The organism is Bradyrhizobium sp. BR13661, assembly GCF_029892425.1.
Classification (GTDB): domain Bacteria; phylum Pseudomonadota; class Alphaproteobacteria; order Rhizobiales; family Xanthobacteraceae; genus Bradyrhizobium.
Genome location: NZ_JARXWB010000020.1, coordinates 1 through 57,671 on the forward strand (window position 1 = coordinate 1; position 57,671 = coordinate 57,671).

General features: G+C 59.3%; 47 protein-coding genes, 2 pseudogenes and 1 riboswitch (1 of these 50 running past the window's edge). Of the genes and pseudogenes, 33 read left to right on the forward strand and 16 right to left on the reverse strand.

Features of this window, described 5'->3' with window-relative positions:
- Nucleotides 1-98 precede the first annotated feature (98 nt).
- From M2427_RS27790 to M2427_RS27820, 7 genes and pseudogenes are all read right to left on the reverse strand, one after another.
- Nucleotides 99-401: pseudogene (locus M2427_RS27790) on the reverse strand (ParB N-terminal domain-containing protein); the annotation flags it as partial.
- Nucleotides 402-660: 259 nt separating this feature from the next.
- On the reverse strand, nucleotides 661-5,757 hold the full coding sequence (locus M2427_RS27795) for a DEAD/DEAH box helicase family protein (protein WP_280710066.1): 5,097 nt from the start codon (nucleotides 5,755-5,757) through the stop codon (nucleotides 661-663).
- Nucleotides 5,758-5,843: 86 nt separating this feature from the next.
- Complete coding sequence (locus tag M2427_RS27800; RefSeq protein WP_280710067.1) at nucleotides 5,844-6,242, reverse strand: DUF3085 domain-containing protein; 399 nt, start codon at nucleotides 6,240-6,242, stop codon at nucleotides 5,844-5,846.
- An 11-nt stretch (nucleotides 6,243-6,253) separates the two neighbouring features.
- Nucleotides 6,254-6,856 (reverse strand): DUF1419 domain-containing protein, encoded by a 603-nt coding sequence (locus tag M2427_RS27805; protein ID WP_280710068.1) that lies wholly within the window; start codon nucleotides 6,854-6,856, stop codon nucleotides 6,254-6,256.
- A 293-nt stretch (nucleotides 6,857-7,149) separates the two neighbouring features.
- Nucleotides 7,150-8,076, reverse strand: a complete 927-nt coding sequence (locus M2427_RS27810) for a DUF3991 and toprim domain-containing protein (protein ID WP_280710069.1) — start codon at nucleotides 8,074-8,076, stop codon at nucleotides 7,150-7,152.
- 201 nt (nucleotides 8,077-8,277) lie between these two features.
- A complete protein-coding gene (locus M2427_RS27815) occupies nucleotides 8,278-8,454 on the reverse strand; it encodes a hypothetical protein (protein ID WP_280710070.1) in 177 nt (58 codons plus the stop codon).
- Nucleotides 8,455-9,161: 707 nt separating this feature from the next.
- Complete coding sequence (locus M2427_RS27820; RefSeq protein WP_280710071.1) at nucleotides 9,162-9,890, reverse strand: autoinducer binding domain-containing protein; 729 nt, start codon at nucleotides 9,888-9,890, stop codon at nucleotides 9,162-9,164.
- Between the two features lie 196 nt (nucleotides 9,891-10,086).
- On the opposite strand from M2427_RS27820, the gene M2427_RS27825 reads away from it, so the two are divergent.
- The 17 genes from M2427_RS27825 (at nucleotide 10,087) to M2427_RS27905 (ending at nucleotide 26,728) form a co-directional block, all read left to right on the forward strand.
- Nucleotides 10,087-10,722, forward strand: coding sequence for an acyl-homoserine-lactone synthase (locus M2427_RS27825; RefSeq protein WP_280710072.1), 636 nt, complete (start codon nucleotides 10,087-10,089; stop codon nucleotides 10,720-10,722).
- Between the two features lie 47 nt (nucleotides 10,723-10,769).
- Nucleotides 10,770-11,342, forward strand: a complete 573-nt coding sequence (locus M2427_RS27830) for a type IV secretion protein (protein ID WP_280710073.1) — start codon at nucleotides 10,770-10,772, stop codon at nucleotides 11,340-11,342.
- A 72-nt stretch (nucleotides 11,343-11,414) separates the two neighbouring features.
- Nucleotides 11,415-11,711: a TrbC/VirB2 family protein gene (locus tag M2427_RS27835; protein ID WP_280710174.1), complete on the forward strand. Its 297-nt coding sequence runs from the start codon at nucleotides 11,415-11,417 to the stop codon at nucleotides 11,709-11,711.
- Nucleotides 11,711-12,049, forward strand: coding sequence for a type IV secretion system protein VirB3 (locus tag M2427_RS27840; RefSeq protein ID WP_280710074.1), 339 nt, complete (start codon nucleotides 11,711-11,713; stop codon nucleotides 12,047-12,049). The genes M2427_RS27835 and M2427_RS27840 overlap by 1 nt, the downstream gene beginning before the upstream one ends.
- Nucleotides 12,042-14,408, forward strand: a complete 2,367-nt coding sequence (locus M2427_RS27845; protein ID WP_280710075.1) for a VirB4 family type IV secretion/conjugal transfer ATPase — start codon at nucleotides 12,042-12,044, stop codon at nucleotides 14,406-14,408. The genes M2427_RS27840 and M2427_RS27845 overlap by 8 nt, the downstream gene beginning before the upstream one ends.
- Nucleotides 14,405-15,127, forward strand: a complete 723-nt coding sequence (gene virB5 / locus M2427_RS27850) for a P-type DNA transfer protein VirB5 (protein ID WP_280710076.1) — start codon at nucleotides 14,405-14,407, stop codon at nucleotides 15,125-15,127. Before M2427_RS27845 ends, virB5 begins: the two co-directional genes overlap by 4 nt.
- A gap of 2 nt (nucleotides 15,128-15,129) precedes the next feature.
- Complete coding sequence (locus tag M2427_RS27855; RefSeq protein WP_280710077.1) at nucleotides 15,130-15,366, forward strand: EexN family lipoprotein; 237 nt, start codon at nucleotides 15,130-15,132, stop codon at nucleotides 15,364-15,366.
- Nucleotides 15,367-15,376: 10 nt separating this feature from the next.
- A complete protein-coding gene (locus M2427_RS27860; protein ID WP_280710078.1) occupies nucleotides 15,377-16,363 on the forward strand; it encodes a type IV secretion system protein in 987 nt (328 codons plus the stop codon).
- On the forward strand, nucleotides 16,360-16,689 hold the full coding sequence (locus tag M2427_RS27865) for a type IV secretion pathway protein (RefSeq protein ID WP_280710079.1): 330 nt from the start codon (nucleotides 16,360-16,362) through the stop codon (nucleotides 16,687-16,689). Before M2427_RS27860 ends, M2427_RS27865 begins: the two co-directional genes overlap by 4 nt.
- A gap of 1 nt (nucleotide 16,690) precedes the next feature.
- Complete coding sequence (locus M2427_RS27870; RefSeq protein ID WP_280710080.1) at nucleotides 16,691-17,362, forward strand: virB8 family protein; 672 nt, start codon at nucleotides 16,691-16,693, stop codon at nucleotides 17,360-17,362.
- Entirely contained in the window at nucleotides 17,359-18,210 is an 852-nt protein-coding gene (gene virB9 / locus M2427_RS27875; protein WP_280710081.1) for a P-type conjugative transfer protein VirB9, read from the forward strand. Before M2427_RS27870 ends, virB9 begins: the two co-directional genes overlap by 4 nt.
- An 11-nt stretch (nucleotides 18,211-18,221) precedes the next feature.
- Nucleotides 18,222-19,367: a type IV secretion system protein VirB10 gene (gene virB10, locus M2427_RS27880; protein ID WP_280710082.1), complete on the forward strand. Its 1,146-nt coding sequence runs from the start codon at nucleotides 18,222-18,224 to the stop codon at nucleotides 19,365-19,367.
- Entirely contained in the window at nucleotides 19,364-20,395 is a 1,032-nt protein-coding gene (gene virB11 / locus M2427_RS27885) for a P-type DNA transfer ATPase VirB11 (protein WP_280710084.1), read from the forward strand. Before virB10 ends, virB11 begins: the two co-directional genes overlap by 4 nt.
- Nucleotides 20,361-22,307, forward strand: a complete 1,947-nt coding sequence (locus tag M2427_RS27890; protein ID WP_280710085.1) for a type IV secretory system conjugative DNA transfer family protein — start codon at nucleotides 20,361-20,363, stop codon at nucleotides 22,305-22,307. The genes virB11 and M2427_RS27890 overlap by 35 nt, the downstream gene beginning before the upstream one ends.
- Complete coding sequence (locus M2427_RS27895; protein ID WP_280710086.1) at nucleotides 22,291-23,463, forward strand: LPD7 domain-containing protein; 1,173 nt, start codon at nucleotides 22,291-22,293, stop codon at nucleotides 23,461-23,463. Before M2427_RS27890 ends, M2427_RS27895 begins: the two co-directional genes overlap by 17 nt.
- Nucleotides 23,464-24,637: 1,174 nt before the next feature.
- Nucleotides 24,638-26,362, forward strand: a complete 1,725-nt coding sequence (locus M2427_RS27900) for a hypothetical protein (protein ID WP_280710087.1) — start codon at nucleotides 24,638-24,640, stop codon at nucleotides 26,360-26,362.
- Nucleotides 26,363-26,371: 9 nt separating this feature from the next.
- The gene (locus M2427_RS27905) at nucleotides 26,372-26,728 is read left to right on the forward strand and encodes a hypothetical protein (protein ID WP_280710088.1); all 357 of its coding nucleotides are present in this window, start codon (nucleotides 26,372-26,374) and stop codon (nucleotides 26,726-26,728) included.
- Between the two features lie 148 nt (nucleotides 26,729-26,876).
- Here the strand turns inward: M2427_RS27905 and istB are convergent, their stop codons facing one another.
- Nucleotides 26,877-27,620: an IS21-like element helper ATPase IstB gene (gene istB / locus M2427_RS27910; protein ID WP_021075688.1), complete on the reverse strand. Its 744-nt coding sequence runs from the start codon at nucleotides 27,618-27,620 to the stop codon at nucleotides 26,877-26,879.
- A gap of 11 nt (nucleotides 27,621-27,631) precedes the next feature.
- Nucleotides 27,632-29,164 (reverse strand): IS21 family transposase, encoded by a 1,533-nt coding sequence (gene istA, locus M2427_RS27915; protein WP_021075689.1) that lies wholly within the window; start codon nucleotides 29,162-29,164, stop codon nucleotides 27,632-27,634.
- A 174-nt stretch (nucleotides 29,165-29,338) separates the two neighbouring features.
- Here istA and M2427_RS27920 point away from each other — a divergent pair, with 174 nt between their 5' ends.
- The gene (locus tag M2427_RS27920; protein WP_280710089.1) at nucleotides 29,339-30,982 is read left to right on the forward strand and encodes a hypothetical protein; all 1,644 of its coding nucleotides are present in this window, start codon (nucleotides 29,339-29,341) and stop codon (nucleotides 30,980-30,982) included.
- 342 nt (nucleotides 30,983-31,324) lie between these two features.
- Nucleotides 31,325-31,776, forward strand: a pseudogene (locus M2427_RS27925) (Lrp/AsnC family transcriptional regulator).
- Nucleotides 31,777-31,845: 69 nt separating this feature from the next.
- On the opposite strand, the gene M2427_RS27930 reads toward M2427_RS27925, so the two are convergent.
- Nucleotides 31,846-32,778, reverse strand: coding sequence for a LysR family transcriptional regulator (locus M2427_RS27930; RefSeq protein ID WP_280710090.1), 933 nt, complete (start codon nucleotides 32,776-32,778; stop codon nucleotides 31,846-31,848).
- Nucleotides 32,779-32,975: 197 nt separating this feature from the next.
- Here M2427_RS27930 and M2427_RS27935 point away from each other — a divergent pair, with 197 nt between their 5' ends.
- From M2427_RS27935 to M2427_RS27945, 5 genes are all read left to right on the forward strand, one after another.
- Complete coding sequence (locus M2427_RS27935) at nucleotides 32,976-34,322, forward strand: DUF1302 family protein (RefSeq protein WP_348521950.1); 1,347 nt, start codon at nucleotides 32,976-32,978, stop codon at nucleotides 34,320-34,322.
- Nucleotides 34,319-34,771, forward strand: coding sequence for a DUF1302 family protein (locus tag M2427_RS42130; RefSeq protein WP_348521951.1), 453 nt, complete (start codon nucleotides 34,319-34,321; stop codon nucleotides 34,769-34,771). The genes M2427_RS27935 and M2427_RS42130 overlap by 4 nt, the downstream gene beginning before the upstream one ends.
- A 101-nt stretch (nucleotides 34,772-34,872) precedes the next feature.
- Nucleotides 34,873-35,841, forward strand: coding sequence for a sulfatase-like hydrolase/transferase (locus tag M2427_RS42135; RefSeq protein ID WP_348521952.1), 969 nt, complete (start codon nucleotides 34,873-34,875; stop codon nucleotides 35,839-35,841).
- Complete coding sequence (locus M2427_RS42140) at nucleotides 35,793-36,347, forward strand: sulfatase/phosphatase domain-containing protein (protein WP_348521953.1); 555 nt, start codon at nucleotides 35,793-35,795, stop codon at nucleotides 36,345-36,347. Before M2427_RS42135 ends, M2427_RS42140 begins: the two co-directional genes overlap by 49 nt.
- A gap of 55 nt (nucleotides 36,348-36,402) precedes the next feature.
- Complete coding sequence (locus M2427_RS27945; protein ID WP_280710091.1) at nucleotides 36,403-37,695, forward strand: MFS transporter; 1,293 nt, start codon at nucleotides 36,403-36,405, stop codon at nucleotides 37,693-37,695.
- Between the two features lie 397 nt (nucleotides 37,696-38,092).
- Here the strand turns inward: M2427_RS27945 and lipA are convergent, their stop codons facing one another.
- A complete protein-coding gene (gene lipA, locus M2427_RS27950; protein ID WP_280710092.1) occupies nucleotides 38,093-39,055 on the reverse strand; it encodes a lipoyl synthase in 963 nt (320 codons plus the stop codon).
- A gap of 1,039 nt (nucleotides 39,056-40,094) precedes the next feature.
- Here lipA and M2427_RS27955 point away from each other — a divergent pair.
- The 5 genes from M2427_RS27955 (at nucleotide 40,095) to M2427_RS27975 (ending at nucleotide 46,093) form a co-directional block, all read left to right on the forward strand.
- Nucleotides 40,095-40,859 (forward strand): IclR family transcriptional regulator, encoded by a 765-nt coding sequence (locus M2427_RS27955; RefSeq protein WP_280710093.1) that lies wholly within the window; start codon nucleotides 40,095-40,097, stop codon nucleotides 40,857-40,859.
- 615 nt (nucleotides 40,860-41,474) lie between these two features.
- Nucleotides 41,475-42,665, forward strand: coding sequence for a M20 family metallopeptidase (locus tag M2427_RS27960; RefSeq protein WP_280710094.1), 1,191 nt, complete (start codon nucleotides 41,475-41,477; stop codon nucleotides 42,663-42,665).
- Nucleotides 42,666-42,686: 21 nt separating this feature from the next.
- Entirely contained in the window at nucleotides 42,687-43,517 is an 831-nt protein-coding gene (locus tag M2427_RS27965; RefSeq protein ID WP_280710095.1) for a polysaccharide deacetylase, read from the forward strand.
- Between the two features lie 78 nt (nucleotides 43,518-43,595).
- On the forward strand, nucleotides 43,596-44,888 hold the full coding sequence (locus M2427_RS27970; RefSeq protein ID WP_280710096.1) for an MFS transporter: 1,293 nt from the start codon (nucleotides 43,596-43,598) through the stop codon (nucleotides 44,886-44,888).
- A gap of 467 nt (nucleotides 44,889-45,355) precedes the next feature.
- Complete coding sequence (locus M2427_RS27975) at nucleotides 45,356-46,093, forward strand: SDR family oxidoreductase (RefSeq protein ID WP_280710097.1); 738 nt, start codon at nucleotides 45,356-45,358, stop codon at nucleotides 46,091-46,093.
- Nucleotides 46,094-46,338: 245 nt separating this feature from the next.
- Here the strand turns inward: M2427_RS27975 and M2427_RS27980 are convergent, their stop codons facing one another.
- Nucleotides 46,339-47,064, reverse strand: a complete 726-nt coding sequence (locus M2427_RS27980) for a GntR family transcriptional regulator (protein ID WP_280710098.1) — start codon at nucleotides 47,062-47,064, stop codon at nucleotides 46,339-46,341.
- A gap of 582 nt (nucleotides 47,065-47,646) precedes the next feature.
- On the opposite strand from M2427_RS27980, the gene M2427_RS27985 reads away from it, so the two are divergent.
- Nucleotides 47,647-48,606: a PDR/VanB family oxidoreductase gene (locus M2427_RS27985; RefSeq protein WP_280710099.1), complete on the forward strand. Its 960-nt coding sequence runs from the start codon at nucleotides 47,647-47,649 to the stop codon at nucleotides 48,604-48,606.
- A gap of 51 nt (nucleotides 48,607-48,657) precedes the next feature.
- Nucleotides 48,658-49,857, forward strand: a complete 1,200-nt coding sequence (locus tag M2427_RS27990) for a cytochrome P450 (RefSeq protein ID WP_280710100.1) — start codon at nucleotides 48,658-48,660, stop codon at nucleotides 49,855-49,857.
- Nucleotides 49,858-49,951: 94 nt separating this feature from the next.
- Here the strand turns inward: M2427_RS27990 and M2427_RS27995 are convergent, their stop codons facing one another.
- From M2427_RS27995 to gcvT, 4 genes are all read right to left on the reverse strand, one after another.
- On the reverse strand, nucleotides 49,952-51,208 hold the full coding sequence (locus M2427_RS27995; RefSeq protein WP_280710101.1) for a Zn-dependent hydrolase: 1,257 nt from the start codon (nucleotides 51,206-51,208) through the stop codon (nucleotides 49,952-49,954).
- Nucleotides 51,209-51,409: 201 nt separating this feature from the next.
- Nucleotides 51,410-54,277, reverse strand: a complete 2,868-nt coding sequence (gcvP, locus tag M2427_RS28000; RefSeq protein ID WP_280710102.1) for an aminomethyl-transferring glycine dehydrogenase — start codon at nucleotides 54,275-54,277, stop codon at nucleotides 51,410-51,412.
- A gap of 26 nt (nucleotides 54,278-54,303) precedes the next feature.
- Complete coding sequence (gcvH, locus tag M2427_RS28005; RefSeq protein ID WP_280710103.1) at nucleotides 54,304-54,669, reverse strand: glycine cleavage system protein GcvH; 366 nt, start codon at nucleotides 54,667-54,669, stop codon at nucleotides 54,304-54,306.
- Between the two features lie 9 nt (nucleotides 54,670-54,678).
- Complete coding sequence (gene gcvT, locus M2427_RS28010; RefSeq protein WP_280710104.1) at nucleotides 54,679-55,821, reverse strand: glycine cleavage system aminomethyltransferase GcvT; 1,143 nt, start codon at nucleotides 55,819-55,821, stop codon at nucleotides 54,679-54,681.
- A gap of 141 nt (nucleotides 55,822-55,962) precedes the next feature.
- Nucleotides 55,963-56,051, reverse strand: a riboswitch (glycine riboswitch).
- Between the two features lie 144 nt (nucleotides 56,052-56,195).
- Between gcvT and M2427_RS28015 the strand changes: the two genes are divergently transcribed.
- Together M2427_RS28015 and M2427_RS28020 are read left to right on the forward strand one after the other, a co-directional pair.
- On the forward strand, nucleotides 56,196-56,843 hold the full coding sequence (locus M2427_RS28015) for a cupin domain-containing protein (RefSeq protein ID WP_280710105.1): 648 nt from the start codon (nucleotides 56,196-56,198) through the stop codon (nucleotides 56,841-56,843).
- 351 nt (nucleotides 56,844-57,194) lie between these two features.
- A protein-coding gene (locus M2427_RS28020; RefSeq protein WP_280710106.1) for an NCS1 family nucleobase:cation symporter-1 crosses the window boundary here: on the forward strand, nucleotides 57,195-57,671 show its start. Its footprint extends 954 nt past the window's final position; the window shows 477 of its 1,431 coding nt (coding positions 1-477); the start codon lies at nucleotides 57,195-57,197; the stop codon falls past the right edge of the window.

Genomic DNA, 57,671 nt, shown 5'->3' on the forward strand with positions numbered 1-57,671 from the left:
ACGTCTGTGTGCCTTCCTCGAAATGCCCCGTTAATGTCGTCGATTCCCATGACGGACCTACGACTCTAAGAGGACAGTTGCGATACAGAACCTAACAGCGCCTCACGGGCGATGTTCTCGACCATCGAGCGCATGGCGCCGTTGTCGTTCGCCGCCTCGTCGACCAGCACGTCGATCTCTTCGAGGCCGGCGGCGATCGCCTGCTTGACGCGGCGGTGGCCTGCATTGATCAAGTAGCCGTTTCCGCCGCCGATTTCCGGCGTGATAACGGGCGGCTGCACGATGCCGACGGCCTTGATCGTGGCGAGCAGCAGCGCGTCGGCTTGCGGCGTCGACTTGGTCTGGCGCATGCGGTCGGGGTTCTCCTTCAGCGCGCGCGGATCGACCTTGATGAGTTGCATGGGAATGGATCCTTTTGGGGTTTGCGGACCGGCAACGCCGGTCCTTTCTCGTCTTCTTCCCGAAGACCCCCCTGGGCCCCGCGGAGCGGACGGGCCGGTGCAACTGCGGCCGAGCATCCCTGCCCGGCAGGACCAGCAGGGCCAAAGCCCTGCGCAGGACGACGGGCTGGGATCGCGCAGGCGCCGGTTGAGCGATAGCGTCGGCGGCCCGCCCGATCTGCGAACCGGCCTATTTCCTTCCTCGCTCCCCTTCTTTCGTTCAGGCGGCCGTAGCCAGCTGGCCGGCGCTCTCGCCGTCTTCCGCCAAGGCTTTTTCCACCTCAGCAAGCTGCCGGCGCTTTTCGGCAAGCTCGCCAGAGAATGCGCAGTCCCCGCCATCGCGGGACTCGTAGGAGGAGAGCCGTCGGCGACCCTCAGTGAGGCGCTGGCGGTAGCGCTCCCGCTCGCCCTCGAAGTCGCCCAGCGCGTGCTCGAGGCGGGCGACCGCACCGAGCGGCGTCACCGTCACCGGCAACTCGATCTCGTATTCGGTGCCGGTTCGCTGGAGCATGGTGGTGTAGCGGTAGCCGTCGCGGCCGATGCGCTCTCCACTGTACGCGACGTTGAAACCCCCGATCGAGGCGATGACGGTCTCGCCTTCCTGCTGAAGCTGCACCAGCGTCAGGATCTCCTTCATCAATGCGCGCCCAGCGAGCTTGCGTTCCATAAACGGGGTTCCCGTCACGGACATGCTGAACGCATCGCCGGCGGTCGGTGTGAGGCGCTCGATGTCCTGGCCGATCTCACTGATGCGGCGGGCCGAGAGCTGGATGTCGCGCTGGGCATCGCGCATCTGCCGGCGCACCGCGTGCTGATCATCGATGTGCGCAGCCCGCAGCCGTTCGAGCCGCGCGATGTCGGCCTCGAGGCCAGCCTTCTGCATCAGGCGCGGGTCGCCAGAGGCGATCGCCTTCGCCATGGCGAACTGGTTGGCCTGGCTTTCACCCATGTCCTCCAGCCGGCGGATCGAGGTGTCACCGGACAGCGCGGCAGCGATGAAGCGGGCCTTGCGCTCGTTGTTCTGCCACATCTGCGCATCGAGGCTGCCTTCGGTCGCGTAGGCGAAGATATCGACCTCGTCATGCTGGTTACCCTGCCGTACGATGCGGCCCTCGCGCTGCTCGATCTGCGAGGGCAGCCAGGGCACGTCGAGGTGGTGAAGAGCCTTCAAGCGAAGCTGGGCGTTGACGCCGGTGCCCATCGTGTCGGAGGAGCCGATCAGGAAGCGGACCTTGCCAGCGCGCACATCGCCGAACAGCCGCTGCTTCGCCTCGGACTTCTTGTAGTCTTGCATGAAGGCGATTTCGCAAGCCGGCACGCCCATGCGGACGAGCTCATCGCGGATCCAGCGATAGGCGGAGAAGCCGCGGCTCTTCTCGACGCCGATCGTGCCGAGGTCGGAGAAGATCATCTGTGCCGCGCCGGGCAACTCGAAGGGTTTTCCGTCCGTGCGCACGTAGTTGTTCGCGGCCGTCTCGCTCCAGATGCGGAAGGCGTTGCCGACCAGCAGGTTCAGCTTGTTCTCGGCTTCATTGTCGTTGTCCGGGTCCACCAGGCGCAGGTCGATGGCCGCGTGGCGGCCGTCGGTAATGACCGACAGCAGGATGTCGTCGCCGGGCTCTGGTGCGCGGTCGCGCTCCTCGATCGCCTTGATGCGCTCACCGAGCAGGGTCTGGTAGCGCTTGAACGCCGGAGACGGCTTCGCGGTCAGGATCTGCCGTTTTCCGGTCGATATGGCTGGCACCTTCACGTACTGGCGCAGGTCCTCAGGCATCACCACGTCCGCGAAGGAGCGGAACATGGCGATCAGCTCCGGCACGTTGACAAAGGTGGCGAAGCGCGTGACCGGCTTGTATTTGCCGGAGGGCTGGAGCTCGAGCTCGGTCGTGACATCGCCGAACGTGCTCGCCCAGGCATCGAACTCATGCAACCCGCGCTCCGATAGCGCGGCATGTCCGAGATAGCGCTGCACCGAAAACATCTCGCCGAGCGTGTTTGTGATCGGCGTACCGGAAGCGAGCACCAGCGCACGGCCCGGGTTCTTCGTCTCAATGAAGCGCGACTTGACGTAGAGGTCCCAGGCGCGCTGCGAACCGTTGGGGTCGACGCCCTTCAGCGTCGACATGTTGGTGGCGAAGGAGAGCTTCCTGAACTCCTGCGCCTCGTCGACGATGATTTGGTCGACGCCGATCTCGGAGATGGTCAGAAGGTCGTCCTTGCGGGTTGCGAGCGATTCTAGCCGCTCCTGTAATCCCTCCTTCAAGCGCTCGAGGCGCTTGCGCGAGACGCGATCGTCGCTTTCGACCTTGGTCAGCAGGGTTTCGTAGAGCTCGAGCTCGTCCTGGATCATCTGCTGCTCGAAGGCCGAGGGCACGCTGATGAAGCGGAACGCCGAATGAGTGATGATGATCGCGTCCCAGGTCGCCGTCGCGGCGCGCGACAGGAAGCGGTGCCGCTTGTCCTTGGTGAAGTTGGTTTCGTCGGCGACCAGGATGCGCGCGTTCGGGTAGAGTGCAAGGAACTCGCGGGCGGCCTGCGCCAGGCAGTGGCCGGGCACGACGAGCATCGCCTTGGCGACGAGGCCGAGCCTGCGCTGCTCCATGATTGCGGCGGCCATCGTCATAGTCTTGCCGGCGCCGACGGCGTGCGCGAGGTAGGTCGAGCCCGCGGCGATGATGCGCCAGATACCGCGCTTCTGGTGCCCATAAAGAACAAAGGCGCCAGAGGCGCCGGGTAACTTCAGGTGCGAACCGTCGAACGCTCTGGGCGCGATGTTGTTGAAGCGGTCGTTGTAGACGCGCGCCAGCCGGTCGGTGCGATCGGGGTTGGACCAGATCCAGCGCTGGAAGGCATCCTTGATCTTCTGCAGCTTAGTCTTTGCTGCTTCCGTGTCGACGACGTTGAGCACGCGCCGCTCGCTGTCGCCGTCCTTGATTGTGTCGAAGATCTGCGGCACGCGGCTGTTCAGTGCATCGGCGAGCAACTCGCCTGCGTGCCGGCGGTCCGTGCCCCATTCCGACGTGCCGGCCGCCATCCATCCGAGCTGCCGGGCTTCCACGGTCCACGACGCCAATTCCGGCATGTGATGGATCCTGATCTCGGCGTCCATCGTCTCCTTGACGAAGGCGACGATGTCGGTGGCCGGAATCCAGGGCGCGCCGAGACGCGCAGTGATATCGGACGGCTTGAGGTCGGCGGGCTGCACGGCTTGCAGCGCCGTGACATTGCGTTCGTAGGACGGATCGAGCGCAGCCGCGGCCTCCGCAGCCCTCAGTTTGTCACGGACGGGACCGGAGAGGTAGGAATCGGCCGTCTGCCACGAGCCGTCCGCAGGATCGCGGAAGACCGCGCTGCCGAGTTCGGCGACGACGTCGTCGCATTCTCGGTGCAGCAGCTCGGCGACGTGGTCGATGTCGACATGCCCGCGCTCGTTGAGCACGACGACCAGCGCATCGGCCGCGCTGCCGATGACGGGTGCAGCCGGCGGCGCGATCACCCGCTCGGTGAAGATCGGACCGGGCTTCGCGGTGTTGGTCTCGAGGTCGTAGTCCTCGATCGAGGCGACGAGCCAGCAGTCGGGGTCATCGAGGAAGGGCTGGATGTTCGGCCGGCGATGCGTCTCGCGCACCTCGCTGGTCTCTTCGTCTTCCGTCATGGAGACGGTCGTGAAGTTGATCGGGCCGAAGTCGCGGACGAAGTTCGACCAGGCGATGCGCAGCCTGACCTGCGCGTCTTTCCACGGCTGGTCGAGCTCCTGCGCCTTCAACACCTCACGGACTGCATCGCGGACCGGGATCAACTTCCGAATGACGCGAACATGCTTCTCGGGAATGCCCTCGGCCATGCGCCCCTTACGGGCCTTCACGGCGACAGGCACGCCGTCGAGGAGTTGCATCAGGCCGTGGGCCTTGTCGAAGAAATAGCTGCCCTCGCGCACATGCCGATCGGACGGCAGATCTAGGACGCTCTGATCATCCGCATCCTCCAGATGGAGCTCGATCACATCGGGCTCGCCGTCGTAGCGGTCTTCGGGAAGGAGACCGACTACAGCCGTCAGCGCCGCTTCGAGATCCTCGCCCTCGCGCGGCAGGCACGCATAGGTCTCGCCGAACGGACCAGAGGCGAGAGCGTGCGTGCCAAGCACGAATTCTGGATGCTTCGTGAACCATCGGTTCACGCGGATCGCGCTCTCGTCTTCTGTCGCCGGCCGCACCTCGTCGACATCGAGCCATGACAGACTTCGTTCCGGATCTCCGATCTTGCGCTTGCGCAGGAACAGGATATCGACGACGACGTCGGTACCGGAGCTGGCGCGAAAACTCCCCTCGGGCAGCCGGATCGCCGCAATCAGGTCGGCCGACTTCGCGATGTGCTCGCGCGCCGATGCATCCGCCTTGTCCATCGTGCCCGAGCTGGTGACGAAGGCGGCCAGCGCCCCCGGCTTCAGAAGGTCGATCGCACGCGCAATAAAATAATCGTGCAATCGCAGCCCCATAGACCGATATGCGCGGTCGGAGCGTACGGTGCGGTCAGAGAACGGCGGATTGCCGATGGCGAGATCGAAGTTCCCAGGCAATTCGGTGCGCGCGAAGTCTCCGGTCACGATCCGCGCCCGCGGCTGCAACAGGCGCGCGATGCGCGCCGTAACGGGATCCAGCTCGATACCGGTGACGTGCGAGACGTCCCGAAGTCCTTCCGGCATCAGCGCGGGAAACAGCCCGGTGCCGATGCCGGGCTCGAGCACGCGGCCGCCGCGCCAGCCGAGGCGCCGCAGGCCTGCCCAGATCGCACGGACGATAAACTCGGGCGTGAAGTGCGCATATTGGGTGCAGCGCGCGAGCGAGGCGTGGTCGAGATCGCCGACGGCATCCTCCAGCTCCGCTCCAATCGCCTCCCAGCCCTTGCGGAATTCCGCCTCGCCCGGGCGCCGGAACACGAAGTTCGCAAGGTCGGAGGCTCCGAAGCCGGTGAAGCGGATCAGCCGCTCCTGCTCTACGACAGTCGCCGCACGCCCATCGGCCTCGATTGCCGCGGCGAGCCGGATCGCCACGATGTTGTCGCGGGCGCGCTCCTTCCATCCCTTGGCCAGGGCGCGCTCACCCGCGAGATGGAAGTTCGTCTCGCGCTCTCGCGGAGCGGATGAAGCAGAGCGTGTGACCGCCGCGACCGGAAGCGATGGGGCCGGCGTCGACGGATCAGGATCCTCGCCTTCGTCCGGGTCGTCGGTGATGCCGTCGGCGAAGGCGGTGACGCCGAGGCCAGAGGAAAGGGCGGAACTGTTGAAGAGGTCGAGGGTGAAGGGATCGTCTTGAGCCATTGGAAATTGTCCTTGAGATGAGGGCACGTGCCGTCGTCCCGCCGAGCTGCCTCGGCGGGTGGTCCGGTGAATAGGGATGGGAGGCGCTAGCGGATGATGAGCGACAGCGAGATGTCTGTCTCGCTCAGCTGCACCCGCAGATGGGTGTATCGAAAATCACGATTGATGAGCGGGACGAACCGCTCGGTCTCGATGAACTCGATGCTGTCATCGCCGCCGAAATGGCGTCGCTTGTAATCGAACCAGTCCGGATTGCCGACCGGATGGCATTCCTCGGAATAGACCACGAGTGGTCGATCACCGTCACCGAGCTTGCCGTTCGACATGATGTAAACGCCGTTGTCACCCACAAGCCAGAGCCCAGGCTTCTCGCCCTTACCCGGTTTTTGGCCGTAATAGGGATTGCGGAACCCGCTGTTGGCGGCGGCGTCGGACTTTCCACGTTCAATAACCCTGCGGACGGCGGGGATGGGGAATGTGAACATTGCGCTCTCCCTCACGCCGCGATCGCGTCGGGCAGGTAGCGCAGGTGCACCGGCAGCTTCGCTGAAATCTCCGCGTCGGTAAGTTGGTCGAGCAGCTTCAGCACAGTGCCGCGCTGACCACCGTAGAGCAGCACCGTGCGCTTGCCACATTGATGATGGGCCCATCGCTCGCCAGCGTAGCCGCGGTAATCGTTGTGCGTGCTTGACCAGATGTGCTCAACCCGCTCTTCACGCGACATCGCCATCACGGGCTGCGATTCTCGTTCGACGATCGCGGTGCGCAGCCGGTCGGGCGAAGAGCGCTCCAAGAGATTACAATAGCCGTGGAAGTGACGGACGCGACGGCCGATCGTTAGCGCGAAGAAGACGCTGGTGACGTTGCCGGTGAGAAATTCGCGCATCGCGAACATCCCACTGCGCATCCAAAGTGGTGGCAGGATCTCGAGCATGTAGTCGTATTCGATTTGGCCAATCTCAAACCATTCGCCCGAATAGAGCGCGGTCGCATCGACTTCGGGGCGGTTCGGCCTCTGCGAATGTCGATCGAACATCCGGAACATCTGCCGGCGGTCGGCGATGCCTTGATAGACCTTGCGGATCGGAGAGGGGATCATGGGAGGGCTCCTTTCAGCCTAGTCGGACTGAAGCGCGGCTTACCCTTTGGCTCGCCATCTTCTTCAGCCCTTGACCCTTCTTCGCGGCCGCCTCTCCGGTCCGGAGGGTCAAGGGCCGCGGAGCGGGCGAAGCCTCCCTTGACGCGCCGGCCGGGCATGCGGCACGTCATTCCTCCTTTCTCATTTCGTGTTTCCCTCTCGCGCTTTTCCTTTATCCGTGCGCTCGGACTCTCATCCGCCTGCTCGGCCTCGCACGACGCACCCGGGGCCGAGTTCTCCGGACATCACGGTAATCATTGAATGGTCGCGAGCAGCCCATAGGCCGGTCCGCCGAGCAGACCTCTTAGATCTTCGTTCCAGTCACCGGCTCGCGGTCGTGATCGCGTACATTCAATGCCGGTTTCGCCGGCAATCTTGCGAATACGCTCGGCGTAGACGTCACCTTGCCGATTGTTATCGGTCGCAGCCACAAGCCGAACGTTCGCGCGCTCAGCCAAACAGCGGATGGCTTGCTCCGTGGCCGGCGACCAGCCACCACCAGTGCTGACATATAGCGTGTGGGAGCGCTGCACTTCGATCGCGGCCAGGCTCATGGCATCGATCGCAGCTTCGGTGATGCAAATCCGCTCAGCGTCCGTCGGCCCGAAACGAAAGAGTTCTTTGGTCCCGCCGGTGGCGAAGCCGCGCCAATGCGGACCACGCTCTTCCCAGCCAATGATACGGCCGGCAAGATCGTCATGTGCCGCCCACATGCTACCTTGCAGGCCCTCCCGCAGCCCGCCTCGAGCAACCACGACAGCGATAATGCTGTCGGGAATGCCGCGCTGTTCGGCGAGATAGTTCCAGGTCGCCGAGCCAGGCCTTGGCGGTCGCCGGCGGGACCATCTGCTGGCGATGGACGCCGTCGCCGCCGGTTTGGGCGCTCGCTTCCAGACCGGCAACGTCACAACGAAGCCGACAAGCGCAGCGACGCGATCGCAGGCCTCCGGGAATCCATTCGCGCCAAAATGCTTTGCGAGATCGAAGACGTCCCCTTTGGCAGGCGAGAGAGGATCGAACCAGCCGCGCCCTTCGTGGATGACGATGATGATGTCGGCACCGCTACGGTATTTGAGCGCACGCCGGGTACTTTCCTTCAGGTCGATTTTCCATCCCTCGCGTTCAAGTACGGCCGCGCAAACCACCTTGCTGCGCAACTCTTCAATGTCCTTCTTTTCCATATTTCCCTCCGAACGCGCTCAACGCAGCACCCGGTCCCTTCTTCAGTTTTTCTGATCCGCAATTTCGGAACGGAACTGGCCGGCCGCGGAGCCTCGCCGGAGGCCAGGGCGCGTTGACCAGCTGTCCAATGTGGCAGGTTAGGCCGCGGCGAAGCCTCCCTTGCCGCCGGCATGGCGCCAGCGGCACAGCGGTTGCCCGGTTCAATGAGCCGGGCACCACGGGTCGTACTCATGCACGATGGCTCCCTCCTCGCCGTCGTATTCGCTTGAAATCATGACGCCGAATTCGTCATCGATTTGGAAGAGAACGACTGGGACCATCAATGTGCGGGCGAGATCGAAAGCTTGATCCTGAGCAAAGGTGAGATTGTGCGACATGTGCGGCTCCCGTTCGGAGCAGGGACCATCCCCGCTCGGCGGCGCCGAAGTGTTCGGGAGTGGCCGCGGTCACCTCGCAGGCGCAGCCGAAGAGGTCGCACGCTTGCGTAGCGAACCCCTCGCGGGTTGATCGTAGAAGGCCGCACCCGAAACAAGGACAGCCATTCGAGAGCGGGGTGTTGCTCCCCCGGAAGCCCGACGCAGAACGTCATAGCTACCGTGGATACCCCGCGGTTCGCGGTCCTCATCATTTCAGAAACAGAGATTTGTCAGCGAAAGAGTTCAGCCAGATTGCGAGCGAGTCTGTTGCTTTGTACTGCCAGGCGCACGTGTCGGCCCTGAGCGGGGGGCGCACGGTAAGGCACAGATGAAGTTTCGACGACGGAACGCACGCTACGTAAAAATAGAAGAAGCGAAGGAATTGCTGCTTGAGGATGTGAACATTCCGTCGTCGGATTTCAGCAGCCTACCTCCGCCCATACTTCTTGCGTCAGGGATGGACGCCCGCGAGGGGGAAGACCGCTTGCGGGCTTCAGCGAAGCCGACAGCCCGGCCCGTCAGGGCGACGCCTGACACATCCTGACTCGATCTGAACAATCACTCCGTCGAGTCAGCACCCTATCCGACATTCAACCCACGACGGCCAGCAAGCGGACGCATGGAGGTTGAGCCCGCCAAACTAGCCTAACGGCTTCATTCTGTGATTCTCAAAGCAAACCTTGCCGCAGGGCGAGCGCCACAGCATGCGGAAGGGTAAGTGCAGAGAGATTCCGTCTCGCATTGTCCAGATGAAACTTCACACCCCGCGGACTCACTCCGAGCAGGTCGGCGATGTCCTGCATCGTCCTGCCGTCGGACGTCCAGGCGAGGCATTGGCGTTCACGATGCGTGAGCGGAATTTCCTTCCGACTACTGACGTCAGTAAGATCAACCTTTGCACGGACATGCGCGTGATAATTGATCCCTACCATATGTAGAAGATCCTGCGAGGCCTCAATGAAGCGGTCGAGCCCCAGACTGCGATCGTCTACAGCTAATGTAAACGCCGCGAACTGACTCTGTCCGGTTGGAATCTGAAGCGTCAGCCCTGTCCGGATTCTGAAGTTCAATGCATCGTCGAACATGCGGCGCTGTTTTGGTGATTTTGCGCTTCGCGCACTTCGCCCATCCCACACAGTCATAGGCGTGAATACCTGCGGCTTCTGCAAAACGGGATCGATCCGGTCGTAGCCCTCGTGAAAATAATGATCAGTCCACTTCTTCGGATAACACGAGATTAGGTGCGCTCCATGCGCGTGGCGCACAAAATACGCGAACCAACGGAACCCCAGCGCATGAGCCGTTCGCTCCGCAACGCGCTTGAAGTCGTCCTCGGTGACAGCAATTTGGAGCCCTTCCAAAAATTCACTGCATGTTCGTTCAACGTATTTCTTCATCACACCCCGTCATCAGGTTCTTTGTTTGGTTTAGGCACGATCTCCCGCGCTGCGTGTGTACGTGTATGAAATGGTTGCGGCAGCTTTGGGGCGAGACATGCTTCGAAATGACCCTGTCAAAACTGACAGAGCCGGATCGCGATCACCGCTGCTTTGTTGGCTTCAACGCCGTTTGATTCGGAGTTGGAGAACTAAGATGAAAGTCGTCGCCCTCTCACGTTCTGCTCTTTTGAACCATTCTGATTTAATGTTCGGAATGCACAGCCTCCGACGTCGCGTTTTTGGCGAACGCTTGGAGTGGGACGTGTCGATTTCGAACGGTCTCGAGATCGATCAATACGATGATCTTATGCCCCAATATCTTTTGGCTATTGATCAACGGAATGTGCTCGGCTGTGTGCGTTTGCTGCCGACTACTGGCCACAACATGTTGGCAAACACATTCCCGGTTCTTTTGGATGGGCGAGGCGCGCCGAACAGCCCGGCGATCTGGGAGAGCTCAAGATTCTGCGTCGACGCGCAGGCTTCAGAAACTCCAACTATGAATGGGTTGAAGAGCGCAACGTTTCTTCTCTTCGCTGCGATGATCGACTGGGGGCTACAGCGTAACCTCCACGCAATTGCGACTGTCACCGATTTGCGGATGGAACGCATCCTGCGTCGAGCAGGATGGCATCTGGATCGCCTCGGCTCTCCAAGGCAGATCGGCAGCACCAAGGCTGTCGCTGGTCTATTGCCCGTTACAGACGATGCTCTCCGCGCTGTTCAGGCAACGGGGAATATCCACGAGCGCGCAATCATCACGCCGGCAAACATCGCGCTCGCAGCATAGTTGTTCGCGGCTCCTTTTTCTCCGATACCCGCTCCAAAGGTTCCAGAATGGATCCCACAGCTTTCGCAGCAATGATCGAACGGTGCGCTCCGACGACAGCGTACATTCAGCCGTTGACCACGATCGTGGAGAGAGCAAGCGCCTATGAGCCGCTGCTCATCACAATTGCTCAGCCTAGACCAGTCCCGATTCAAGCGTCGGACCGCAGCGAGGCCATTGAACTCGCGACCGAGGCGTTTTCAAGCGGCCAAGCCACTCGCATCGGGCTCGCGCAGCTCGATGGCAAGGACATGCAGGAAGCGGGCCTCTCGATCTCCACGACCTTTGATGCGTGCAAGCATATCGCCGGCCTGAGCCGACTATTTGATGCGCGATTGCGGGCCGCGGAAATGAAGCAGCCGGATCACGACCGGGCAGTTGCCAGCGTCATCGCCAACTTTGCGACCGCAGCGATCGCCACGCCGAGGTCTCGCACTGAGCCGCGTACATCGGTCAGTGCTAGTCCTTCTCCCGACCCCTCCAAGGCGACGATGCAGACATCCGCCGGACCTAACGATGCGCCGCGCTGGGATGTTTATCGCGCCGGCATCGGCGAGTCCGCGCTCGTCTACAAGCGCTGAATGCATTGCTTCATCTCGACCGGTGTCGCGAACACCAGCCTTTCCAACAAACACTGCAATTGGAGCCCATACATGGTTTCTCGTCTTAAGAATTCCGGCGCGCTGCTGGCGATGGCCGCCGTCCTCAGCATCGCCCTCGTTGAGCCGGCGATGGCGCAAACAGCAAACATTGAAGGCGTATTGCAAAACATCGTCAATATGCTCACAGGCAACGTCGCCCGCCTTTTGGCCACGCTGGCGGTGATCATCGTCGGTATCGCCTGGATGTTCGGCTACCTCGATCTGCGGAAAGCGGCCTATGTCGTGCTCGGAGTCGCCATCACATTCGGCGCGTCCGAGGTGGTCTCGACCCTGACTGGCGGCCACTAATGTTTGAGGCCACACGTCTGACGGAAGACACGTTGTTCCTGGCGTGCACCCGTCCCGCCATGATCGCCGGCGTCACTGTGGAAGCTATGGCGTTCAACGTCATGTTTTCCTGCATTCTCTTTCTTGCGGCGGGAAGCATCGTCTACGCTCTGGTCGCACTTCCTATCCACACGCTCTGCCGGATCATCTGCCAGCGTGATCCCAACATGTTCAGAATTCTGCTTGCCTGGTTGGAGACGCGGGGCCGCGCCCGGAACTCTCAACTCTGGGGCGGATCATCCTGCACGCCGCTCCGGCTCATCCGGCGGCATCAAGTGGCGGACCTCGGCTATGCGTAAGTCAGCTATGAAGGCCCGGGAGATCGAGCCCGCTACCTACCTGCCGTTCGGCCGTCACGTGACCGATACGGTCGTCAGCCTCACCACCCGGGCGCTGCTCACGGTGATCCGGATCGACGGCATCTCGTTCGAGACGGCCGAGACGGCCAATCTGAATGACTTGCATGCCAAGCTGAACTTGACCTTGCGCAACATCGCCGATCCACGGCTGGCGCTTTGGACCCATCTGGTGCGGCGGCGCACGGCGGACTACCCGGACGGTGTATTCCGCTCGCCCTTTGCTGCTGATCTCAATGCCGAATACCGAGATCGGCTTCAGAAGGAAGCACTTTTCCGCAATGATCTCTACCTGACGCTTGTATTTCATCCCGGACGGGGAAAAACGGATGTCGCGGCCGACTTCTTTAAGCGTCTCGGCCGAAGCACTCGATCCGCGACCGAAGTCGATCATGATGCCCTGAAGCGATTGAACGATGCGACGCGCGATGTTGCCGCGGCGCTCGATCGGTATGGAAGCCGTGTTGTTGGACTGATCGAGCGCGACGGCATCGTGTTCTCGGAGCCGATGGAGTTGCTCCACGGCATCGCCTCCAGCGAGTGGATGCCGATGCCTTTGCCGCAGGGGCCGATTGGACCGGCGCTTTATTCCAATCGAATCATCTTCGGTCGCGAATCCCTCGAGATCCGACGGACCGGCGGATCGCGCTTCGCCGGCATGTTCGGGATGAAGGAATATCCGGCGTCCACACGGCCGGGCTTGCTCAACACACTGCTTTCGGCGCCGTTTGAGCTGATCCTCACACAGTCCTTTGCGTTCCTGTCGAAAGCCGATGCCAAGACGGTTCTGACGCGGAAACAGAACCAGTTGGTGTCCGCGCAGGACCCGGCGGCCTCGCAAATCGACGAACTGTCCGATGCACTCGATGATCTCGAGTCCAATCGATTTGTCTTAGGCGACCATCATCTTTCGCTGCTGAGCTATGCCGAGACGCCTACGCAGCTGCAGAACCAGATGAGCGTGGCCCGACGCGCCTTGGCAGATGCAGGCGCCGTTGTCGCCCGCGAGGACCTAGGGCTTGAGGCGGCCTATTGGGCTCAGCTTCCGGGCCTATTCAAGTACCGTGCCCGCTCCGGAGCCGTTAGTTCACGCAATTTCGCAGCGTTTTGTCCGTTTCATACGTATCCTACCGGAAAACCGGCCGGCAACCATTGGGGACCGGCGGTTGCGATGCTCAAGACCGCATCGGGATCGCCATTCTACTTCTCCTTTCACCACGGCGACCTCGGCAACACGTTCATCTGCGGACCGTCGGGGTCGGGCAAGACCGTCGTTCAGAACTTTTTGCTCTCGCAGGCCGAACGGCTCGGCGCAACTTACGTCTTTTTCGACAAGGACCGGGGTGCGGAGATCTTTGTCCGGGCCGCCGGCGGAACGTATCTAACCCTTCAAAACGGCACCCCGACCGGCTGCGCTCCCCTGAAGGCAATGGAGCTGACGCCGGCAAACCTCTCATTTCTCGGACAGCTCGTTCGGCAGCTCGTTACGCCGGGCAATCGTCCACTCTCCGTGACCGAAGGAGAGCGGATTGACTCCGGCTTGCGCGCACTTGGTCAGTTGCGGCGGGCTGAACGTTCGTTTGGCGCCCTGCGCACGTTTCTGGGTCAACAGGATCGAGAAGGCATCGGTGCTCGGCTGGAGCAGTGGTGCCGCGGGGCGCCATTTGGCTGGGTGCTCGATAGCGAGCAGGACGATATCCAGTTGGACGCGCGGTCCATCGGCTTTGACATGACGAGCCTCCTGGACCATCAGACCGTCCGCACGCCGCTCATGATGTATCTCTTTCACCGTGTCGAGCAACTGATCGACGGGCGGCGGTTGATCATCGACATCGACGAGTTCTGGAAGGCGCTCGGCGATGACGCCTTTCGGGATCTCGCCAACAACAAGCTCAAGACGATCCGCAAGCAGAATGCGTTGATGGTTTTCGGCACGCAATCGCCGCGCGACGCCCTCGCATCCCCGATTGCGCACACCATCGTCGAGCAGTGTCCGACGCAGATATTCCTGCCCAACGCGCGAGGCACACGCTCCGACTATGTCGAAGGCTTCCATTTGACGGACACAGAGTTTCGCCTGATCAAGGAAGAACTCACCCCCGAAAGCCACCGGTTCTTGGTGAAGCAGGGCCACAACTCCGTCGTCGCCGAGCTCGATCTTCGCGGTTTCGACGATGCCCTGGCTGTGCTGTCGGGACGCACCGAGACCGTCGAACTGCTCGATCGCATTCGCAGCGAGGCGGGTGAAGACCCGGCGCGCTGGCTCCCCCTGTTTTATGCACAACGAAAGTCCGCCAAATGATCCATCGACGCGCTCTCTCTGCTTCCATCATGCTGTCACTGCTGGGGTCGGCGATGGTCTCCCCTGTTGCCGCTGACATTGTGTTTGATCCCAGTGTCTTTGCACGGCAACTCGACCAACTCATGGAAATGAAGAAGCAGGTCGATACCTTGACCTCGCAGCTGGCGGTGGCCCAAGACCAACTCAAGCAAGCAAAGCAGCTTTACGACAGCTTCAACAAGCTCACGAACGCCAACGACATCGGTACGCTCCTCAATACGCCCCAGTTCCGTAAGGTGTTGCCGCAGCAGTTTTCGGACATCGAACGCCTGACCTCGGGGCAGGGGAGCGGCAACTTCGCCGAAGCCATCGACCACTATCTTTCACAAAATCGGTATTACTCCGGCAATAGCGGCAACTCCTATTATCAGGGCGAGCTCGACCGTATCGCCCGTCAGACCGGGGCGAAGCACTCGCTCGGCCAGGCCGTCTACGACACGGCGTCCCAGCGTATCGATGCGCTCGAACAGCTCAGAACGCGCATCAGCTCCGCGAGCGACGTCAAAGAGGTTCTCGATCTCTCCGCGCGCCTTCAGGCGGAACAAGCGCTACTCCAGAATGACGTGCTGCGGATGCAGGGGCTCGCGATGATCCAGCAGGCGCGCACGGACATGGATCGGCAGCGCGAGCGGGAAAAAGAACAGCAGCTCGTTGATGAGATACAGGCGGCGCTGAAATGAGAATGAGACCTCCAGCTCTCCTATTAGCCTTCGCCATTGCTTTATCCGGCTGCGAAGAGACGTCCAAAACCGAAACAAAGACGGTCGGCTGGTTTCTCGATCACCGAAACGAACTGGACACTGTGCTCAACGCCTGTGGCGAAAATCCCGGAGAGCTCGGCCGAACGCCGCAGTGCGTCAACGCAAATGAAGCGCGCAACAAGCTGACCGTTCAAGAAATGGAAGACGCGCTGAAATAGGGAATCGACAATGTCAATAAACGTCTTCGACACCTTCCTAAAAGAATTTGAGCAGCCAATCACGGCCTTTGTATCGACGTCGGTTTCAAATCTGGCTTCCTACATCGACGGCCCACTGAGGGTCGGCGTGACCCTTTACGTCGTTCTATACGGCTTTGCCGTGATGCGCGGATCGATCTCCGGGCCGATCATGGAGTTTGCCTGGCGCGCCATGCGGATTGTGCTCGTCGTCTTGCTTGCAACCAATTCGAGCGCGTTCCAACAATATGTCACGAGCCTATTTTTCGACAGCCTTCCTAAGGAGATCGGTAATGCGCTGGCGGGCTCCGGCCTGAACACCAATTCGGGAGCGCCGTTCGATCAGTTGCTTACCAAGGGTATCGACGTCGCTAACAAGATCTATAAGCAAGCTGGTTTGACCAATATCGCGCCTGCGCTGATTGCGGCCATCCTTCTAGTCTTTGTGGCAATTGGCTCCTTCCTTCAATTTGCCATCCTGCTCTATGCCAAGGTCGGACTTGGCGTCGTCATCGCGCTTGGTCCCGTCTTCATCGCAATGGCGCTTTTTGAAGCGACCAGGCCCTTTACGGAGGCCTGGCTGCGGCAGGTGGCAAACTTTGTGATCCTGCTGGTCCTGGTCGTGGCTCTTGTCGGCCTCATGCTGACGACGGTCACGGGTTTCATCGACCGGTTCGGCACCAACGCCGGGACCGCCGGAGAGATGGTCGTAGCTGCGGTTGCTATCAGCGCGGTTCTGGGCCTGTCCGGCTACATATCGTTGCAGCTGCCGGTCATCGCCGGTGGCCTTGCTGGCGGCGGCGCCTCGCTCGCGAGCAGGCTGGTAACCAGCCCGCTCATTGCCAATGCCACAGCCGCGGCGAGCGGCGCCTATGCTGGCGCCCGCTGGTCCGCCAGCCAGGGCCTCAGTGCCTTACGTGCGAGCCGCCAGGGCGGCAGCCTCCGCCGCACTCAATCGCAGGGGAGCAAGGCCGCATGAGCCGAAAGACGCATAATATCTCGCGATGGGTCGCCCGCGTGCTGCTGGTTTCCGTGATGGCGTGCGGGCTTGGCGGCTGTGCAAGCTGGTCCAAAGCACCGCCGTCATGCGACGGCTCGGCACGACGGCCGCTGAATCGCTCGCTGTGGGACTGGGAGAACGGGACGCCGCTGGCGGCCCCGGAACAGGCAGCCCCGCCAATTGGCTCGGATCCCCTCATCCGAAAGGGGGATGCGGGCTCGTCAGGGTCAGCTGGACGCTCCGCCGCTTCCCGCAGCCACATCGACGTCGCCGTCTCCTACCACCCCTGCGGCAAGGAGGCATGAGATGGTCGGCCCCGACGACCTGAAGACATATTTCGAGAATGCGCGGCGATGGGAGCAGGATTTGTTGCTATCGGCTCATCGCTCACGACGAACGGCATGGTTCATCGCGGCAGCCGCTTGCGCATTGGCGGTCGCATCTGTTGGAGCGGTCGCCGCGTTAGCGCCGTTGAAGACGGTCGAACCGTTCGTCATTCGGGTGGATAATGCCACCGGCATCGTCGATACGGTTTCGGCAATGACGGCGACACCGGCGCGCTATGATGAGGCGGTCACCAAATACTTTCTCGGACGGTACGTTCGCGCGCGCGAGGGTTACAGCTATCCCGAGGCGGAGACCAATTTTCGGACAATCTCTCTGCTTTCGGGATCAGGCGAGCAGGCCCGTTTCGCGGCCTGGTACCGCGGCTCCAACCCGGAAAGCCCGCAGGTTGTCCAAGGGCGGTTTGGCGTTGCGACGGTCCGGATCAAGGCAATCTCGCTTCTGGCCGACAACGTGGCCTCCGTTCGCTTCATGAAGGAAAGCCGAAAGGGTGAAGAGACCCGCACCACGCATTGGGTTTCGACGCTGACGTTTTCCTATGCCAATGCGCCGATGTCCTCCGCCGATCGCCTGGTCAATCCACTCGGCTTTCAGGTTTCGGAATATCGCGCCGATCCGGAGGTCGTGCCATGAAACGTCTCATCATCCCAATCGCCTTGTCCCTCACGCTTGCAGGCCCAGTCCTGGCGCTGCAACAGCCGTCACCGGGTCAGCATGACGCCCGCGTGCGCACTGTCACCTATGACCCAACCAACGTCGTCCGGGTCAACGGGGTCATTCGCGCGTCGACCCAGGTCATGTTTGGTGACGATGAAGAGGTCGCCCATGTCGCGATCGGCGATTCAGTTGCATGGGAGGTCGCGCCCGCTGGCTCGATCCTGTTTCTCAAGCCGCGTGAGAAGCACCCGCCCACCAATCTTCAGGTCGTCACCACACGCGCGGATGGCCGAAAGCGCTCCTATCAGTTTGAGCTGTCGATCGCCGAGACCACGTTGGCCGACAGCTACTTCGTCGTTCGCTTCGCCTATCCTGGCGACGAGATCGAACGACGGCGCACGGAGGCAGCCGCCCGCAGCGTTGAGCGGGAAGGGGCTCTGATCGACCAGACCTTTGATCTTCATCATGCCTATGGTGCACGGAACTGGCGTTTTTCGGCCCAAGGCTCCGTCGATCTCGAGCCTGAAGCCGTCTTCGACGACGGCAAGGAGACCACCTTTCGCTTTGCAGGCAACCGCGAAGTCCCAGCGATTTACCTGATCAATTCTGATGGCTCGGAAAGCCTGGTGCCAAAGGATGTCCGCGGCGAACTTGTGGTCGTCCATGCCACAGCCCGCGAGTTTCGGCTGCGCAAAGGGGCCGTGGTGCTCTGCATCTTCAATGAAGCTTTCGACCCGGTTGGGATCAATCCCGGCACGAACACCACAAGTCCCTCGATTGAGCGGCGCGCCAGGAAGTCAGCTCCAGCCGTAAAACCCCGATAGGCCGATCCGATATGACCGAACTGCATAACGAAACAATCGAAGGCGATCGCGGCATAACCCCGGTCGGCCAAGCCGACCACGCACGGACGACGATGCTCAAGCGCGGATTTGGCGCGCTCGGGCTCACCGCTTTCGCTTTTCTCATCATATGGAGCACATGGAAAGGCGATAAGCCGCTCAACGACTCCGGTCGCAAGCTTATGATCCGCCAGGCGGCCGCGTTCGAGCCGGCCACGGAGGCGCCCGCCGCTCCACTGACCACAGCTTCCATTCCAGCCGCAACGATCACAGCTTCGCCGGCGGCCGCCCCGCCTGTACCAGATCAGATGCTCGAAAGCGCTCGTCGCGCGCCGGTCCTGGCCTACAACCGGCCGGTCTCGACCGGACGTGCAGCCCACACCGGCCTTGCGGGAACCGGCGCTACTGATCCATATGCCTTTGGACGGGCGGAGCCGCCGAATGAGCTGGCCGACAAGCTTAAGCCGACGGCGATCGAAGGCGTCCGCGCCGCGCGGCTTCCCAACCGAAATCTGCTGGTGACGCAGGGCACGTCCATTCCATGTGTACTGGAGACGGCCATGTCGTCGGACGTCGCAGGCTTCGTATCCTGCGTCGTGATGCGGGACGTCATCTCCGATTCCGGCAACGTGGTACTTATGGAAAAAGGCACCCAGGTGGTCGGCGAATACCGCGGCAATGTTAGACGCGGTTCAAAGCGCATGTTCGTTCTCTGGTCCCGTGCCAAGACCCCGACGGGAGTCATCGTCGCACTCGCCTCTCCGGCCACAGATGCGCTTGGCCGGGCGGGGTTTGACGGCGACATCGACACGCATTTCTGGGAGCGATTTGGGTCGGCGCTGCTGCTCTCGGTCGTGGGGGATGCAGGATCTATCGCGCGTCAGCAGCTTCAGGACAGCTCGATCCAGATCAACAATACCACTGGCTCAGCAAATACCGCCGCTGGCATTGCTGTTGAGCAATCGATCAATATTCCCCCAACACTGAACAAAAACCAGGGCGAACTGGTCAATATCTTCGTTGCGAGAGACCTTGATTTCTCGTCGGTCTATCAACTGAAGCGGGTTGAAACACGGAGCCAGATCTTCGACCGCACGGTCGGCGGCGCGGCCGTGGGCCCAGCAGAGATCACGAAATGACACAGGCCACATCAATCGAGCAGAATGGCGGCCGTTTGGTGCTGGCCCGCTATCTTGAGCCGCTGAACCGCTATCTAGCCGACGAATCCCTGACTGAGATCGTGGTCAATCGGCCCGGCGAAGTCTTTGTGGAAGGGCCCGAGGGCTGGAGCCGACATGCGGAGGCAGCGCTCACATACGATTACCTCTCTCACCTTGCGACCGCCGCTGCCGGGCATACGCGCCAAGATGTCGGACCAGAATTTCCCGTGGTGTCGACGAGCCTGATCGGGGAAGAGCGCTGCCAGATCGTGGTGCCGCCGGCCGTCCCGACCGGTCTGGTCAGCCTCACGATCCGTAAGCCGTCGAAACTGACCATGAACCTGGTCGCCCTCGAGCAGACGAAGCTGTTTGACGAGATCCGATCAGCCGGGGATGACCTCCATCCGGACGAGCACCGGTTACTCGCTCTGAAAGAAGCCGGTCTCTGGCGTGAATTCCTGGAGCTTGCGGTGAGGACGCGCCGCAATATCCTGATCTCGGGGGCGACCGGATCAGGAAAGACGACGCTCTCCAAAGCGTTGATCGCGGCTATCCCGGCGCATGAGCGGCTCATCACCATTGAGGACACCATCGAGCTCGCGATCCCCCATGAGAATTCTGTTCGACTACTCTATGCCAAAGACGGGCAGGGCGTTGCCAAGATCGGGCCCCGTGAGCTTCTGGAATCGACTCTCCGCATGAGGCCCGACCGGATCCTGTTACAGGAACTACGGGATGGCACGGCCTTTTTCTACCTCAGAAACGTCAATTCAGGGCATCCGGGGTCGATCACCACCGTTCACGCCGATAGCGCGCGGCTCGCCTTCGAACAAATGACCCTTCTGGTGAAAGAGAGCGCGGAAGGACGAGATCTCCATCGCGACGACATCCGCTCGCTGTTGCTTCACTTGGTCGATGTCGTCGTCCAAATGCAGAAGCGCGACGGCCGCTACCGTATCTCTGAGATCTATTATGATCCCATCCGCAAACGCGATCACGCCCGCTAAGGCCGCGCGTGGTACGGCGCTCGCACTTTGCGCCGGAGCGCTCTTTCTGCTGGTCGCCTCAAACGTCCTGCTGCTCGGGCTCCGGGTTCACGACGGCGGATTTCATTGGATCGAGATCGCGAGCGGCTGGCCCCGCTATGGCACCGACCCACGGTTCGACCGCTGGCTGACGCTCTCCACTCTCGCCGGCACAATCGCGGTCTTTGGCCTCCTCGGTTTCCTCCTCCGGCAGCGACCGTTGCCGCTCCATGGCAAGGCGCGTTTTGCGACCGAGAAAGAGATCAAGGCTGCGGGTCTCCGATCCAAAGATGGCATTCTGCTTGGGCGTAAGGACGGCGCGATGCTCTGCTTTGGTGGATCGGAACATGTCCTGGTCTATGCACCAACCCGGGCAGGCAAAGGAGTTGGCTATGTCATTCCGAATCTTCTGAACTGGGCGGATTCGGTTGTCGTGCTGGACGTCAAAAAGGAGAACTGGCAAAGATCGGCAGGTTTCCGCGCAGCCCACGGGCAAGCCGTCCACCTATTCGACCCGCTCGATGAAAACGGTTATACGGCACGATATAATCCTCTTGGCTACGTGCGGAGCGATCCAGCCGACCTCTATGATGACTTGCAGCGCATCGCGGTCATGCTGTTTCCGGCCGAGAGCCGCGGAGATCCGTTCTGGTTTGAAGCTGCGCGCACAGCGTTCGTGGCAATCGGGGGCTACATTGCGGAGACACCCGGCCTGCCTCTCACGATCGGTGAAATCCTGCACCAGCTTTCTGCTGTTTCCGATGTCAAATCGCATTTTGAGAAGATCATCGCGGCGCGAAGGTCGAGCGCTTCGCCGTTGTCGCGCTCCTGCATCACGGCATTGAATGACTTCCTAGCGGCTTCCGAAAACACCATGAATTCGGTACGCAAGACCGTGACAGCAAGGCTTGGGCTCTGGCTCAACCCCCGCATCGACAACGCGACGTCGGCCAATGACTTCGACTTGCGCAAGCTGCGGCAACAGCCGATGTCGATCTATCTCGGCGTCACGCCGGACAATCTCGATCGCATGGCGCCACTTCTAAACTTGTTCTTTCAGCAGGTCGTCGATCTCAATACCCGTGAACTGCCGGAAAACAATTCAAAGCTCAATCGCAAGGTCCTTCTCTTGCTCGACGAATTCCCAGCGCTCGGCAACGTCAACGTTCTGGCGAAATCGGTCGCGTTCGTTGCAGGGTATGGGCTCCGACTTCTCACGGTTGTCCAAAGCCCGGCGCAACTACGCGCAATCTACGGCGCCGACATCGCGCGCAACTTCATGACCAATCATGCCGTGGAAGTCGTCTTTGCTCCGAAAGAGCAAGACGTCGCGAATGAGCTTTCGGAGCGTATCGGTTATGACACGGTGAAAGCTCGCAGCCAAAGTGGACCTAGGGGCTTTTCTGCACGATCAACGAGTCAAACAGTGTCAGAGCACCGACGAGCTCTCATGCTGCCCCAAGAATTGAAGCTGCTGCCAAGGTCCAAGGCATTCATCCTCGGAACCGCGGTCCCACCGCTGATTGCCGACAAGCTCATCTACTATGAAGATAAAGCCTTTCTTCAACGTCTGCTGCCTGCACCTGTTCAGGTTCCGTCGAAGGGAATCTCGAACGCCTTCCTAGACGCTGAGATCAAAGAGCTTCGTTCCGCAGTCGCCGAGCTTCGCGCGATATTTCGATCGCGACCAATGACTGATGAGGAGGTGGCAGATCCTTCGACGATACCTGACAATGTCAGTTTCGATTTTGGCGGGGTCGACGTGGATCTGGAAGGCTTGTCCGAAGAAGATCTGAAAGCCTGGACCCTGAAATACATCGACGCGCAGGTCATTCAGCCGACACCTTGGGCCGGCCGCAAGCAGAAGAGTGAGCGTCATGAACGACAGGCATGAGGCGAGCGAGGAATTCAGCCTGGAGCGGCAACGTCGCACCGGGCCCGCGTCCGCCCGGGAAAAAGGAGACAACGATACGAGGGCAACAACGCCCAGTCAGCCTTCCTCCGCGGAGGTTACAGTTAGCACCTTTCCGGACCGTATCCGTCGAAAATATTACGTGGTGGCCAATGACGCCGGGAAAGATGGATCGGACCACGAAGCGCGGCTTTATGCCGATGAGCGGAGAGAATACCTCGCGTTCAAGGCCACCGACGATCGTCTGGTCACCCGCCTGGCTGCCGCCGAAGTGATCCGGGACATGGTCAGAGTGGCGCAACATCGCCAATGGGAGGCGCTTCACGCTCGTGGCTCTGTCGAGTTCCGACGCGAAGCGTGGCTCGAGGCAAGCGCACGCGGAATAAAAGTACAGGGCTATCAGCCAAACGAACTCGATCAACAGGCGCTCGCTGACCGGCGAGCCGCCTGGGATCGAGCTCACGCCCGAACCAATGATGCCAAGGCTCGCTCGGCTGCCGACAAGTCATTGCAGGCGGATAGGCTCGATTACGACAAGGGCGTTTCTGGACGTCTGATGGAGGTCGGTTTTGGCCCGTATCGCAACCGCGCCGACGCGGAGCCGTCAACTTATGTAGCCATCGAATTGGACAATGGCCGGCGACACCAGGTCTGGGGCGTCGGCATCGTAACGGACGTCGCAGATAGTGGCGCCAAGCCTGGTGACCGCATTTCCCTGCGTAAGGATGGGGTAGAACCCGTCATCAGGGCGATTAAGGCCATAGACGCCGCCACAGGAGTGACTGGTATTGAACGGCGCCAGATGTGGCGCAATACGTGGAGTGTAACGGTGGAGGAACGCCATGCAGACCGGCCGGCGGCCGCGCATGATTCGGACCTGCTTGCGGCCCAGTCCCAGATTGTTGTCATCAAAAAGCTTGTCGAACGCGCTCTGCCGAACGATGAGAATGCACGCCAGAGCATCATGGCATTCGCTAAGGAGCGCATAGCCCAGCATCTGGAAAAAGGGCAATCATTTGCGCGAGCGACGGTCATCGAGCCTGTCCGCGACCGCAATAAACAATCCGTTCGCTCGAAGGAGGCACCTCTCCGAAGCCAAAGCGGCGAACGTATTGGATTGCGGGAACAAGAGCGCTAAGCGCTCAATAATCCGTCGCCCAGCGACGAGTCGGACCGGTAGGCAGCTGACGTCGCTGCCAGACACTCCTGTCGCGACAATGCGGGAGGATCGACTTTTTGACGTAAATGGCTAAGATCCGTTTTCGATCGCCTTGAACCATCATGCCGTGTTGCAGTGTCCGAACTTTCCACCTGTACTTCACGCCTGCGCCAGAAGGACGACAAGCTCAGCGCCAGTCTGAAGCCAAGGACGACAAGATGTTTGTAACCTGCGAATCCCTTGGAGACCGGCCGCGGATGGCGGGCTGTTGCTCGACAAGCCCGACACGCTCGATGAATCGATCCGGCGCCGTTCAGACATTGAAGCTCGAGCGAACAAGCCGGCGCGAATTGCCCGCGCGGGCATTGTAAGGATTTGACGACTGAGCAAGGCAAGGCGAGATGCTCGCATCGAAAGATGGGGTTGCGTCGTAATCCAGTTACTGCGAACTCTGCGGTGGCGAGAGGCCGCTGTTCAACCCAACCCAAGTGCGAAGATGATCGACGTAAACGCGACCCGAAGATTTGATATCGCGTTGCACGAGTTAACCGAGGTCGACGCCGTCTACGCGATCTACTGCGACGAGAAAGCTTCACTCGATACGACAGGAACTGGATGCGCAGCAGCGGATCAATCTAGGCCTGACAAAGCAGCTTCTCGATCGATCCCTTGCGCACAACAAGGCTTTCGCTCACCAGGTGCTTAGCTTACAGTACACGCAGCGCGCTTCGATCTTGCTGGGCTGAGGGAATACAATATCCCCAGGATGGAGCGCGATCTTATCGGAGATTTTGAGATTGCAGCTTGCGCCGGGCAAAAAGGATCGACCAGGGCCGAGTCCGGTTACGCCAGTTGGCTACTTACACTCGCTTTAAAACCGCAGATTTTTCAATCTCTTATGGCGCTGAGTGCGGGCTTACCGGTTACCCAAGAGTGGGGCCAATCAATATTTATGACGCCTTTTTGGCCGGAACCTTGCTAATTGCCAGTTGAGGGGCTAAGGAATTGCCCGGCAGACGGTCCACCATTAGTGGTGCCGCGCAGCCATCACAACTGTCCAGAGCTCTCGAGTTTAGCCCCTAAATTCGCGAAGGACGCGGTCGCCTATTTCGGCGGTCGACTTCGCATTCCGGCGGGGGAGGCGACGTAGCAGATGCGCAATGACATCGAAACGGTAGACGCTGCACTAAAGCCGCTCCATAGCGAAGCATGGCAGGCGCTGGTGGATGGTGTTCGGGATTACAGCCCGGATCTGGTCGTTCTCGTTGCCCGCAAGATGCCGCGACTGGTCGAAGCTCTCAACCTCTCGCTCGGTGACTACGCCGTCTGCGTCTCCGATCATGCTATCCCTTTCGTTCATCAAAACATCAAGGGAGCTCGGGTTGCCATCGTCGACGATATCTGGAACGTCGGCACAACGATGTTGCGCGCGCGCGATCGCGTGCTGCTCGCAGCCCCACGAGAGGTCCAGCTCTTCGCGCTGGCGGCTAAAAACGCCGAGACCGCCCTCGAGTCTGGTGTGAATTTGGCGCTTCCACGCTCCTTGCCAGCGGAGCGGCATCGCATTCTCGTTGATGCCGTTCCTCGCGCGCTGCGCTGCGTTGCGAAACCCTACGACGTCGACTTTCCTATTGTCCCGTGCACAATTCGGGCGCCGTTCAGTTCCTGGCACACATGTTGGCAATGGCTGAGCGACAAGTTCGGCGATTTCGTTCACAGCACGGTAGATGATGCTCAGCTCAAGGCGGGTGTCGCCCGCGCCAGCATCAATCTGCCGCGCGTCGGTGGCTGGACGCTGAAGGCGCGTTTGTATTTTGATTTCAAGACCGGTTCCTGCAACTTTGTCCCAATGGCGCTGGCACCAAGTCTGTCCCTTGCAAACGATTACCCGAAAGGCTCATTCTCGAGGGCTCTTTTTGACGCGGTCTCAAATACCCTTGAGAAACAACAATCGCCAGCGCAAGACTTGGATCCCGAGAACAAGGACGGTGTCGCTCGCGTCAACACATTCTGCGACTCTGTCCTTATCTCCGATGCTTTCCTTGAATTGTGCTCCGGGTTGCTTCAGAAGCAGTCGCTTGAGCCATTCTCGGTCAGCGATTTCGGCATTCAATTTGGGCCAGCCGCACGAAAGCGATGCGAGGAGATTGCTAAGTGCGATTTCCGACAAATTACCTATGCTGAACTAGAAACGCATTTCGGTAGCGAGATACGAAGCACGCCTGCCCCATCATTTTTGGTGGAAGAGCCGGCTATAGCTCATCGCTGCCGGGAGTTTTTAAGCCAAGGGTTGTCCAGGTTTGGTCTGGATGCTCTGATCCAGGATCTTGCCCGCGCTGTGGGTGCGGATGACCCTGACGCCTACTCTTTGTCTCGTCCGTACAGCGCGGATGAAATCAAGAGTGATCCATACCTGCGACTGAGGCTTGGATTCACATACGAAGAAATCGTTCAGCTTTTCCGCAAGCACTATTCTGACGTATGGCATCCGTCTCGGCTGCCTGAGCTGATCGTCAGCGATTTGCTAGATACCTTCATTGATCACGGCGCCATAGTGCCGACGTTTACGTTGCATCCAGACAAATGCACTCGCGTGTACCGCAAGGGCGAGGCAAATCCACGTTGGGACGATGAGTTAACCCGTCTCCTTTTCACGCTCAAGAAAATGCCAGAGGTGGAGCGGACAGAGGTCCTTGAAGGAGGGCGCACTCGGATAGCAAAGATCAACGCAATACTCGCGCTGTCAGGAGCCTATGACACAGCGCTGACCACGGGCGCGCTCGAGCGCGGCAACGTCGGTATGTTGCTAAACAGTGTAGTAGAGCGGGAGGGTACGGAGCTGACCGGGCTCATGCGCCGTTTCGGTTTGTTGAACTAGCGGTACATCATGCAAGGCTCTGGAACCTTTAAGCCAACTCCGGCAGATTTGGAGTTTGCTGCTTCCTGGATTGCGCTCAATCGGCTTATCACAAAATGCAAGGGCCAGGAACGCGCGACCCTGTTGCTGTCGACCTGCCGCAACGCCTATATGACGGCAAATGCATTATTCACTGAGCTTCAAGTCATCCTCGGCGACGGCAATCAGCAATTTAGCCTAAGGGCGGGCGCCGAACTCCTGATTAAGGGCAGCACTGCGGATTCCGACGAAGTCGCCCGGGTGTACCGATATGAAGTCGCCCGGGGATTCCGAGACGATGTCGCCCACCTCTCCGATTTGATCTCGCCCGGGGGCGAGGCGTTCTAGCTGCTGAGGTTCTCTGGCATTGGGCAAGCCGCACGGTCAACTGGAATCGCGGCTTGAGCTTGTTGTGTTTCTGTTGCGTTTGCTGTGGGCATGTGGGCAACGCCTTGGCGTTGTCCAAGCGCAGCGGCATGTCCACAGCGTCACGGGCTCAGGTCTTTCGGGCGGATTGCCGGGTTCGGCGCAGGCTCTCGCCAGTAAGGTCGAGCCGATGGGCATTGTGGACGAGGCGATCGAGCACGGCGTCGGCATAGGTAGGATCTCCAATGAGCACATGCCACTGGTCCACGGGGAGCTGGCTGGTGACGATGGTGGAACGATGACCATAGCGATCTTCGAGGATTTCCAGGAGGTCGTGACGGGCACCAGCGTCGAGCGGCTCGAGCCCCCAGTCATCGAGGATCAGCAGATCGACACGGCCGAGCCCGCGCAATAGGCGCGGATGGCGACCGTCGCCGCGCGCGAGAGCGAGGTCATCGAACAGCCGCGGAACACGTTGATAGAGCACGGAGCGATTGTCACGGCAGGCCTTGTGGCCGAGCGCCGAGGCGAGCCAGCTCTTGCCGACGCCGGCCGGGCCGCAGATCAGCAGGTTGGCATGGTCATCGATCCAGCGGCCCTCGACAAGCTTGGCGAACAGCGGGCGGTCGAGGCCGCGCGGGGTGCGGTAGTCGATGTCCTCGACGCACGCTTGCTGACGCAGCTTCGCATAGCGCAGGCGGGTGGCGAGCCGCTTATCGTGGCGCAGTGATGCTTCACGTTCGAGCAGCAGCGCGAGCCATTCGGCGTGACCGAGGCTTGCGGCCTCGCCGGTTGCTTCGATATCGACGAAGGCATTGGCCATGCCGTGGAGGCCGAGGGCGTTGAGGCGGTCGAGGGTCGGATGGGTGAGCAAGGGATGGTCTCCTAGTTGTAGTAGCGCGGTCCGCGGATGTTGGCATGCAGGATCGGCGCATCGTCCGCGGAGCGCTGATGAGCGGGACGCCGATCGAGATTGTTGGCGAGGATCGATTTGACCGAGCCGTAGGTGCGCGCGCCGATGTCGATCGCCCGCGCAGCCGCGGCGTCCAGCCGTCCGCGCCCATAGGAGCCGGCGAGCCTGAGGATGCCGAGGCAGGCGCGGAAGCCTTGCTCGGGGTGCGAGCGCTCGTCGAGAATGAGGTCGCACAAAGCGCTGGTCGCCGGCCCGATCGCGGCAGCGTCCTGTCGGATGCGCGCGATGGTCCAGCCGGCGTAGCGCCGATGGCTGGAGGCCATGTGCTCCGGCACGGTGGTGTGTTTGTGATTACCGCTCATGCGCTGATGCGCGGCGATCCGCTCGCCCTTGTGGAAGATCTCTACGGTGCGGGCAGTGAACCGCACCTCGACCTCGGCGCGCACAAAGCGATGCGGGACGCTGTAGTAATGCTTCTCCACCTCGACGTGGTAATCGAGGCTGACGCGGCGGATCCGCCATTCGGCGAGTACGTAGGGGCTCGCCGGCAATGGCTTGAGCGCCGGCCGATCGACCTCCTCAAGCAGCCGGCGGCGCGTCACGCCGAGCCGCCGGATCGGCCGCTCCTCGTTGAGCCTGGTGAGCAGCTCGCCGATCGCCGCATTGACCTCGGCCAGGCTGTAGAAGGTGCGATGACGCAGGCGGCCGAGCAGCCAGCGCTCGACGATCAGGACGGCTTGCTCGACCTTGGCCTTGTCGCGCGGCTTGCGCGGCCGGGCCGGCAATATGGCGGTGCCGTAATGCGCCGCCATCTCCGCATAGGTCCGATTGATCTGCGGGTCGTACAGGCTCGCCTTGATGACCGCGACCTTGGTGTTGTCAGGCACCAGCAGCGCCGGTATGCCGCCGATCGCCGCGAAGGCGCCAACATGAGCGCTGATCCAGTCGGCGAGCCCCTGCGTCCACGTCGCCTGCGCGTAGGTAAAGCTCGAGGCGCCGAGCACGGCGACGAAGATCTGCGCCATTCTGCGCTCACCGGTGAGACGATCGACCACCACCGGCACGCCGTCGCCGGCATAGTCGACGAACAGCTTGTCGCCGGCTGCGTGCGCCTGGCGCATCGTCACCGACAGGCGGCCCTCCCAGGCGCGGTAAAGCTCACAGAAGCGCGAGTACCGGTATCCGTCGGGTTCGGCGGCGATGTACTCCTCCCACAGGATCGACAGCGTCACGTGCTTGCGCTTGAGCTCGCGGTGCACGGTCGTCCAATCAGGTTCGGCGATGCGGCGGTGACCCTGCCGGTTGCCATTGCCGGTCTTGGCGAACAGGCGGAGTTCCAGGGCCGCGTCCGTGAGCTCGTCGGGCAACGGCCAGGTCAGACCCGCGGCCTCGAACCGCCGGATCGCCAGCCGCACCGTCGAGGGCGCCGCTCCTACCCGTCGCGCAATCTCGCGGCTCGGCAGACCGGCCGCCTTCATCCTGATCACATCGCGCACACGGCGCATCGCAAGCCTCTCCGTCGGCATCCAGGGTCCCCCTTCGCAAAGCCGAAAGGGTTGACCTATGGGAGCCAGAAGAGGCCTCGTCACCCGGGCGACATCATCCCGGAATGGTGGGCGACATCATCTCGGAATGGGTGGGCGACTTCAAATCGGAATGGTGGGCGAGATCATCTCGGAATGCTGGGCGACATCGAGCGGAATCCGCACAGCACGGCGGCGCAGCCACTAAAGGCTCATTTCGGCCGCGCGATTCAGACAATCCGGGAGTACGAAAAGAAAAGCAACGTTTGGAATGATCGGCACGCCATTTTGGCGGACATCGAGCAGGCAAAGACAGAGATCGACAAGCTAGATGGTCTCTCGTCCAGTCGAATAGAAGCGATCCTCGATACACCCACTTCGGTTTCCGGAAATTATGAGGGGCAGGATCGCGAACTCTTGGAGTTCAATCTACAGCCGAGAGCCCATCTCGACGAGACGTTTCGTAGGCTCGATGAGACATTTGCCATACTTAAGGCCACTGCAGATCTTGGCTTTAAGACGGCACTCGCTTTGGATCGCGATCCCCAGGCCCAATTGTCTCTTTTGGCTGACTCGCGCGAGCAATCCGCCGACGAGGCTGTTGCGGAGATCTCCGCTTGTGTTTCGAGGTTGGTCACTATCTGTCGCTGGCATTCCACCGACACGGAGAAAAAACGAACGATTGGCATAACCAGTGGGCATACTCGACCGCAGTTGGCTGATCATGCCGGCGATATAGAGCTCCCCTCCGAGGTGAATGCAGGCAACATTGAGCGGATCATTGGTGAACTGGGGCAACTCGTAAGAGAAGCCATGTACGTCGCTCACTGGAAGCTTTGCGACTTCTTCCAGCCGAATGTCGCGAAGCCGCCTCTGCCGGCCTTGTTCAAGATTCGACTTCCGCTTCCTGTCGCGGAGCAAACCTCCGGAATTCCATCTAGGCCTTCGGTCAGACCCGTCCGCTGCAGCGCTACCCCTGCGCCCGATCAGGTTCGCATCGGACTGGCTCGTCTGGCGATTCCGGTGAGCCATCTGAACACGCGCAGTTACGCTTTTGACGACAAGATAGCGCAGGACGTTTCGGATGATGTTCGCCGTGCGATCCACGCAGCGGCTAAAGAAGGCTGCCGTGCGGTAGTCTTTCCTGAATATTCACTACCTAACTCGCTTGCCAACGAGATACACGCCCTCTCGAGCAAAGAATCGATCGTCGTGATTGGAGGGCTAGAGGGACATATCACAGGCGATAAGGTGGGCGCGCGCGCCATCGTTGCCATCCCGGGAGAAAGCCAACCCCATTTCCAGTATAAGCAGCAACCCTCGCTGCAAGAGGCGAACGGGGATGCCTTTTTTCGAGACGATAAACTGTCGCTGTTTCTAAATACCCCGGTGGGTGATTTCGCTGTCGTCGTCTGCAGCGATTTTCTGGAACTCGGTACACTTCAAGCTTGGCGGCACAGTGTGCCGCTTCCTGATCTTGTCTTCGTCATTGCGAGGAACGATTACCCTGACCTCTATGTCAGTTTGGCCAAAGCTGACGCTGTCCGACTTTACACGTGCGTGGCCATTTGCAATGTCTTGGATGACAAGACGACCGAAACCGCAAGTGTGGACGGATCCTGCGTTATCGTGCCCAATCGCGCGAAGATGGAGTTGCAAGCGTCCGAGCGACCTCTCGAAGGGACCTTTTTGACTGGTCTTTCCGTCTATGATGTGCCTTTGCACGTGCCGCGCGCACGTATTAACGGCAAGCCGGACCCAGGATTTTTTGCTGTTCCGCATACTGCTCAACGGCAGTGATCTGTTTCCGAAAGCCCGTTGTCTTGAGCCCCTTCGCGCGATCACGCCGCGCCTGGTCTAGTGCGATGCGTAGAATATCCTGCGTGCCGGTCAGGAATACGCTGCCGTCTTGACGATCGTATCTGTCGGATAGCTGGTAAGCGTCAAGTGTCGGATCGTAAGTCATGGCGCCTGCAAACTGCATCGTTGGTTGGGCGCGCCACGGTAGAGGCGAAGGCGTGGTAGGTCTTGCCTAGTTCGACCGAAATGGGATTAGTTTTGACAAAGTCGCTTGTCAGACGACTCCGAACTGGTAGAAATTACCGAGACTGAACGGCTAGATGGTAAGAACAGGACGAGCGTATTCTAATCCGGCTTCAAAAGGATGGCCGCGCAACAAATCAGCAGCTTGCCGACTCCGTCGGTATGTCGACTTCTGCCTGCTGGCGATGCGTGCGGGCTCTTGAGCAGTCAAGCACAATTCTTGATACCCGGCGCTGATTGAACGTGAGCGCGCGGGATTTACGACGTCCGCTATTCTGCACATGTCGCTGGAGCGACATGATGCGAAGTTTGTCGATGAGTTTGTTGCCCAGGTCACTAAGCGTGGTGAAGTGCTTGAATGTTTTGCTACTACGGGCGATGCCGACTACCACCTGCGCGTGGTGGTGCGGGATATGAAAGCATACAATCGGTTTCTTGACGAATTTATGTTGCGATTGACCGGCATTCGCTACATCCGCACTAATGTGATCCTAAAGGAGATCAAGGCCAGCGTGGCGTTGCCCTTCGATGCGCAGCGGCCGCGTACGTGAAGTGCGAAGGCACGGCAGCCACAAGAAACCGGCCGGCTGAGATAGTCAGGCAGCATCTAATGCAACGACTCAGGTTTGCGCCGCCCGAGCATTGCCTTTCCGCAATCCATATCCCAAGCGGAGCGCATTCATCAACGCGGCCGAGGACGGCTGTACTGCTCTGCCGCGAGCGGTTACAATTGCAACGGTTCGCTGGAGTGGAGTTGGTGAGATCCGGCGCGTTTTCAGTTCGTCCATATTGAGTAGCGGAATAGCTCCTGCCGGTACGAACGAGATTCCAAAACCGGCTTTAAGCATAGCAACGAGGCTTAGGACGTTGTGAAACTCGACCGCAGGCTTTAATGGAAAGCCGGCCGTTTGATAGACGTCGCTCAAGAGCTCCCAAATAGCCGTTTGTGGGGGGCGCGTCAGCAATGGATACTCTGCGGCGTCGGCAATCGTAACAACCCGTTGGCGCGACAAGGGGTGGCTCTCGTGCGCAACAAGCAATATGTCCTCTTGCATCAGCACTTCGAAATTGAGGCGTTCGTCGACCCGTCTGGCTGGTCCCACTGCAAAATCGATCTCACCTGAAACTAGCCGGTCGAGTGGCGGCCCGTCGAGATCATCGTGAACGATCACCTCGATGCCCGGCCACCGCTTCCTGAATTGTTGGATGATCGAGAAGAACTTCACGCCGGCCGCGGTTGCCGGCGAGGCACCGATGACAATCCTTCCGCGTTGCATCCGCGCTTCATCGCGAAATTCGTGGATCACGGCGCGCAATTCGGCAATCGCAGCCTCCGCGCGAATCCGTAACCGTTCGCCATGGTCCGTGATTGAAACTTTCCTTGTTGTCCGATGAAAGAGCCGGACGCCAAGTACATCTTCAGCGTGACGGATGCGGGATGATATCGCGGGCTGCGACATGCCAAGCGCGATTGCCGCCGCACGAAACGAGCCGTGACTAGCGACAGCGAGGAACGCTTCGATTTCTCGCGGGCCAAGATTGATTTGAGACATGAATTAGTCGATACAATACAACGACTTTTATAGTCAATCGGTCGTCCCTAGCCTTCATCAAAATGATTTGGGGGATGGGAACATGTTTGATAGCAGGGCTCGTTCGCGTTATTGGAAGTCGGGACGGCCGCAGCCGGACGATCCTTAGAGCCGAGTCAGGCTGCAGACCTTTTGCATCGAGCGGGCAGGTGCGGTCCTTGTCACGCTGGCGAAGCACGGCCTGTGGGTCTTTCGCCGTCGCACTGTGGGGCACTTCGACGATCGCGCACGCCGAGCAGTACAAGGTCGGAGAAGTGGACGTAACGGTGCACGGCGGGGCGACGGTCGGCACCGTTGTTCGTGCAGACGATCCGGATCCCCAGTTCATCACCGTTCCGAACGGCAAGGCTCTGAAGATTCCTGCAACCGGTAACACCCGCAACAGCGACGATGGTGAGTTGAACTTCAAGAACGGTCAGCCTGTCTCTTCAGTACTGAAGGGGTGGCTCTCTGTCGACGCAAAGTACAACGACTACGGGATGTACGTTCGAGGGAAGGGGTGGACCGACTATACGTTGGAGAATAGCCCCGTTCCGTGGGGCAACTACCCCAATGGCTACGTTTCTAACACGCCGCTGTCGGACAAGGGTTTTGAGAACAGGGCCAGATTTGCTGGGCTCGCCTTGCAGGAGGCATACTTTTACGGTCGGGTAGGGCGGAGCCTCGATTTCCGTGTCGGCGAACAGACCATCCCCTGGGGTATCCCGTTTGCGATTGCAGGCGGCATATCGGCTATAAATCCTTTCGACTTTCCGGCAGCGCGAAGGGCGGGCGCTGCGGGCGAAGAGCTCTCAATACCTGTGCCTTCAACGTTCCTAAAGTTTGCAGCAACACCTAAACTTACCCTTGAAGGATTCTGGCAGTTCGGGGCCGCCCGGAATGCCTACGATGGTTGCGGCACATTTTATGGTCCCGATTTCCTTGGAACGGGTTGCAACTATGTTGTGACCGGCGGGCCCTTCACCATTCCGGATCCCGCATTCTTCCCGCTCGGTGATTTCATCAATCGAGCGCCGACGCCGGACAATAACGAGTTAAAGCAGGGCGGCATTGGCGCCAAATACATGATCGACGCACTGCGAACGGAAGTTGGGGCGTACTATGCACACTACAATGCCAGATACGCGATCGTAGAACTGTCTCGAACGTTTCGTACCTCGGCTGCAGTCCCGTTCATTGCCGGGAATCCCGACGGAGGTAATCCCCTCTTTCGAACGGTGTTCGCTCCAGACATAGATATGCTGGCGCTTAATTTTCAAACCAAACTGGCGTCGAAGACGACACTGTCTGGCGAATATGTTTATCGCCCTAACCAACCGATCGCCTTACCTGCTGGAGAGCTCAACCAGGCCGCTGTCTCGGCGACCGCTCCAAGTTTGTTCAGGGCCGACATCAACGCGCTTGCGCCGGGTCAATTTTATCAGGGTTATGACCGCCATCAAACGGCAGCACTCAATTTCGGCTTAACCCAAAACTTCGAGAATGTAGCGGAGCCAAAGCGGTGACGCTCAACGGGGAAATAGCTCTCCGACAGGTCTACGATCTTCCGAATCCGTCCGTTCGCCGATATTTGCGGTCCGATATCTTTGGAACGGGTCCGGTCAATGGTGTTTGTGCCGCGCCAAGTCCAGGCGTGAACTCCACTGGCTGCACGTTCGCAGGGTACGTCACGTCGAATGCTTGGGGCTTTCGTTTGGGGAGTTCGTTCAACTACGACATCACCAAGATTCCAGGTTTGATTGTCGTGCTTTCTGGATCGTACGGGCTGGATGTGAGCGGATGGTCCTATGACGGAAGCCTCAATGAGGGACGCAACGTAGCGTCGGTGAAGCTCCGGGCCGAATACAAGAAGAATTATTATGCGGAGCTGACATACTCTCCAATCTGGGGTGGAGCGTTCAATCCACAGCGCGACCGATCAGTTTACATCGCCTCGATGGGGGCGAGGTTTTAGAGAAATGCGCAAAGACTCGTCCAGTTTCCTAAAGGTGCCGGCCCGATGTTCGCGATGCGAGTGTTGGTCCGTAACGTTCCCTGCGTGTTGAAAGTTGAAAGATGGCTGTCGGCCTGAAGACGGAAGTGCCTGGCGTGGATCCCACCAACCTTGTCGTGATTATGTCTGACGAGCATGATCCGCGCTACATGGGATGGATGGGCCATCCACTGGTCAAGACCCCGAACATTGATGGTCTGGCCGCGCGCGGCCGGCGCTTCGTTAACGCGTACACGCCGTGCCCGATCTGCGTGCCGGCCAGGGCGTCCTTCGCGACTGGGTGCTATGTTCATCAAACCGGCTATTGGGACAACGCGATCGCCTATGACGGTCGAATTCCAAGCTGGGGGCATGCCCTGCAGACCGCAGGCGTGCGCGTTGAGTCGATTGGTAAGCTGCACTACAAAGACGATGAAATGCCGACTGGTTTCGATCGGCAACACCAACCTATGCATATCTACAACAGTCACGGGATGGTCTGGGGTTCGATCCGCGACCCGTTACCCGATGTCCCAGTGGACCATCGAATGGTTGGCGACTACGTCGGCCCCGGCGAATCTCCGTACACGGACTACGATCGGACCACTGCGCAAATTGCGGCAAGTTGGTTCGCGGAGCATGCAAAAGACGCGGGACCGTGGGTGCTGTACATAGGTTTCGTTGCGCCTCATTTCCCCTTCATCGTGCCGCAGCCGTATTTCGACATGTATCCGCTCGATCGCTTGCCTCCTCGCAAGCTTGATCCAGGGCGAGGTTACCGCCAGCATCCTTGGCTGGCAGCGCAGGATCGGTTCTGGCCGCATGACCAGATGTTTCGCGACGAAGAGGAGCGTCTTCGCGCGGTAGCAGCCTATTTCGGTCTTTGCTCTTTCTTGGACTCTAACGTGGGTATTGTGTTGGATGGGTTGGAGCGCAGCGGCTTGGCTGCGCAAACCCGGGTCATCTATACGAGTGATCACGGGGACACCTTGGTGCACGGGGCATGTGGGGGAAAAGCAACCTCTACCAGGAATCCGTCGCGATCCCCTTGATCATGGCTGGTCCCGGTGTCTCGTGCGGGATCACAGAGACACCGGTCAGTCTTGTCGATGCCTACCCAACGATTCTCGACGCGGTAGGCGTTCAGGACGACGATCAGTCCGTCTCGCGACCGGGCACATCGCTTTTCGGACTAGCCCGGACCGCTGTGGACAACGAGCGGACCGTATTCAGCGAATATCACGCAGTCGCCGCCGAGAGCGGCGGCTTCATGTTGCGCAAGGGCCGCTGGAAATATCACTACTATGTCGGCTTTCAGCCCGAACTGTTTGACCTGGACGAAGACCCGGAAGAGATCAGCGATCTTGCTTCTGACCCTGCTTTTGCGCCGATCGTGAACGAGATGCACATGGCGCTTCTCTCCATTTGCGATCCCGAACATATCGACAAGGCGGCCAAGCGCGCGCAGGCCGCTTTAGTCGAGTCTTTTGGTGGACGAGAGGCGGCGCGTAAGGTCGGCGCGCCGGGCGCGACGCCGCCGCCCGGGCAGGAAAGTTAGCCTCGATCGTGCGAGCCCGCGTAAGCAGAACGATAACAAAGATAGGTAGGAGACGATGACAGCCGAGGCGATAGGCAGCCGAACGGATACGCAGCGCGCTTGGGTCACGGTGACGCTTGCGAGCCTTGGCGGAGCCTTTGAAATCTATGATTTCATAATCTACGGGGTGTTCGCGCGCGAAATCGGTGCAAGCTTCTTTCCTGGCGATGATCCAACCATCCGGATGATCAGCACATTCTCCGTCTTTGCCCTCGGCTATCTCGCGAGGCCGCTTGGCGGCATGATTTTGGGGAGCCTTGGCGACCGTTACGGCCGCAAGTTCGTTTTCCTTCTCTCGATTCTGTGCATGTCCGCCGCCACAGCAGGGATCGGTCTGATGCCCTCCTTCGCGACAATCGGCATAGCGGCTCCGATCCTGCTGCTGCTGTTGCGCGTGACGCAGGGAATGTTTTTCGCCGGCGAACTCCCATGTTCGATCACCTACGTCGTTGAGGAGATGCCAAGGCGCGCCGCCTTCGTTTCCAGTGCTGTGATTGCGATTACGATGATCGGCGTGTTGATAGCTACGATGACAAGCTTGGCGATACGCCTTGCCATGCCTGCGAACGACGTTAGCGACTACGGTTGGCGCTTAGCATTTATTGTCGGTGGCATGTTGGGGCTCGCCAGCTATTGGTTCCGCAGTGCGCTCGAGGAATCCCGGGGGTTCCAGCGTATGAAGTCACAGGTCGCGAAAAGTCCAGTTCGTGAGGCCATCACGCAAACTTGGAGGCAAATTCTGATGGGGATCGGCGTCGCATCGATCTTCAATACGTCGAACATCATTATGTTCGTCGTCGTGCCGTCCTACTTCTCAACCATTCTGGGCTATGACGCGAAGACCATTAGCTTCGCTCAAAATGTGGGGATACTCTCAGCGGCCGTGGCCATCTTGGTTACGGGCTGGCTCGGTGACAGGATCGCTCCGCGCTACCTGCACCGATTCGGCGCAACCATGATCGTTTGTCTCGTGTACCCTCTATATCATTTGATCGCAGTGCAAGCGATCGACCCAATCGTCGCCTTTGTGGTCCTTGGTGCGCTGGCCGGGATCGTCGGCGGAATCTACGCATTCTTGCTGGCCGACCTATTCCCTACCCGCATCCGCTTCTCCGGCATAGCTCTGGCATTGAATCTGAGCACGGTCATATTCACTGCGTCGACACCTCTGGTGACGACCCTTGTGCTCGACCTCACTGGCATGAAGGAGGCTCCTGCGGTCGTCATGGCGTTTGTTGCCTGCATTGCGATCTTGGCTGGATTTGCGCTGAAGAGCTCCAGCGGCCACATAAGTCGCGATCTGTTGTGATCAATGTGCTGCTTGGTTTCCGTAAAGGCATTCGGGTTGGCGCGCCTTAGTGGGTGAGTGCAGTTCATCTCAGATCCACGGGGTCGTCGCAGGGTTGCGGAGTCTTCTGCCCGGCAACGGAGTCTTTCTTGTTCCGTTAGCGTTGTCCGTCGGTGCCGCGGTCAGCGTAACCGTGACCTCGACGCGCTAAGTCGCCGAGCTCGCGCACGTTCTGATCTATGGAACAGTAATTGGGCCCGCCTGAGTACGGATGCCGTCGTCAATCCGCGGTCTGCCTTGTTGCACCCGCCCGGGGCGATCTTCCGCGTTGTCGCGGCATCGACTTTGCGCGTGCGGTTACATAGGCGCTAAGCGGATTCGTGGAGACTTGCAGGATCGTGCGGCAACACTTCCTTGATCAGCCGGTTATTTTGGCGGCGCGAGCGGTCTGAAGCTTGGCGAAGTCATCCCCGGCATGGTGCGACGAGCGGGTCAATGGACTCGCTGACACCATCAGAAACCCCTTTGTGAAGCCAACCTTCTCGTAGGATGCGAAGTCCTCCGGCGCCAGGTAGCGCATCACGGCGTGGTGCTTGCGGGTCGGCTGCAGATACTGTCCGATGGTCAGAAAATCGACATCTGCAGAGCGCAGATCGTCCATGACCTGGAGCACCTCGTGACGCTCCTCACCGAGGCCGACCATGATGCCGGACTTGGTGAACATAGATGGTTCGATCTCTTTCACTCGCTGCAGCAACCGGATGGAATGGAAATAGCGTGCGCCGGGCCGCACCGTCAGATAGCGCGACGGCACGGTCTCGAGATTGTGGTTGAAGACGTCCGGTTTCGCGGCCACGACAACCTCGAGTGCGCCTTCCTTACGAAGGAAGTCGGGCGTCAGGATTTCGACCGTGGTCGAGGGACACGCGGCGCGGATGGCGCGGATCGTCTCGGCAAAATGCGCCGCCCCGCCGTCGGCAAGATCATCACGATCGACCGACGTGATGACGACATGGGCGAGCCCAAGCTTTGCCACTGCCTCAGCAACGTTCTGTGGTTCTTGAACATCGAGCGCATCGGGCAATCCGGTCTTGACGTTGCAGAAGGCGCAGGCGCGGGTGCACGTGTCGCCCATGATCATGAAGGTCGCGTGCTTCTTGTCCCAACACTCTCCGATATTTGGACAGCGCGCTTCCTCACAGACGGTGTGGAGGCCGTTCGCGCGTACGATGTTACGTGTGTCGGCGTAGCCGCGGGTATTTGGCGCGCGGACGCGAATCCAGGCCGGCTTCGGTGGCGACTCCGCATCGGGACGGTTGACCTTTTCCGGATGACGCGGTCGCAGCGGGGTCGAAGAGATAGTGTCGATCACGGTAACCATGATGCCTAGAACCTCCAAAAGCGGCTTCACTATCGCTTCTGCACACGAGCTGCAAGACGGCGTCTCGCGCGGTGGACCGGTGCTGCGTGGATTTGGTAGCGCTCACAATCTACCGCCTATCCGACAAATCGCGAGCGTTCTGACGCGAGAATGTTGCAAAATCTCTAGCTAAATCGAGCACATATCTCGCCACGTCGCACGCTTCTTCGACAGCTTGGCACAGGCGGAGCGTGTCTCGGTGACTGTCGGACGTGTCGCGTGATCGAGCCTGTTCAGTGCGACGCGAGTGGCGTCGCGCTGTCGGGGAGGCTCCCTCCGCTAGGGGCGCTGTCCTTGCCTGAATCGGGGCAGGTCATGCCGCGCAGATGATCGCGTGGATCGTGCCTGCCGCCATGATCTTCGTGCCGAGCATCGCCGGCGTCAGTCGCAATAATGACACTTGCTAGCGACCACGCGTGTGGGGCCAACATCTTGCTGGATGTCCTCCGCGTAATGGTCAGCAAGAGCAACTAATGGCTAGCTGTTGCCCGCTTGCCACCATGAACCGGACCGCGCCAGTCTATGCTGCCACCGCGCAGGAGTTCACATGTACGACGTATATCTGAACGGACGAAAGGACCTTCTCATCATTCCAACTGGAGCTCGTCTTCCCGTCGGCACATCGGGGAAATGGCGTCTTAAGAAGCGCGCGGTCCGTGCGGTCAGCGAAGTCATACGTGAAGATATTCGGCGATGCGGATATCATCGTCGGCGATTGGCAGGGACGCAATCAAAGATCGAACCTGCGAAGACCGGTCACAATCCGTTGCGTTCGAGCTGAAGGGGGAGCCATCGCGACGGGTCTTCCTCCGTCGCCCCGGGGTAAACCGCACGTCTTGGCGGTGCGTGGCGTCGACCTGATGAATATCCCCGCTCGCGCCGTTTCGGCGCTCGGCACCTGGTCGATTTGCGGTCCGGCGTGCCTAGAGGCCCGCCGACGGACGCCATTGTCCTCAACTGCACCGTGGTCTAAAGGAGGAATCTCAACCGGAGAGGCGACGTGAAATCCGCGCTATTTGTTCAGTCTTTGGAAAAGGCCTTCAAGGTTCTAGAGGCTTTCGGCAATGGCGATCAGTTTTTATCTTTAAGCGAAATCGCGGATCTGACGAGCCTCGACAAGGCTGCAGCGCAGCGTTGTGTTCACACTCTGGTTGAAACCGGATATCTGGAGAAGGAGCCGCGAACCGCTCGGCTCATGCTCGGCAAGAAGTGCCTGGATCTCACCTACAGTCTCTTGCGCACAAATCCCCTGGTGATAGCTGCAACGCCGATTTTGATGCAGCTGGGCAGAGACATCGGAGAGAGGGCCAACCTGAGCCTATTTGACGGCACCTCCTTGATCTATGCGGTGCGCACCCAGAGCGGCGATGACAGCTATTTTGTGTCCGCCCTGATCGGTCGACGCATCCCTGCCTTCTGCTCCGCCGGCGGGCGAGCCGCGCTGTCGCGGCTTTCCATCGAGGAGGCAAGCGACATTCTTGCGCGATCGAAGCTGGTCAAATGGACCCGTGATACGGTCATTGAGCCTGAGCAGATCCTGGCAAAGGTCGCAGAAGCGCGCGATCGTGGGTTTGGTTCTTCGGTGGGCGAGATGATGGTGGGCGAGGTATCGGTCGGCGGCGCGATTGTCGACTCAGCGGGGCGGCCGATCGCGGCCGTGCATATCGCCGGCAGCCTCCGGAAATGGCAGGCGGACAAGTTCGAGGAACGATTTGGGCCTGAAGCCGCAAGGGTCGCCCAATTGCTCAGTCAGCATCGCTCCTGAGCCTTCGGCGTTCATCGCGCGAACGTCTAACGTCGCCGACAGTTGTCCCCGTTGAAAGCGACTTTCGCAGCTCTTTGCCGCGCTCAAGAGTGACCCGGTATCGTCACATTGTAGAATGCATCCGGAATAGCCTTTGGATTGATCGACTGCTTTGACGAGAGCGTCCGGCTATGTTGCCGAGTTGCTCGCTCGGTTGAAGCCGCATCGAGTCCTTCGGCTATTCACGCACACAAGCGAAAACGAGCGGTAGGGGCGAGGCACGCGGACGTCCGGCCAAACCTGATGCTCCACTTTCTGGAACAGCGATACCCGTAATGAGTGCGCGGAAAAATCCTTTCTAGCTAAGGTTTCAGAAATAGTCCCCGCAACACAGACGTTGGTCGGACAGGCTCCGCGCCTTTGTCGGTATCAAGATACCTCCACGCCGAGAAAAACATCGAGCTGCCACCTTTCAGGCCAGCGATTGCACAAATTGTAATGCGATACGAAGTATCGAAGACTTGCCATGCGCTGGCCATATGCTAATAGCCGAAATCGAAAAATGAGTTTGGCGCGCACCATTTCGGTTCACGAGGTGTGCAGCTTGACTTGGCGAACAGTGAGGAACGATCCAGGATGTCAGTCGAGACATGTGAAACGTACGTAGCGAGTTGGCTCGATAAGAACGCGTCCGCGTTGACCGGACTGCTGGAGCGCCTGATCAACACCGACTCCTTTTCAACGGATAAAGCGGGCGTTGATGCTGCCGGCCGAGTCATCCAGGACTACCTGAAGGCCCACGGTGTGGGAGTCGCCGTCCATGCCAACGAGACCTACGGCGATGCCTTGATCGCGAAGGTCGGTACCGGCGAAAAACCGATCCTGCTCATGGGCCACCGCGATACCGTGTTTCCCAAAGGCGAGGCCCAACGCCGCAGTTTTAAGATTGCCGATGGCCGCGCTTATGGCCCGGGCGTCAACGATATGAAGGCCGGCGTTGCTATCAATGCCGTATTGCTCTCCGCCTTTCAAAGCTGTTTTGAAAACCCGCCGCCTCTGATGGGCTTGTTCACAGGCGACGAAGAACTTGCATCGCCGTTCTCTCGGCCACTTATCGAGTCGTTCGCGCGCGGTTCTAGTGCTGTCTTCAATTCCGAGCCCGCTCGAGTAAGCGGTAACGTCGTTATCGGTCGCAAGGGTGGTCGCTTCATGCTCGTTGAGGTGTTCGGAAAACCCGCGCATTCCGGCGTGAATTTCTTCGATGGCGTCTCGGCCGTGAACGAGCTGGCGGAAAAGATCTGCGCGTTCAAAGCGGTGACGAACGCCGATACGGGAACGACGCTCAATGTTGGCTTGGTGCGCGGCGGTCAGACGGTGAACACCGTTGCGCCTTATGCCGCTGCCGAGCTCGATCTGCGATTTGTCGATCCCGAAGCGAGCGCCGTAGCGATGCGCCAGATCGAAGACATCGTGGCACGTAATAGCCATCCCGCGCTAACATCCAAGCTGATCGTCAATGGGGAATTTCTGCCCTTAGTGACGACCCCTCAGACCCGCGCACTATTCGAAGTGTATCGCGAGGCGGCAGCGAGTCTCGGCGTCACACTCGATGGTGAATTCACCGGCAGCTGCGCGGACTCGGGGTTTGCGGGCGCCCAGGGCGTTCCGACGCTGTGCGGGACTGGCGCGGTTGGCGACAAGTCGCACACGCCGGACGAATATATTCTGATCGACACCCTCCTGGAGAGAGCGAAAGTTCTGTCGGTCGCCATCTGTAGAGTTTTTGCGCGCAACGGCGTTCAACTGCGCGCTGCCGAGCTCGCCTAATCAAAGCAAGGAGAAGAAACTATGCCGCGACACATTGCCTGCCTCACCTTTGATGCTGATGCGATGTCTGGCCTGATCTCACGTGGCCTCACGACCCCCACGCCGATCTCCAGAGGTGAGTTTAGCAAAGTGGCGGTACCACGCATCCTGAAGCTGCTGGCCAAGTACGACGTCAAAGCAACGTTCTTCATTCCAGGCGTGGTCATCGAAACCTACCCCGATCTTCCAAAAGCGATTCATGAAGCCGGTCACGAGATAGGAAACCACAGCTACACGCACGTGCCTCCTGCGGACCTGAGCGCGGAAAAAGAGGAGAACGATCTCCTTCGCGCCAGTGACATGATCGCAAAGATTACGGGCAAAAAGCCCGTCGGCTATCGGTCGCCCTCGTTCGATCTAAGTCCAGTCACCGCCGATCTGTTGATCAAGCACGGCTTCCTCTACGAGAGTAGCATGATGGGGCACGACCACAGCCCCTATCGAGTCCGTACAGGCGACAAGGTTCAACTCGAAGGACCGGTAATCTTTGGTCCGGAGTCGCGGCTCATCGAAATGCCGGTGAGCTGGAATTTGGACGATTTTCCTCATTTTGAGTTTCTGCGCACTAAGGCCCAGCTGATGCCCGGCCTGATGGCAGCAGACGGTGTTCTGCAAAACTGGGTCGATGATTTCAAGTACATGCACGACACGGAAGAATGGGGCGTTCTCACTTATACTTTCCATCCGTACGTCATCGGCCGCGGACATCGGATGATCTTCCTGGAAAAGCTGATCTGCGAGCTCAAGAAAATGAATGCTGTATTCCTCTCAATGGAAGAAGCAGCAAATGAGTTTCAACAAAGGCCTTCGTAGCAACAGCGTCGTTTGGCGCAGACTTTGCAAGTGTGAGGACGGCCGAAAATTCTGTGGGACCTTGAGGAGGGGTTGTAAATGAGTGAAGCCATACTGAGTTCCGGACAAACGATCTCGCGACCATCAACATCGAAAAGACGAGATGCCGTCCTGGCTGGCATCATTGGGACCGTCGTTGAATGGTATGACTACGCTGTTTATGGCTACCTAGCGACGATCCTAGCGAAGCAATTTTTTCCGTCCGAAAACGAAAACACCGCATTGCTGGCTGCGTTCGCAACTTTCGGTGTCGGATTTTTGGCCAGGCCACTAGGCGCAGCCAGCTTCGGCTGGATGGGCGACAAGTTCGGTCGCAGAGCAGCGTTAATTGCGACGCTATTCTTGATGGCGTTCTCGACCGTGGGTATAGGCCTGATCCCAACCGCGGCGACTATCGGTATCGCCGCGCCCATCCTGTTGGTGATCTGTCGGCTCGTTCAGGGCTTCTCCGCGGCGGGGGAGTGGGGCAGCGCAGCAGCTTTCATGGTTGAGTGGGCGCCGCCCAATCGGCGCGGCCTTTTTGGAGCGTTCCAACAATCATGTACTGGCGGCGGGCTGTTGCTCGGGTCGGGTGTGGCTGCGCTTGTTTCCACGATGTTGGCGCCCGAGCAGATGAACGATTGGGGATGGCGCATTCCCTTTATCTTGGGCGGCATTCTCCTTCCTGTAGGCATTTATACGCGTCGATACGTCGACGAAACTCCCGCCTTCCAGGAAGCTGAAAGCAAAGCGGAAACGACGACCGGGAAGCCATGGGGGGCTGCCCTGCAGGTTTTCGGTGTTGCGATCCACTGGGGCGTCGCGTTCTACGTCATGCTGGTTTACATGCCGACTTTCAGCCAGAAGTACCTGCATGTGCCACGAGACGTGTCACTCTGGTCAACGACGATCGCAATTGCAGTGATGGTTGTTGCAATTCCGCTGTTCGGACTACTGTCTGACCGGATCGGCCGAAAGCCGCTGTTGCTCGCATCAGCGATTGGATATCTTGTCCTTGGATACCCGCTGTTCCATCTCTTGTTGGCGAGTCCATCGGCGGGGTTGCTCATTGCTGCCCAAACAGCGTTCGCTCTCATGCTTGCCGCCTGCTCAGGCCCTGCACCGGCAACGATCTGTGAGCTATTCGCAACCAAGGGGCGTGCGACGTGGATGTCGACGGCTTACAGCGTTTGCGTCGCGATCTTCGGCGGATGCGCTCCCTTCATCGTAACTTGGTTGATTGATGTAACAGGTAAGCCAGCTGCGCCATCGTTCTACCTGGTAGCCTGCGCAGCAGTCTCTGCGCTTACCATATTCACCCTCAAGGAAACCGCACATAGCAAGCTAGCGTGATCCTTGGTTGGCGCCGTGCCGTGGCGGAGGGGCCGCTGCACGGCGCCTGACTGAGCCTTATGCGTTAAAATATCCAGGAGCGGGTTAGAAATGGACGAAACCAAGAGAGTGTTTCCATCGCCGTCAGACTGGGCGTTTGACGCGCTTGTCTCTACGGCTGCCGGTTTTCCGATTAGTGCGAATATACCGCGCACAAATGACACAAATGACTTGGTCGGATCCCAATTCGGACTGAACTACCGCGAAACGCAGAACATCTCTCCATTGAGCTTGAAGATTCGTCGCGTTCTTGCCCGGATAGGATTGATCGACGCTCCCTGAGAGCTGATGGGGCGAGGCGTTTCCGGCCCATTGCAACGAACGAGAAGCGGGGGGCGTTTTGCGAATCCGCCAGTATGCGGCTGATGAGCGCAGTGATTGAGAAGGCACGAGCGAAGCGTTCGCTCGCCAAAACTTCGAGGTAAAAAATGATCTTGGTAGTTACCGGAAGCAATCGTGGAATTGGTGCAGCCATTGCCTTAGCTGGTGCTCAGCAAGGCTATGCCGTAGCCGTCAACCATCTTGCTGCTGAAAAACAAGCGAAGGAAGTCGTTGATGCGATCGCCAGCAAAGGGGGGCGAGCGATTTCTGTTGAAGCTGATGTAACCCAGGAAAGTGAAGTCGAGCGCCTGTTCTCTGAAGTGGACCGCAAGCTAGGGCGGGTTACGGCACTCGTAAATAACGTCGGAAACGGAGCTGATCGGCAGGCGATCCTTGGTGTCACCTCATCAGATTTGACCCGAATATTCTCGGTGAACGTGTTCAGCACCATTCTCTGCACGAAGGCGGCCGTAAATCGGATGTCAAAGTCTGCGGGTGGTGCCGGCGGCTCGATCGTCAATATCTCATCGCTGGCCGCCGTGCGCCCGGACAATCCGGGCCTCAGCCTCTATGCTTCCACAAAAGGCGCTGTGGACAGCTTCACCCTCGCGGCCGCGCGGGACTTCGCTGATCTGGATGTACGAGTGAATGCGGTGCGCGCGGGCATTATCGACACGCCAAGTCATGATGTGACGGACAAAGTCATGAGCTCGAGAATTGAGCAGACCGTCCTTCTCAAACGTGCTGGTCGCTCCGAAGAGGTCGCAAACGCTGTCTTGTTTTTGCTGTCGCCCGCCGCGTCATACATTACGGGTACGACCCTTAATGTATCAGGCGGACGATAGCGGCGTAGTTCCAAGAGCGCGTAGCCACAGTCGCAACCGGGTTGTACCATGGTGCCGCGCACGGCGACGGGCTTGTCAGAGAGCGCTTTGACGGTGGGGGTCGGTCAGGGGCGTGACGGCATATCGCCGGCACGCTGCCGGTCGACGACAGGAGCAGGGTGTCCTCCATAGCAATCGGTCGGGTCTCGGTGTTACCCGGTAAGCGTTCATCGACGCTGAGAAAGCGGCGGAGTTCGCTTTATGAACTATTGCTTTTCAGTCTTGGATAGGGCGGAGGTCCAGCTCTCGGTTGAAGACGATGCGCGATCGTCGGAGATAGCGACGCTCAGTGCAGCGTCGCGAGCTGCTCGCACGTAGGTTTCCATCGCCTTCATCGCCTGCTTTGGCTTTCGCGCAACAATCGCGTTGAATATGTCGTCTAGTTCAACGCGGAAGGCCTCGATTCGGCCCTTTGCCTCAACCGCTGTCGCCCGCACGCTAGCAATCCGCGCATTCAAAAATCCAAGGGTGTCACGAATTGCTTCGTTATCAACCACCTCGCCCATATAGATGTTGAAATCCTGGATGAGCACCAAGACGCCAGCGCGATCGTGAGCGTGTATTGCTAAGCGAAGCTTCTCATAAATTTTGCGCAACTCTTCGATCTGAGCGTCTGTGGCCACTTTGGTAAAGCATTGAGCTACGTGGGCCTCTAACATCATTCGGATGTCATAGATGTCCGAGATCTGTTTGACGCTTAGGGCGGTAACGACCGGTCCTCTACGGGGCTCGACCGTAATCAGGCGCTCGGCCTCCAACTGACGAATTACCTCGCGGACGGATCCACGGCTTACGCCAAGTGCGATGCAAAGTTCACGTTCGATCAACCGTGTGCCGGGCTTGATTTCTCCTGAAATAATAGCGTTACGGAGTATCCGAACAGCACTGTCGCGTACGAGAACTGGCTGGACGGTCAAACTGAGAGCTTTCACGTAATTGTCCTCAGATTTACAGGCGCTTGGATCGCCACCCTAAGGATGGCCGGATGCTCTAGTTGCGAGGCTACGGCTACGAGGTCTACGGACCCGCCCCCTAGTTGGAAGCGGCGCGTGCCCGCCTAAGGATTGGTGAAATAGTTGCCGTGTTTGCCTCGAGATTGTTGCTGACTGGCTGTAACTGATTGGCGATGAATCGTCGCCGCTTTTTTAGCATTTCGTAATTGTCCTGGCTGAAGCGCCTCGGTGCATTCACCACAAACAACCACTTGTTGTCTCACCAAGCCCCTGCACGAGGCGGCTCAAATGCAACTCCTGCGCTTCTTGCGCTTCAGGCCGCCAAGCTGATTACAGATAACGAAGAACGTCGAAAGACATAGCACCTTGGCAGACTGTTTGACAATTATATCATCGGTTCGTCTACCAGACTAAGTAAAGCAAAATCAAATAGATAGTGGCGTTGGTTGGATCTTGTGCTTGCCGGGAACCAAAACGATCCTTGACGTGACGTGTCGGCTTGTTAGACAATCGGATAGTTAGACGGTCATCAAGGCCACTCTCCATGAGTCGAGATTTGTTATGGCGCCCACAATTCAGCTGAAAGTCATTCGTGTGTCGCAGCTAACGTCGGATGTGACGTCCTATCGACTCGAGCATCCAAGCGGCGAGCCGCTGCCATCGTTCGCGGCAGGTGCGCATATCGATGTCCATCTGCCGGATGGCATGGTCCGGCAATACTCGCTTTGCAATCGCCCGATCGACACGCAACACTATCTCATTGCAGTGAAACGGGAGCCCAACTCGCGAGGTGGCTCCAAGGCGATGCATGGAATGGTTGGCGAAGGCTCGTTGCTGACTGTCGGTATGCCGCGCAACAGTTTCCCGATTTCTAAAGAAGCGGATTTTCATTTGTTGTTGGCGGGAGGGATCGGCATTACCCCGCTGTTGGCCATGGCTCGCCATTTGCACCACGACAAGAAGCCGTTCCGGCTTGAGTATTTCTGTCGCGCGGCCGACAGCACTCCCTTTTATGAATTGATCGCGGAAGAATTAGGTTCGAATGCGCACTTCAACATCGGCCTCGAGCCAGGAGACGTCCGCAATCGCCTGGCCGATATCCTGCAGGATCGCCCCGACGCTGCCCATGCCTATGTTTGTGGTCCGTCTGCATTTATCGACATGGCTACTGAAGTCGCCTCGCGTAATTGGCCGGCGAGGAGCGTTCACCTAGAGCACTTTTCGCCGGTTGTGAACTTGACCACAGGCGAGAACCACGCATTCCGCCTCAAGCTCGCGCAGTCAAACCATCAGTTCGACGTTCCTGCCGATAAATCGATATTGGATGTACTCCGCGACAACAATATTCCTTGCGACTCGTCGTGCGGGGAGGGGACCTGCGGCTCCTGCATGGTCGCCGTTCTTGAAGGCGAAGTCGAACATCGCGACTCCTTTCTTTCGGCGGATGAAAAGAAACAAGGAGAGGTGATGATGATTTGCGTGTCACGGGCAAAGAACGAAGAACTGACGATCGACCTCTGACCGAGGATCGACCCGCTGTCTGGACTACTTCGTGAGATAGGAGCCAAAATCATGACGTCTGCGCCTGCAAAGCCCCCGGTTCTGAACCAAGATCCGTATTCAGAGAAAAACCTGCTGGATCCTTATCTTTGGCAGGAGGAAATGCGCGAGCTGGCGCCCGTCGTTCGTCTTGAGCAGTATGATGCCTACGCGATCGGTAGATACGCTGAGGTCAATGCAGTCCTGCGTGATCCAATTACGTACGACAACGCAGCGGGCATCGGCCTGGCAAACCTCAACAAGCCGGGATCCTGGGGACGTAAGCCCAGTGTCTTTAGCGAGAAGGTAGGTGAGGAGCATTCTCGGAACCGGGGTGTAATTACCCGCATCATGTCTCCCGTGGTTATCCGCAAGTGGAAGAGCGACTTTGAGCGACAGGCCGTTGAAGTAGTCGACGAGCTTGGCGATCAGCGAGAGATCGACGGAGTCAGGGATATCGCCGAGGCATTCATATTGAAAGCGCTTCCCGGCGCCGTGGGTCTCACGATTACGCGTGAGCAGATGAATATTTCTGCCGACCTTAACTTCAATCAGCTGGGCCCTAACAACGACCTGCTCGCGGCGGCCCTCAAGCGGGCCGAGCCGCACATGGAATGGTACAATAAACAGATGACGCGCGACGGCCTCGTGCCTGGAGGGGTAGGCGCGAAAATCTACGAAGCAGCAGACCAGGGGCTTATCCCGGAGGAGGTCGCTCCGGAAATGATACGCGCATTTCTTCGGGCCGGCATGGATTCGACTATCAGCAGTATTTCAGCGGCTCTCCGATATCTAGCGATGGATTCGAAACAATGGGATACGCTCCGAGAATCCCCAGAGAAGGCACGCAGCGCGTTTAACGAAGCGACTCGGCTAGAGTCTCCCGTATCGATATCGTACCGGACGACCACTTGCGATACGAGTTTGTCGGGTTATGCGATTCCGGCCGATAGCAAGGTGGCGGTTTGGTTTGGTTCAGCGAACCGCGATCCTCGGAAATGGGAAGATCCCGACAAGTTCGATCTCGAACGCAACACGATCGGTCACATGGGATTTGGCGACGGACCCCATGTGTGCATAGGTCAAAATATCGCCAGGATGGAAGGCGAGGTCATCCTGGCCACGCTGGCGAAACGATTTCGAAGGATCGAGCTTGACGGAGAGCCCCAATATAAATTGGTAAACGCATTTCACGGCCTCAAAAGCCTTCCTTTGAAGCTTTCGCCGGCTTAGCCTGCTCCAGGGCGGTTAGTCTGCCTTCGTCAGAGTCAAACAGGTCTGGCAATTGAAGCGTTGTACTCCTGAGGCGTTTCTAGCTATAAACGCCTCAGGACGAAATGCCGGCTAACGATACGACAGTGTCCGATAGGACCTGCGCGCCCGCAATCAGGTCCTGGGGGTCGACGTTTTCAGCCTCGTTATGGCTAATACCTTTTTCGCAGGGAATGAAGATCATTCCAGTTGGCATCTTGAAGGAAGCATAGCGCGAGTCGTGCGTTGCGCCTGATAGCATGCCCATGTGCGGTATGTTGCGCCGCACGGCGGCGGCCCTGATCTCCTCCGTGATCGATGTCGCGAACTGGACAGGATCCGATCGCAGGAGCAGCCGCGAGTTGACGTTGCACCGCTCGATGGTGCCGCTGGCGAATGCTCTAATCGTCTCACAGCAACGCAGCATGTACTCGACGTCGGGATGTCGCAGGTCAATCGTGAAGACCACGCGACCTGGAACGGTATTTGATGATCCAGGTGACACCTCAAAGCGCCCAACCGTGAAGCGCAGGACGTCGGCGGGGTCGTGCAGCTTCGAACGAAGGCGTTCCAGCAGGACCATCGCCGCCACGAAGGCGTCCTGTCGGTTGAGCGACGGCGTCGTCCCGGCGTGCGCCTCGAAACCGGTGATATCCACCTCGAGCGTACACATTCCTTGAATTGCATTGACGATGCCGATCTTCCGGCGTTCGGCCTCCAATATTGGCCCCTGCTCAATGTGAGCTTCCACAAAGGCTCGACCCGACGAGCCCAACGGTCGTCGGCCAAGCTCGGGAAAGATCGCCAAGTGATCTTCAAGCGCTTGTTGAACGCTCACGCCAGTAACATCTCTGACGTTGAGCGCGGCCTCGAGTGTCATGGCTCCCGCCGACACCGCCGATCCCATGGTCGCGGGCGCGAACCGCGATCCTTCCTCGTTCATCCAGACGACGAGTTCGACCGATCGCTCCGTCTCGATCCCGGCGTCATCAAGACTTTCGAGAACCTCGAGCCCAGCAAGTACGCCGAAGATGCCATCGTAGTTGCCGCCCGTCGGCTGCGTGTCGAGATGTGAGCCGGTCATGACCGGTGGCTGATCCGGTTGCTTACCCGCCCGCCTGATAAACAGATTTCCAATCGGATCGATTTCAGGTGCATAGCCTCTCGCAGAACACCACGACAGCAGCAATTGGCGTGCTTCTGCATCTTCGACAGAGAGGGCTTGCCGATTTACTCCGCCACGACCTGTGGCGCCCACAAAAGCCATGCTGCGATGGCGTTCAATGAGACGTCCGCCGTTGATGAGCGGGAGCACAGTTTGAGCTTTGAGCATATTGGCCCTCTTTTCAGCCATTCCGCACTAAACGTGGGGGGCTGCGGAACGGTTTCGATGTTCGCCTCAGGTCTGTGACGACAGGCATAGTCTTATAAGTCAAGTCACTTGACAAGAGGGGTGATGGGCGACCGCGATCGGGCTTCTTAGCGAGCCCAAATTGGATGCGCGGGGAAGTCCCCCGCGCATAAGTGAAGTGAACTATTCCGCGGCCTCAGCGTAGTCGGCGACCGGCGGGCAAGAGCATACGAGGTTCCGATCGCCGTAGACGTTGTCAACGCGACCCACGGGTGACCAGTATTTGTCGATGCGGGAGACGCCGGCGGGGAAGCATCCTTCAGCGCGACTATAGAGGCGTTTCCAGTCGTCTTCGGCAATATCATGCACAGTGTGCGGAGCATGGCGCAGCGGCGAAGCGTCGATGTCAAAACGACCGGATTCAACCTCGGCGATTTCTCTTCGGATCGCGATCATGGCTTCACAGAAACGATCGATCTCCGCCTTCGACTCCGACTCCGTCGGTTCGATCATGAGCGTACCCGGTACAGGAAAGCTCATCGTCGGCGCGTGGAAGCCATAATCTATCAGCCGCTTGGCAAGATCGTCGACCGTTACACCGCAAATTGCCTTCAGTGGCCTTGGGTCAATGATGCACTCGTGCGCGACGCGCCCCTTGGCATTTTTGTAGAGCACCGGAAAGTGCGGATCGAGCCGTGCTGCTATGTAGTTGGCATTTAGAATAGCGACCTCTGTCGCGCGCCTTAGCCCGTCGCCGCCCATCATCAGCATGTAGATGTACGAAATCGTCAGGATCGACGCCGATCCGAATGGCGCCGCCGAAACCGGGCCGACGGGTGCAGTTGCCCTCGTCACGGGGTGACCTGGAAGGAATGGCGCCAGGTGCGCCTTTACCCCGATGGGGCCCATGCCCGGCCCGCCGCCACCATGCGGGATACAGAAAGTCTTGTGCAGGTTCAGATGGCTGACATCGGCGCCGTAATCGCCGGGTCGAGATAGGCCGACCTGCGCGTTGAGATTGGCGCCGTCCAGGTAGACTTGGCCACCGTGACTGTGGACGATATCGCAGATCTCGCGGATATGCTCCTCAAAGACCCCGTGGGTCGAGGGGTACGTGATCATGACCGCTGCGAGCTCTTCAGAGTGCTTCTCGGCCTTTGCTCGAAGATCGTTGACGTCGACGTCGCCGTTTTTCTCGCATGCGACGACCACGACCTGCATGCCGACCATTGCGGCAGACGCGGGGTTGGTGCCATGCGCGGAGGAGGGGATGAGACAGACCTTGCGGTGCGCCGCGCCGCGCGATGCATGATAAGCACGGATCGCAAGCAAGCCGGCATATTCACCCTGGGCCCCTGAGTTCGGCTGCAGCGAGACCGCGTCATAGCCCGTGATGTCACACAACCATTTTTGCAGTCGTTCGAAAAGCCTGTGATAGCCCTTGGCCTGCGCGGAGGGAGCGAAAGGATGCAGTGTTGCGAATTCCGGCCAGGTCAAAGGCACCATCTCGGTCGTCGCATTCAGTTTCATTGTGCAAGATCCGAGAGGGATCATAGCGCGGTCGAGTGCGAGGTCGCGATCACTCAGTTTGCGCATATAGCGCAGCAGTTCGGTCTCGGAACGGTGAGTATGGAAGACCGGGTGGGTGAGATACGCTGACGTTCGCCTGAGGTCGGCCGGCAGCGCTTCGTGGGTGGTGGCGTCTACTTCGCCATAGGCGAGCTTCCCGCCGAAGGCGCGCCATAACGACTCGATCGTCGAGGCTGTCGTCGTTTCATCGAGTGCGATGCGCAGCGCGGCATCGACGAAGCCGAGGTTGATCCTCTCGGCCTGAGCCCGTTTGACGATGTCATCGCGCTGAGCGCCGACCTCGACGGTCACCGTGTCGAAGAAGCTATCCGACCGCAGAGTGAAGCCAAGCTTGCGTAGGCCAGCTGCAAGCACGGCGGTGCGGCGGTGCACCGAACGTGCGATCTCGGCCAATCCTTCGGGGCCGTGATAGACGGCGTACATCGAGGCAATGACGGCGAGAAGGACCTGAGCCGTGCAGATATTCGAAGCGGCCTTTTCGCGACGAATATGCTGCTCGCGGGTCTGCAGTGCCAAGCGATAAGCAGGCGCGCCGCGCGAGTCCACGCTCAGGCCCACAATCCGACCGGGGAGAGAACGCTTCAGTGCATCGCGCACGGCCATGTAAGCCGCGTGCGGACCGCCATAGCCCATTGGAACTCCGAGGCGTTGCGCCGAACCGATCGCAATGTCCGCTCCGAGATCACCCGGTGAGGCAATCAAAGTAAGCGCCAGCAGGTCAGCGGCGACGGCTGCGATCGCGCCCTTCGCATGTAGCAAGCCGATTGCGGGGCGCAGGTCGCGTACAATGCCGGAGCTGGCCGGATACTGCAGGATCCCGCCAAAGACGTCGGCGGCTTTGAGATCGTGTATCGGGTCGCCGACGATCAGCTTCCAGCCGAGCGGTTCGGCACGAGTGCGCAAGACCGCGAGCGTTTGAGGATGAACCTCGTGATCGACGAAGAAGGCCTTTGCCTTGACCTGTGAGCTGCGCTCCGCGAGTGCCATGGCTTCAGCCGCGGCTGTCGCCTCGTCAAGAAGCGACGCGTTGGCGACATCGAGGCCGGTCAAATCACAGATCATGGTCTGGAAATTGAACAACGCCTCCAGGCGACCTTGGGAGATCTCGGGCTGATAGGGGGTGTAGGCGGTGTACCAGGCTGGGTTCTCGAGGATGTTTCGCTGGATCACCGCCGGCAAAATGGTGCCGTAATAGCCTTGGCCGATTAGCGAAGTATAGGTCTCATTATGCGAGGCGAGCTCTCGCATGTGGGCAAGGGCCTCCGTCTCGTTCAGTGCAGGGCCGAGGTCGAGCGCGGCCTTCTGCCGGATCGAGGAGGGCAGCGTCTCGGCCATCAACGCAGACAGACTGTTTGCAGAGACCGTATTCAACATCGAAGCGATGTCGCTCTGGGAGGGGCCGATGTGGCGGCGAGTGAAATCAATGGCGATATCGCCGGTCGGTTTGAAGGGCGCGTTCATATTTGCCTCGCTAAAAATGGCGGCGATCAGGCCGTGTGAGCCTTGTAGGCGGCTTCATCCATCAGTCCCTCGAGCTCGCTCTTGTCCGCGATCTTGAGCTTGAAGAACCAGGCTTTTCCGCCGGCGTCCGAATTGACCATGGCCGGTTCGGCTGCGAGATCGGAATTCACCTCCAGCACCTCGCCTGAGATCGGAGCGTAAACGTCGGAGGCGGCTTTGACGGACTCGACAGTGGACGCGACCTCGTTCTTCTTCAGAGCGCGGCCGACCTTGGGCAGATCGATGAATACGACATCGCCAAGTTGCGATTGCGCGTAGTCGGTAATTCCGATGGTCGCGACGTCGCCTTCGATGCGAAGCCATTCATGGTCGGACGTGAAAAGAGTGCTCATGATAATCTCTCAGCGTTTGTAGGTGTTGGGAACGAAGGGCGTGGCGGCGACACGCACGGGCAAGCGTTGCCCACGAATCTCCGCAAATAGCTGCGTGTCATTGGCGGCAAGTGAGGTGGGCACATAGCCCATTGCCATCGGTGCATTGAGGGTCGGACCAAAACTGCCTGAGGTCACCGAACCGATCTGCTCCTTCGAGCTCTGATCGGCAAAGAGCGGGGTGCCTTCGCGCACCGGTGCGCGGCCTTCTGGTTTGAGGCCAACCCGGCGGCGGCTAGCACCATTGGCGAACTGACCCAGGATTGTCTCTGCGCCCATGAAGCCCCCTGCACGAGCACCACCCGCGCGGCGGCTTTTCTGAACCGACCACTCCAGCGCTCCCTCGACCGGCGTGGTCGAGGTGTCGATATCATGACCGTAGAGACAAAGTCCGGCTTCTAGCCGCAGGCTGTCGCGAGCGCCAAGGCCGATCGGCAGAACATCTGAGTCCTCGAGCAGCGTTTTCGCGAGCTGCTCGGCCTGATCAGCAGGTACTGAAATCTCGAACCCATCCTCACCCGTATAGCCGGAACGCGACACGAAGCAGTCAGCGCCCGCAACCTTGCGCGAACCTGCATCCATGAAGCGCATTGCGGCCGCCTCCGGACAGTGTTTTGCCAGCGCGGCCTCCGCCTTCGGCCCCTGCAATGCGATGAGTGCGCGATCGGAAAGCGAAACGATGCGGCACGAATCAGAAAGATGCGCGCGCAAATGCGCCTCGTCGGCCTCCTTGCAGGCAGCGTTCACAACAACGAAGAGATGGTCCCCAAAGTTTGCGACCATGAGGTCGTCGAGAATGCCGCCGCTCTTGTTAGTAAACTGGGCGTAGCGCTGGCGGCCGATGCCGAGAGCTAGGAAGTCTTGCGGGACGAGCCGTTCGAGGGCTAACGCGGCGTCTTCGACCTTGCCGGATTTGGGGTGCAGCGCGACCTGACCCATATGTGAGACATCGAATAGTCCGGCGTTCTGGCGGGTATGCAAATGCTCCTTCAAAACGCCGGCAGGATACTGCACAGGCATATCATAGCCGGCGAACGGCACCATTTTGGCGCCGAGAGAGACGTGAAGGGCGTGAAGGGGGGTACGTTTTAGAGGGGTGTCTTGCGCAAGCATCCGGGGGTCCTCGGCGGTTCCCGAGGCCTATTCCTCGGATAACCAGACGAAACCCCATCTGTCGCTTTGCCTGAGAGTATTATCCCGTCGGCGGACGCTTATCGGCCTAAAGCCGGCAAGCGCCTCTTTCCAGATGCTGTCAAAGCCACACGGTCCTTTTGCCTGAGAGTTTCCGGGGCGGTTGCTCCTTCGGCGCCGGCATCAAAGCCGGTCTCTCCCGACGTGGCCATCTTGAACGGATGCAGGAAAACACGACCTCGGCCAAACTGTCAACTGTCCGGACACCAAAGATGAGTGTTCGGACAATGAGTCATTGGTAATTTATCTATACTCAAGGTACTTGACTACTACGACTACAGCCATGGAGGCATCGTGTGCAGGCAAAAGTAACAAAGTCCCGGCGAGGCAAGACGCCAGCAAAAATGCTATCCAAGAATCAGCCCGCGGATCTGGACCGCGAAAGCGGTCTACTGATCGGCGCGCGGCTAAAGCATGCGAGGCTCAACAGGCGGATCTCTTTGCGGCAACTTGCTGACGATGTGGGCTGCACCGAGAGCTTCTTGTCGAAAGTGGAGAACGACAAAGTCCGTCCCTCGCTGACGATGCTTCATACCATCGTCAAGTCACTGGGAATCAACATCGCGAAGCTATTTTCAGAGCCAGACTCCGCCGTGGTGACCGTGCTTAAGGCGGGCAAGCGCGTCACGCTTCAAACTGAGCAGGCTCCACTCGGTAAGGGCATAACCCTAGAGTCACTCTTGCCGATTCCGCTGGCCGTGCTTTTGGAGGCGAACATTCATCATGTGGAGCCTGGAAGCTCGACAGACGGCTTCATTGACCACAAAGGTGAAGAGATGGGTTTTGTCCTTGAAGGGGAACTCGACCTTACGGTCGACGGGCGGACCGTGAAAGTCCAAAAGGGGGACTCTTTCTTCTTTCAATCGCATCTACCGCACGGCTATCGCAATCCCGGAACGGCGACCACTAAGATCCTTTGGGTGAATACTCCGCAAAGCTTCTAAGGCGCCCTGACGCTATCCCCAAAGCCGGCTGGCGACACCGTCCGAGTTGATCCAGCCTTGAGGCGGCTACAACCGCAGGACGATTTGCAGAAGTCATCGCTCACGATGCTCGCAGCATAACAGCATCTGTAGAGGCGCGGCTTACCAACATACTTGCCAATTAGGAAAGTAACTTGACAAAAGGGCCGTTTGGTTTCATTGGTCGAACTGCCGGACGGGCCAGCCTTCTCATGTAGCTGCGCACCGCGTCGGTTCGAAAGGGAAGGGCCTTGAGAGCCCAAGACAGGGAACGTCATTCGCATCGGTCGGCAGACGCGGCTCTGCCGCCGCGCGGCAGGTGAGGGCGCACAAATGGACGATTATGAGAAGCGGGAGTCTCGGATCTTCAATATCGAGCTTGCGCCTGAGACTGCCACCGGGACATGGAAGACATGGAACCTGTTCGCATGGTGGATGTCCGGTTGGCATAGCCTTGGTGGGTACACCTTCGCCATTGGCTTGTTCGCCCTCGGACTAGCCGGTTGGCAGATGATCGTTGCGTTTACCCTCGGGGTAGTTGTCCTCTATTTTACGAATAATCTTAGCGGGATCGCCGGCCAGCGTGTGAAAGTGCCCTTTCCGGTGTTTGCCCGCGCCAGCTTTGGCGTGTATGGCGCCAACATTCCGGCTCTACTGAGAGCGACCGTCGCCATAGCCTGGTATGGGATCCAGACCTATTTGGCCTCGGCCGCAGTCATGCTGCTGGTCCTCAAGCTTTTTCCCTCCTCGAACTCGCTGACGGAAAGCTCCTTTGTTGGTCTAACTTATCTTGGTTGGATTTGCTTTCTG

What these genes read in the sequence shown, in the direction of transcription:
- M2427_RS27985 (WP_280710099.1), top strand. Translation starts at nt 47,647, where the DNA reads ATGGCGCCCACAATTCAGCTGAAAGTCATTCGTGTGTCGCAGCTAACG.
- virB10 (WP_280710082.1), top strand. Translation starts at nt 18,222, where the DNA reads ATGACCGAACTGCATAACGAAACAATCGAAGGCGATCGCGGCATAACC.
- gcvT (WP_280710104.1), bottom strand. Translation starts at nt 55,821, where the DNA reads ATGCTTGCGCAAGACACCCCTCTAAAACGTACCCCCCTTCACGCCCTT.
- M2427_RS27865 (WP_280710079.1), top strand. Translation starts at nt 16,360, where the DNA reads ATGAGCCGAAAGACGCATAATATCTCGCGATGGGTCGCCCGCGTGCTG.
- virB11 (WP_280710084.1), top strand. Translation starts at nt 19,364, where the DNA reads ATGACACAGGCCACATCAATCGAGCAGAATGGCGGCCGTTTGGTGCTG.
- M2427_RS27855 (WP_280710077.1), top strand. Translation starts at nt 15,130, where the DNA reads ATGAGACCTCCAGCTCTCCTATTAGCCTTCGCCATTGCTTTATCCGGC.
- M2427_RS27960 (WP_280710094.1), top strand. Translation starts at nt 41,475, where the DNA reads ATGTCAGTCGAGACATGTGAAACGTACGTAGCGAGTTGGCTCGATAAG.
- M2427_RS27860 (WP_280710078.1), top strand. Translation starts at nt 15,377, where the DNA reads ATGTCAATAAACGTCTTCGACACCTTCCTAAAAGAATTTGAGCAGCCA.
- gcvP (WP_280710102.1), bottom strand. Translation starts at nt 54,277, where the DNA reads ATGAACGCGCCCTTCAAACCGACCGGCGATATCGCCATTGATTTCACT.
- M2427_RS27920 (WP_280710089.1), top strand. Translation starts at nt 29,339, where the DNA reads ATGCTGGGCGACATCGAGCGGAATCCGCACAGCACGGCGGCGCAGCCA.
- M2427_RS27820 (WP_280710071.1), bottom strand. Translation starts at nt 9,890, where the DNA reads ATGAAGAAATACGTTGAACGAACATGCAGTGAATTTTTGGAAGGGCTC.
- M2427_RS27895 (WP_280710086.1), top strand. Translation starts at nt 22,291, where the DNA reads ATGAACGACAGGCATGAGGCGAGCGAGGAATTCAGCCTGGAGCGGCAA.
- M2427_RS27815 (WP_280710070.1), bottom strand. Translation starts at nt 8,454, where the DNA reads ATGTCGCACAATCTCACCTTTGCTCAGGATCAAGCTTTCGATCTCGCC.
- M2427_RS27945 (WP_280710091.1), top strand. Translation starts at nt 36,403, where the DNA reads ATGACAGCCGAGGCGATAGGCAGCCGAACGGATACGCAGCGCGCTTGG.
- M2427_RS27845 (WP_280710075.1), top strand. Translation starts at nt 12,042, where the DNA reads ATGCGTAAGTCAGCTATGAAGGCCCGGGAGATCGAGCCCGCTACCTAC.
- virB5 (WP_280710076.1), top strand. Translation starts at nt 14,405, where the DNA reads ATGATCCATCGACGCGCTCTCTCTGCTTCCATCATGCTGTCACTGCTG.
- M2427_RS27840 (WP_280710074.1), top strand. Translation starts at nt 11,711, where the DNA reads ATGTTTGAGGCCACACGTCTGACGGAAGACACGTTGTTCCTGGCGTGC.
- M2427_RS27905 (WP_280710088.1), top strand. Translation starts at nt 26,372, where the DNA reads ATGCAAGGCTCTGGAACCTTTAAGCCAACTCCGGCAGATTTGGAGTTT.
- M2427_RS42140 (WP_348521953.1), top strand. Translation starts at nt 35,793, where the DNA reads ATGTGGGGGAAAAGCAACCTCTACCAGGAATCCGTCGCGATCCCCTTG.
- M2427_RS27995 (WP_280710101.1), bottom strand. Translation starts at nt 51,208, where the DNA reads ATGCTCAAAGCTCAAACTGTGCTCCCGCTCATCAACGGCGGACGTCTC.
- M2427_RS42135 (WP_348521952.1), top strand. Translation starts at nt 34,873, where the DNA reads ATGGCTGTCGGCCTGAAGACGGAAGTGCCTGGCGTGGATCCCACCAAC.
- M2427_RS27930 (WP_280710090.1), bottom strand. Translation starts at nt 32,778, where the DNA reads ATGTCTCAAATCAATCTTGGCCCGCGAGAAATCGAAGCGTTCCTCGCT.
- M2427_RS27810 (WP_280710069.1), bottom strand. Translation starts at nt 8,076, where the DNA reads ATGGAAAAGAAGGACATTGAAGAGTTGCGCAGCAAGGTGGTTTGCGCG.
- M2427_RS27795 (WP_280710066.1), bottom strand. Translation starts at nt 5,757, where the DNA reads ATGGCTCAAGACGATCCCTTCACCCTCGACCTCTTCAACAGTTCCGCC.
- virB9 (WP_280710081.1), top strand. Translation starts at nt 17,359, where the DNA reads ATGAAACGTCTCATCATCCCAATCGCCTTGTCCCTCACGCTTGCAGGC.
- M2427_RS27835 (WP_280710174.1), top strand. Translation starts at nt 11,415, where the DNA reads ATGGTTTCTCGTCTTAAGAATTCCGGCGCGCTGCTGGCGATGGCCGCC.
- gcvH (WP_280710103.1), bottom strand. Translation starts at nt 54,669, where the DNA reads ATGAGCACTCTTTTCACGTCCGACCATGAATGGCTTCGCATCGAAGGC.
- M2427_RS27975 (WP_280710097.1), top strand. Translation starts at nt 45,356, where the DNA reads ATGATCTTGGTAGTTACCGGAAGCAATCGTGGAATTGGTGCAGCCATT.
- M2427_RS27890 (WP_280710085.1), top strand. Translation starts at nt 20,361, where the DNA reads ATGATCCCATCCGCAAACGCGATCACGCCCGCTAAGGCCGCGCGTGGT.
- M2427_RS27970 (WP_280710096.1), top strand. Translation starts at nt 43,596, where the DNA reads ATGAGTGAAGCCATACTGAGTTCCGGACAAACGATCTCGCGACCATCA.
- M2427_RS27800 (WP_280710067.1), bottom strand. Translation starts at nt 6,242, where the DNA reads ATGTTCACATTCCCCATCCCCGCCGTCCGCAGGGTTATTGAACGTGGA.
- istA (WP_021075689.1), bottom strand. Translation starts at nt 29,164, where the DNA reads ATGCGCCGTGTGCGCGATGTGATCAGGATGAAGGCGGCCGGTCTGCCG.
- M2427_RS27825 (WP_280710072.1), top strand. Translation starts at nt 10,087, where the DNA reads ATGAAAGTCGTCGCCCTCTCACGTTCTGCTCTTTTGAACCATTCTGAT.
- M2427_RS27870 (WP_280710080.1), top strand. Translation starts at nt 16,691, where the DNA reads ATGGTCGGCCCCGACGACCTGAAGACATATTTCGAGAATGCGCGGCGA.
- lipA (WP_280710092.1), bottom strand. Translation starts at nt 39,055, where the DNA reads ATGGTTACCGTGATCGACACTATCTCTTCGACCCCGCTGCGACCGCGT.
- M2427_RS27900 (WP_280710087.1), top strand. Translation starts at nt 24,638, where the DNA reads ATGCGCAATGACATCGAAACGGTAGACGCTGCACTAAAGCCGCTCCAT.
- M2427_RS27805 (WP_280710068.1), bottom strand. Translation starts at nt 6,856, where the DNA reads ATGATCCCCTCTCCGATCCGCAAGGTCTATCAAGGCATCGCCGACCGC.
- M2427_RS27965 (WP_280710095.1), top strand. Translation starts at nt 42,687, where the DNA reads ATGCCGCGACACATTGCCTGCCTCACCTTTGATGCTGATGCGATGTCT.
- M2427_RS27830 (WP_280710073.1), top strand. Translation starts at nt 10,770, where the DNA reads ATGGATCCCACAGCTTTCGCAGCAATGATCGAACGGTGCGCTCCGACG.
- M2427_RS27990 (WP_280710100.1), top strand. Translation starts at nt 48,658, where the DNA reads ATGACGTCTGCGCCTGCAAAGCCCCCGGTTCTGAACCAAGATCCGTAT.